Raw genomic sequence first — 41,599 nt, 5'->3', positions numbered from 1 at the left:
AGCCAACATCAGAAAAGATACATTACACAAAATCACCACCTATATTAGCAAAAACCACGCGGTTATAGGGATAGAGGATTTGAATGTATCCGGGATGTTAGCTAATGGTAAATTATCAAAAGCTATTGCCGATATGGGCTTTTATGAATTTAGAAGGCAGTTAGAATATAAAACACAACTGTATGGCAGTAAGTTAGTAATTGTGGACAGATTTTATCCCAGTAGTAAGACTTGCTCAAGTTGTGGAGAGAAGAAAACATCACTCTCATTATCTCAAAGAGTGTTTAAATGTGTTCGCGCAGCGTGGCGTAAGCCATTAGCTGTGGCTTTGAGAGTGACAGAGATTTAAATGCTGCCTTGAACTTAAAACAAGAAGCGGTCAGATTGACCGTGTTAGCCTGTGGACTAGATAGTGCCGACACTTCTAGGGTGAAGCAGGAAGAAAAAGCTGGCTATTGTTAGCATTAGTTAGCTTTTTTGGATCGGATACATTTAACTAACTCAGGACTTACGCAACTGGCAAATTAGTAGGGTGCGTCAGATGTCAAAAATCTGTTTATTGACATGATTCTACAAATAATTAATCAACACAATACTGCTTTTACCTCTGATGATAGAGCCTGAAAGCCTTTCTAGAGAGAGAGCCATCTATGCGATCACAGAGGTTATTCTGAAACAGTTCAGTTTCTAGTAGCAAAAATAACTTACGGCATCTGATAAATAAAAAGGGTTGTTTAAAAACAATCAAAAACATGAATCTTACAAAGATTTAGTTCTTCAATATTCAGATTATAAAGGGAAAGCAACAGATATGATTGATCCAAACAATAGTGAAAGCAAACGTGAATATAGACAGGATAGTTACACAGATAGTAATGGTCAGACTCACACTCAAGTAAGACAAACTACTGAAGAGATTAATAACGGTACATCTACACCTAATCCGTACCACAATGGTTACGTACACGGACGGAGCGCAGAACGCAGCTATCAGCGAGCAAATTTAAGAGACCGTGATAATGATAATGTGGCTCGTGGTTGGATATTCGGCCTTTTGTTTGCATCTCTTGTGAGTTTGATAGGAGGAGCAACTTGGTACTTTAACCAGCGGAATGAAGCAGAAGTTGACAATGTTACCCCAGTATTGGTTCCTGTGCCAAATAAGAGCCGTCCATCGCCCAATTCATCTCCTGCGGCTTCTCCATCACCTCAATCACAAACGACAATAATTGAAAGAACTAGAGATGTGGCTGTACCTGTTCCTGTTCCACAACAGCCGATTACAGAACCATCTCCGCCTTCTCAACCACAAATTAACATTACTGTTCCGTCCCAACAGTCCAGTCCGCAATCTTCTGGTGCAACGCAGACTAGCCCCACTCGGTCACTCAGTACCACAACTCCAACTAATACCAGTCCTGCTCAACCAAACAGAGGTAATACCACCACCACCATTACCAGTCCTGCTCAACCGAATAGAGGTAATACCTCCACGACTAATACCAGTCCTGCTCAACCGAATAGAGGTAATACCTCCACTACCATTACCAGTCCTGCTCAACCGAATAGAGGTAATACCTCCACGACTAATACCAGTCCTGCTCAACCGACAGGGAGTAATAACTCTACTACAAACACTCAACCTCAAAACACTCAACCTCAAGGTTTAGGCCAGAGCAATAGTGGGTCGAATAGTAGTTCTACTGGCTCTAACAATTCTACTAGCACTAATTCCGCTCAGTAGAAACGGATGAGAGGATATCTGAAAACTTTTTCGTGTGGGATACCACACTTCCCCCTGAAAAAGTTCTCCATTTCCTATTTTCCTATCTCATTAGACATCTCCAGAAATTAAATTTGCGTATCCTAGAACCCTTGTAGAGAAGTTCCATGGAACGCCTCTACATTCTTTTCCACCAGATGTCTATTAAGCATCTGCACTATTGAGAACTGGTTGGCGGGTAGGCTCTGAATATATTTTTTAAAAAATCAAAATTCTGCTGGGAAGGGTGGATTAAAACATCTGAAACCTTTCCCAGCATCATATAGCCCGGTTTTATAGCAGGGGCATTATTTTGACGACGATTTTGTAGGAATTCATTGACGGCGTGTAGGCGAGAAATTAATAAGGCAGATTGCCTAGACTTTTAATTTTCTACTCAATTACTACTCATACCAATTCTGTATGAAGATGCACTCAATTAGATAAGAAACGAACCACGAAGACACGAAGGAAGCGAAGAAAGAAATACAATATCAAAAATTCGGCGCAGGCTCATAAAGAAATGGTATCACCAGCACTCGACAACTGCTCAAACCCTACTATGGAGATTACTTCCCAATGTTAGGAGCAAATTTTAAATAAGTTCCACCCAACCCTTCTGCAATACTGCGTGTATTAGCATCCATCATTTTTTGATAGGTTTCTCCATCACTACCTAATTCACCAAGTCCATCAATATAAAGTTGTCTGGAAAAAAGTTTCACATTTGCTTCTTTAGTAATAGGCTCAAGTAACATCAGGTTAATGGTTGTATCGGCGAAAAGTGTTTTTACTTTAGCATCTTGAATATATTGGGCCAAATTTTTCACTCTTGTATCTGTTAAATTATCTTCATCTCTAATATTGGGTAAACTGGCTTTATAGGGAAGCTCATAAGCTGTCACATAATAAATCATTGCCTCATGGGTTGTCAGGAATTTGCGATTTTTATTAGGAATAGTAGCGAGTGTAGACTTAATCCAGCTATGTAGTTCGTTTAATTCTTTGGTTAATTTGCTGGTATTACGGCTATATTCTTTTTGTTTTTTAGGTAATAGTTTACCCAAATTTCTATTAATTACTTCCACAACCTTAATGGTGTTTTTAACATTGTGCCAAATATGTGGTTCAGTGAAAATTCTCCCATTTTTTTGCAATCTTTTTGGTTCTGGTACAGCACTTTGAGCGACTGCTATTTTGGGCGCATTGTTTTGAGTATTTTGAATAACTTTGATTAAACCTGGTTCAAAATTATAACCATGATATAAAATAAGATTAGCTTGTTCTATAGCTTGGATATCTTCTGGTGTTGGTTGATAAATTCCCGGATCTAAACCAGGAGGAATTAGACAGGTAAGATTTATTGTTTCTCCAGCAACTTGTTTAGTTAAATCACATAATACACTCGTAGTCGCTACAACTTGAGGGAGATTTCTGTTAATCCTAGCAGTCCGATTATAGGGAATGTATGTAGTATTTACATCTTGATTCTTACATCCAGAAAATCCCATCACAATCGCCAAAAAAGCAATATTTAATAAATTCTTATATATGATTTTTGCTGCCATAAATAAAATCAAATAACAATCAAAAAAATATATTTTTGTATACAGCAGATTGTAGATCAATGAGGTACAGAATCTCAATTGAAACCTATACACAAAGCCAGTTTTACTCCTGACTCCTGCTGTATTGACATCTACACTAATAAAGGCACAGTAATGCTGTGCCTGAAAATTTTCATACCTTTTAACTTGATTAAAAGCCAGCAGCTGGTAATTTACCTTGCAACTTATGAAAATTAGCTTGGACGCAAGCACTACAACCGCAACCAGTTTGATTAACAATTTGATGGTTTGGTTGCGTTAAAATTGGTGCTGTCAATTCGGGCATTGGTTGTGCAGATGTTGCTACAATCATCTGCGAAGTAGGTGCAGCTTGCCATCTAGTAGATGCGTGCGCTGGACTAGCTACCAGCAGCAAAGATGCTAGAAAGACATGACAAGCAAGGAAAATCAGTTTAGCTATGTTCATAGTTCACCCTTAGAGGCTGCTGCTGATACAGCATAGCCAATTATTCAACATTAGTCATTAGTTTTTGACCAGATCAGGAACTCTCCTTGTTCCCCACCTGCGGCTAAAAATTTACCTTGGTGATGCCAAGCTAGGGTAGAAAAACCCCCACGCACACCTGTGAGAATTTGCGATATTTCATAATCTTGGTTCCACAAACATAACCAACCATCAGCACCAGCAGAAGCGAGAACCAGGCTTGGGGGTGCGTAGGCGATCGCATTAATTATATCCACATGATTGGTTAAAATTCGCGCTTCCCAACCCAAGGATTCATCCTCTGATTTTTCCCAAACTACCACACCTTCGACGCTGGAAGAAGCCAAAAGCGGCGCTCCTGTAGCGGTTGTCACTTGGGACCAAGCTAACTGACGAATTTTCCCCGGAAAGCCACGCATAACCCAAGGATCGGGGTTTCCCCATTCTAAAACGGTGACGCTACGATCCATATTTCCAGAAGCTAAATATTTACCGTCAGGCGACCAAGCCATTGCTACACTAACGGTAGTCGTACCGAGGATATAAGGTTCCTCGTCCCAATCTTGACTATTCCAAATTTTTATTCCCTGATAGCCGCTAATAGCTAAATATTGCCCATCTTTACGCCAATCAATTCCTAAAATTGATGAATTTTCAAAGTTGAGAGTAACAATTATTTCTTCTGTGTCTGCATCCCATACTTGAACGTAACGCCCTAAGCTAAAAGCTAGTTGATTATTTGTATGATTCCAAGCTAATTTATCCACCCAAGCGGGAGCATTTTCTAAAGTTGTGATTAATTCATCTTCTCGCCATATTTTCACTTTTCCATCTTGTCCACCAACGGCTAAATATTGATCATCAGCGGAAAAAGCTACACAGTCAATTGATTTTCCTGTAGCTGTTTGTAAGTTGGTGATTTCGTGATTTTCCCAGATTACAACTTCTCCAGCAGCGGAGGTGGCCGCAAGTTTCCCTCCTGCGGATGACCAAGCTAGAGATGTGACATAATCTGCAAGCTGACCTGAATAGTAAGTTGTGAATTGTTGAGGTTTGTTAGTTGTGAAGTTCATGTTTATAGTGATCCGATTTGATTTATGTCCGCGTAGCGTGGCGTTAGCCATATTTTTCGTAGAGGCAGGGAACAGGGAACAGGGAACAGGGAATAGGTAAGAAGATTTTCCGTGTGTACTGAGTCTTGTTCAATAATCAAATAGGAGTCCTATAGATATTATGTATGGACAATAATATTTTTTTTACTAACCACAGAGACGCAGAGAACACATAGAAAAGAAAATGACGTTGCTGAGTTAAAATATGAATTTCCCATTTTTATTCACCAACGCCTAATTTTGAATTTTATCCCCACTTTCCCATCTCAATTTACGCGATACAAGCCAGAAAATCTTGTTTTAATTTGGCTTCATCTAGATTTCGTCCGATGAATACAAGTTCATTTTTTCGGGTTTCATTGGCTTTCCAAGGTCTATCTGGTCTACCATCAAATATCATGTGTACCCCTTGGAAGACAAAGCGATCATCTTGTCCAGCAATATTTAAAATGCCTTTCATGCGGAAGATGTCTGTGCCTTTGGTGCTGAGTAGTTCTGACATCCAAGCATTTAATTTTTGTCCATCTATTGCGCCTTTTTCCACTAAGGCTACAGAATAGACGCTTTCATCATGTACATGGGCATCTTCACCTAAGAAGTTAGGGTCAATTTCTAAAGCGCGTTCTAAGTCAAATGCCTGTACTCCTAAAAGTGCATCCATTGATAATTCAGAGTTACGGGTGCGGTAAATTTTAGCCATCGCATTCATTGACCGAATCCGTTTTTCTAATTCTTCTAAATTTTCTGGTGTAACTAAATCGGTTTTATTCAACAAAATTACGTCAGCAAATGCAATTTGTTCTTGGGCTTCGTCTGCTTCCCAATGTTGCCAAATATGTTTAGCATCTACAACTGTAACTACTGCATCTAGTGATAGTTGACTTTGCATATCTTCGTCAACAAAGAACGTTTGAATTACAGGTGCAGGGTCTGCTAATCCTGTAGTTTCAATTACTAAATGGTCAAATTTATCCCGGCGTTTCATCAAATTGCCGATGATGCGAATTAAGTCACCACGAACTGTACAACAAATACAGCCGTTGTTCATTTCAAAGATTTCTTCATCTGCATCAATAACTAATTGATTATCAATGCCTACTTCTCCAAATTCATTGACAATTACAGCAACTTTTTTACCGTGTTCGTAGGTGAGGATGTGATTTAAGAGGGTGGTTTTTCCTGCTCCTAAATAGCCGGTTAAAACGGTTACAGGCACAGTCGTGGATGTTTCTGAAGCAATCATAATTTCAAAGCAATTTTGATGATTTGTTGATAATCATTCTCTATCTAACACACCTTGCTTAAAAATGGTAGTATTGCTTCAAAAACAACTGCTGGATATTCCTCATGCAGTCCCAAGGAACCGGGAACTACAATACTGCTAATTCCTGGTAATGCTGCTAAAGCGTCCATTTCTTGGCGTGATTTTGGTGGGCTAGATGCGCCTATAACTGCCATTAGCGGGACGGATAAGGACTGTACTAGGGACAAAAACTCTGTTTGACTATGAATAGTATCAATATTGCCGGTGACAAAGGCCGCAGATGCAAATCTGGCGTTTGGTTGTTGGGTGCTTTGCCATTTTTCGGCGATGAAGTCGGGTGTAAGTTTAGCGGTATCGGTGAAGACGTGGCGGCTATACATCCAACTTAAAAAAGATGGGGCGGTGTTTAGCTTGTATAGTGCTTGACCGAAAATAGGCGATCGCACTATCCCCCTTACCATAGCAGCTATATTGGCATTTGCCCCCATTGTCGGCAGTGGTCCGCGCCAAGTCGGTGCTATTAAAACAATCTGTGAAAAAGCATCTGGCTGTTTAACTGCCAGCTTCAAGACATAACCAGTAGCATGACCAGCCGCAACTACAATAATTGGGGTATTAAACACAGATTCCACAAAATCTGCCAAAAATTGCTGATATATGGCTGGGTTATAATCTAAACTCAATCGTGAACTTTCACCAAAACCCGGCCAGTCTAAGGCGGTAACTTGAAAATGGTCAGCGAGTAATTTGGCAAGTTCCCCCACTTCTCCCCTGGTGGAAACGCTGCTAAAAGCGGGAAGCAATAAAAGCGGTGAACCTTGTCCTATGGTTTCATAAACCACCCGCAAAGGCTGATTTTCCCAGTTCCACAGGAATTCTTTAACTTCACCACCATACGCACCAGCGGGTTTTGTTGATAAATTGGTAGACATCTTGATTAAATGGGTAATTGGTAATTCAATTTTGGATTTTGGATTTTGGATTTTGGATTTTGGATTATTTTTCTCAGCTTCAATCTAAAATCTAAAATTTCCCTCCCCAGTCCCCAGTCCCCAGTCCCTAATTTTCCAATTTACATTCCAAAGCTTTTTTCTGCATGGTTTTGAAGATGTTGTAAAAACCATTAGCGCGGGAAGGTGTCAAGCTGACATTTAAACCTGTGGCTTGAATAAAATCAGGTGTTAATTGTACAATTTCTGTTGGTGCTAGTCCGTTTAATCCTTCTATTAACAATGCTACCAGTCCCTTGGTTAGCTGAGAATCAGAATCTCCCTGAAAAACAACCTTCCCATCATCCAGTGATGCTGTGACATATACCTGAGAAACGCAACCTGGAACTTTATTTTCGGGGATTTTATCAGCTTCGGGAAATTCTGGTAGTTTCTGAGCATACCAAATTAATTGTTCATAGCGCCGCTTTGGTTCAGAAGCACGTTGGAAACGTTGCACAATTTTAGCCAAAGCTGGTGGTAACGAGTCAAGACTTAAGGACATAGTAAATTTAGAAAATAATCAGTCTCATCTTGAGTGTAAATGATTTGCGATGTTTGCGAGCGATCGCCTACGGCAGTGCGCTGCGCGCAATCGCTGGGAATTGGGGATTGGAGATTGGGTAATAAATTCTTACCAATTACCAATTACCCAAATATGAAGTATTTAGACAAAATATTAAATAATACTGCAAAATTGGGATTTTTATTGAATTTTCTTAGTAATTATGAAGATTATTAGTCCATAATTCCAAAATCTGAGGAGAAAATCCAATGTTGACTTCAACCTTACTCGCCGCTGCAACCGCACCCCTAGACTGGAGTCCTAACGTTGGCATCATCATGATTATCGCCAACATCATTGCGATCGCCTTTGGGAAGTTTACCATCAAGTATCCCAGCGCAGAACCAGCCCTACCTTCACCTAAGTTTTTTGGTGGTTTTGGTTTACCTGCTGTACTGGCAACCACCGCCTTTGGTCATATTTTAGGCGCTGGGATTATTTTAGGACTGCATAACCTTGGCAGAATCTAAGCCTTAAACTCACAAACCCTCTGTAATTAACTATCCCGACCTCAGTATCAGAGGACGGGATTCTTTCCAGAACAGGGACTATAGCTGACTAATTTACATTTTTTAATGTAATTGCCTTGACTTTATTGATATAAACTGAGATAATCAAAAAACTGATTAAATTTTTATAGAACCAACTAAAAAGCCTAAAAAGCGGATTCTATAAAGTTCATGGGGTTATAGCTCAGTTGGTAGAGCGCTTGAATGGCATTCAAGAGGTCAGGGGTTCGATTCCCCTTAACTCCATTACAAAATTCCGAATTTCTTCCTTTGCGCCTTGGCTTGAGATTATCAAACAAAGTTTACTTACCTATTAGCATAAATACCTGTTCCCAGTTGGGCTAAAAATGATTGAGTAGAATAAACTCATCTTCTCAGGTTCGGTTTCTTTGACAATGATTTGAGAACTATCTTGATAAATTGATAATCAAGCGAGTTTAAAGAAATTGCTATGAGTAATCTTTCCCATTCTCAGCCAGATTATTTTGCACCAGACGAAAATAATGATCAGCTTTGGCAATATCTACAATCTCTCAACCCAGAAACAGTCACTCAACTCTCTAAACCCAACTCAGCCGAAGTATTTGAACTAATTCAAAAATCTATTGTTGCTATGTTAGGTCATTTGCCTAATGACAGATACAATACTATGATTACCACCAGCCGCGATGAATTAGGAAAGCTATTAGGTTCAGCTATGATTGATGGGTATTTTTTAAGAAATGTAGAACAAAGATTAGAAATGGAAAAGAGTTTCCAAGTAATCGATTTTCAGTAATAATTCAGTAGTAGAGACGTTCCACCGGAACGTCTCTACAGGTTATGCAGTTTTTACTTATTAACAGCCTAAAGATTCACGAGTATCTACACCCGTTTGAGAATTTACACCACTAGCATTAACACAGAGTTTTTTGATTTCTACCCCATCTAAAATGGCATTAGTGAAATCAGCACCAGTGACATCGACATGATCAAAAACTGAACGCAACATCATCGCATCTGTCAATACTGCATCACTCAAATCAGCATTTTTGAACTTTGCTAAATAAGCAATACCTTGACGAAAATCTACACTATGTAAATTTACCCCTTCCAACAAAGTACCATTAAACACAGCACCTCGTAAGTTAGCATTGCTAAAGTTAGTATTTTCTAATTTCAGATTAGTATACTCAGTACCGACTAAATTTTGTCCAGAAAAATCTTGACCTTGTACTTCATCACCAGCAGAACGGGTGATGCTGGAAGAACTTGCTGCTTGTGCTGTTAGGGGAAACACAAACAACACCACGGCTAAAACCAAACTAGCGAGTATTTGCCAATACTTCATAATCTTTGCTTAATAAATCTCAACAATTCCACCATTAACTATTAAACCGCACTAGGGAAGATAGATACCCGACTTCTCCAACAAGTCGGGGATGTGGGTAGTATCTGCTAAATCTGAACTCATCTCGTAGGATAGATAAATGTTGATGTGCGATCGCCTAAAATACCTGTGGCTAATCCAGAAAGTATCACCCAATCTCTAGCGCAAACCCCTTTATATCAAATCGGTGTCGAACTCAAAGCCCGCTTTACTAGCTTTGGTGGTTGGGAAATGCCGGTACAATATAGCGGTATCACCCAAGAACACCAAGCTGTCAGAAATACTGCCGGAATGTTCGATATTTCCCACATGGGTAAATTTACCCTCCAAGGTAAAAACCTGATTTCCCAACTTGAGGCATTAGTCCCCTCAGATTTGAGTCGTCTGCAACCTGGTCAAGCACAATACACAGTATTATTAAATTCCCAAGCTGGAATCATTGACGATATCATTATTTACTACCAAGGTAAAGAAAATACTGATACCCAAAAGGTAGTAATTATCGTTAATGCAGCCACCACTGAGAAAGACAAAACGTGGTTATTGCAGCATCTTGACCCAGATACAGTAGATTTTCAAGACTTGTCAGGAGATAAAATCTTAATTGCCGTTCAGGGTCCAAAAGCTACCAGCCATCTTCAGTCTTTTGTATCAGCAGACCTAACCCCAATCAAAGCCTTTGGGCATTTAGAAACAACCATCTTCGGTAAACCAGCTTTCCTTGCCCGTACAGGCTACACAGGGGAAGATGGCTTTGAAGTCATGGTAGATCCCGAAGTCGGGATAGAATTGTGGCAACGTCTCTATGATGCTGGTGTTATTCCCTGCGGGCTTGGTTGCAGAGATACCCTGCGTCTGGAAGCCGCAATGGCACTTTATAGCCAAGATATCGACGATACCACCACACCCCTAGAAGCGGGTTTAGGGTGGTTGGTACATTTAGATACTAAAGGCGATTTTATCGGGCGGGAAATTTTAGCACAGCAAAAAGCCGATGGAGTGCATCGTAAACTCGTAGGTTTACAAACCCAAGGGCGGAATATTGCCCGTCATGGCTACCCCGTATTATCATCAGGTAATGTTGTGGGAGAAGTAACTAGTGGCACTCTCTCACCTACACTCGGTTATCCCATCGCTTTAGCTTATGTTCCTAGTCACTTAGCAACCGTCAAACAGCAGGTAGAAGTGGAAATTCGCGGCAAGGCTTATCCCGCAGTCGTGGTGAAACGTCCCTTCTATCGCTCAAAAAATCGTGTTACTAACTGACAAGTTTTGATGTTTTTGAGGAATAATGTCTTTTAGGTTACTCTTGTAACACTATTTTTTTAACGTGGAAGAGGAAGTGCTATGTCTTTTGAATATCCCCAGGATTTGCGTTATCTAGATTCTCATGAATATGTACGCCTAGATGGAGAAATCGCTACCATTGGTATTACTGAGTTTGCTGTTGATCAATTAGGTGATATTGTATTCTTGGAACTGCCAGAAATCGGTGATGCTATATCCAAGGGAGATACTTTTGGTAACATTGAATCCGTGAAAGCCGTTGAAGAACTCAATGCACCAGTCAGCGGTACAGTGATAGAACGCAATGAAGCCATGATTGAATCCCCCGAACTCGTGGCAGATGACCCATATCGTGAGGGGTGGTTTATAAAATTGCGTGTTGATGATCTTAGTGAAGTTGAGGATGCCATGACAGCGGATGAGTATCGTGCTTTGGTGGAAGGGGAGTAAGTAATTCAAAACTCACCATATCTGAAATAGACATCTCTAACAAAATGGCAGAGACGTTCCATGGAACGTCTCTACACAGGTTCTAAAAAACGCTTATTTATTTAAATTAGTTTTATATTTTTGAATAATTCTTCCTTATCGAAATCAATTGTATCAGGTTTTGAGGTTGAAGTCAATATCCTCAATTCATAATTTTGGCCAAAATTAATAACAATATTCCCAACTTCTTAGAGAATTTGGGATTTAATATTAGTAGGATGCGTCAGACTGCATAAATCCTGTCAATAAACCGATTTTTAACATCTGACGGACTCTACAACAGATGTTTGATGTGCCACTTGCGTAAGTCCTATAACTATTCCCTATTTCCTATTCCCTAATATATCAAAGTAATCATTACAATATATTAAACCATAGCATCTGGAGAAAAATTTGTGGTAGCTAATCTCCCACGTACTCAGTCGAGCGATAGCGAAGCGATCCGAAGGAATCGTAACATTTTAGCTAAAAGCAGTCAGAAATTAAGCAGCTTTGCCCAAAGACACATTGGACTCAACTCCGATGACATTCAGCAAATGCTGGAAGTATTAGGTTTGACTACTCTTGATGACTTAATTGATAAAACAGTACCCCAAGCAATTCGCTTGAATCAAACTCTACAATTACCAGCAGCACAAAGCGAATATGCAGCACTGGCAAAATTGAAACAAATAGCCGATAAAAATCAAGTTTACCGTTCATACATTGGCATGGGGTATTATGACTGTATCACCCCCACAGTTATTCAACGCAACATCTTAGAAAATCCGGGTTGGTACACAGCTTATACACCTTATCAGCCAGAAATTGCCCAAGGACGTTTGGAAGCCCTCATAAATTTCCAAACCATGATTATAGACTTGACAGGTTTAGAAATTGCTAACGCATCGTTATTAGATGAAGCGACAGCAGCAGCAGAAGCCATGAGTATGAGTTATGGTGTCTGCAAAAATAAATCACATAACTATTTTGTATCTCGTGAATGTCATCCCCAAACCATTGATGTATTGCAAACAAGAGCAAAACCTCTAGGCATAAATATCATTATCGGTGATCATCAAACTTTTGATTTTGCAGAATCCATTTTTGGTGCAATTCTCCAATATCCTGCAACTGATGGCACAGTTTACGACTATCGCAATTTTATAGAACAGTCCCATGCTCAGGGTGCATTGGTGACTGTAGCAGCAGATCCTCTGAGTTTAACATTGCTCACACCCCCCGGTGAATTAGGGGCTGATATTGCAGTAGGCAGCACCCAACGCTTCGGTATTCCCTTGGGCTTTGGGGGACCACACGCTGCTTATTTTGCCACGAAGGAAGAGTATAAACGGCTAGTTCCAGGGCGCATTGTGGGGGTATCAAAAGATGCTAACGGTAAACCTGCATACCGTCTAGCTTTACAAACCCGTGAACAGCACATCCGTAGAGACAAAGCCACCAGTAATATCTGCACGGCGCAGGTTTTATTGGCAGTCATGGCAAGTATGTATGCAGTGTATCATGGACCCGATGGACTGAGAGCTATTGCTGAAAACATCCACCAATTAACCGCAACTCTAGCAGCAGGTTTGGAAAAACTCGGTTACAAAATTAGTTCTAAATATTTCTTTGATACCTTGCGGGTAGAATTAGGAAATACCAAATTAGAAGCAATTCTCGACGCTGCAAATGAGAGAAATATCAATTTGAGAATTTTTGATAATTCCACTGTGGGTATTTCCTTAGATGAAACTACCACAGAAGCAGATTTAATTGACCTTTGGCAAATTTTCGCACTGAAAGATCAATTACCTTTTACTGTGGAAGAATTACCAATTACCAATTCTCAATTATCACGTGAAAGTAAATATCTCACCCACCCAGTTTTTAACCGCTATCATTCAGAAACCGAATTATTGCGTTATTTGCATCAACTAGAAAGCAAGGATTTATCATTAACAACTTCAATGATTCCCTTGGGTTCTTGTACGATGAAGTTAAACGCAACTTCGGAAATGATTCCCGTAACTTGGGCAGAATTTGGTAAAATCCATCCTTTTGCCCCAATTTCCCAAACTAGAGGTTATCAAATTCTGTTCCAACAACTAGAAGCATGGTTATCACAAATTACAGGTTTTGCGGGAATTTCCTTACAACCAAATGCAGGTTCTCAAGGTGAATATGCGGGACTTTTGGTAATTCATGAATATCATCAAAGTCGCGGAGAAGGACATAGAAACGTTTGTTTAATTCCCCAATCTGCACATGGAACAAATCCCGCAAGTGCGGTAATGTGTGGGATGAAAGTTGTGGGAGTGGCTTGTGATGATGATGGTAATATTGATGTTGCTGATTTAAAAGCCAAAGCTGAAAAACATAGTCATGAATTATCAGCTTTAATGGTGACATATCCATCAACTCATGGGGTATTTGAAGAAGCAATTCAAGAAATTTGTGCAGTCATTCATAGTCACGGTGGACAAGTTTACATGGACGGCGCTAATATGAATGCCCAAGTCGGTATTTGTCGTCCTGGTGATATTGGTGCAGATGTCTGTCATTTGAATTTACACAAAACTTTCTGTATTCCTCATGGTGGTGGTGGTCCCGGTATGGGTCCCATTGGTGTTGCTTCCCACCTTGTTCCCTTTTTACCAGGACATTCTGTGGTGAGAATGGGTGGTGATTTGGGTGCGGTTTCTGCTGCACCTTGGGGTAGTGCAAGTATCCTAGTGATTTCTTGGATGTATATTATCATGATGGGTGCAGATGGGTTGACGGAAGCAACCAAAATTGCCATTTTAAATGCTAATTACATCGCTAAGAAATTAGAGTCATATTATCCGGTTTTATATCAGGGAAAAAATGGTTTGGTGGCACATGAATGTATTTTAGATTTGCGAAGTTTGAAGAAATCAGCGCAGATTGAAATTGATGATGTTGCGAAGCGGTTAATGGATTATGGTTTTCATGCACCTACTGTTTCTTGGCCTGTTGCTGGGACAATTATGGTAGAACCAACGGAAAGTGAATCTAAACAGGAATTAGATAGATTTTGTGATGCTTTGATTGCGATTCGTGAGGAAGTTGCGGCAATTGAATCTGGTAAAATGGATATTCACGATAATCTTTTGAAAAATGCCCCTCACACTGCGGAAAGTTTGATTATTGGTGAGTGGAATCATCCCTATTCCCGTGAACAAGCTGCTTATCCTGCACCTTGGAATAAGGAATATAAGTTCTGGCCAAGTGTGGGGAGAATTGATGCTGCTTTTGGGGATAGGAATTTTGTTTGTTCTTGTTTACCTATGGAGGCTTATAGTTAATTAATTGTATGGTGCGTTATTGAAATGTAACGCACCGTTTTGATTGTGGGATAAGGTGCGTTACGCTGAGGCTAACGCACCCTACAACCTTGCAGTTTTAAACGAAAATGATATTACAAGTATTTCTTAATATTTTCTGGAGTATAATTTTTCTGATCGCCTTCTCGATAGATTGATGCAAAATCTAGGAACTCTAAAATAGCTGGTTCTTCCATCCATTTCCTATTATGTATGTCCATAATCCAAGAGCATAAACTAGCATCATCAGTAATTTGATCGAAATCTACATCATAATCCTCTCGTTTATGATGACGCAACACATTCAATTCATGTAAATACTTCCAGTATTCAAGATTGGGTAGAAATTCTTTAATATCATTCTCTATCTTATCATCTAATTCCTTTAATGTGTAAACTTCTATACTGTCTCCTTGTTTACCACTGAGTCTCATAATTTTCTCCTATCTTTTTAAATTCTTTCAGCATTTCAGAACATCTTGTTTTCGTTAATGCTTTTGTGCATCGAGATTTTATAATTCCTTACTACTCCAATGCAGTTTAACACTACATTGGAGAACCAGGTAAATACTATTTCTTACCACCGAAAAGTTTATATATTCCGTATCCAATAGCGCCAGCAGCAACAACAGGAGCAGCAGCAACTATAGCAGTACCAGCGATCGCACCTCCACCAACAACACTACCGATACCTGCAAGGGTACTCATAATTGCAGCACCCGAAGCACCAGCAGCTACAGTTGCAGCACCAGCACCAACTACACCGACAGTAGCACTTATATTTGTAGCGGTTCTTGCAGCGGAACGAGCATCACGTTCTTCTTGAGATAAATCTGCTTGATCTTTAAACAAAGTTTCATTTAGAATTTTCGCACCCGCATAAGCAGGACCAGCAGCCAAAACCGCAGGACCAGCGGCCATACCTCCACCTACTACACCACCAGCAGCAGCTAGACCAGAAGTAATTCCTGCTCCTGAAGTTGCAGCAACAGTTAACCCTGTAGCCGCACTAACAGCAGCACTAGCAGCCATACCAGTTTCAGCAACAGCTTTTACTGTTTTAAAATCTTTAACACCCAAACCCTCTTCTACACCTTTTTCAATAACCTTGTCTACAACTTTATCTGTCACATCTTCCCAACTCATAAACTTATTGCTCCTAATAGAAATCCAATATTATTGATATTAAAACATCATTGTCATTACTTTGTGTATCAGTATCACTACTGATTTAATCTTGCTAGGTTTTAATTATACATGCAAGATTATCCGTATAAAAACGGATGCTGATATTTTAATTGTCAGAATCAGGATGTCCAGGATTTTAGGATTTACAGGATTGTGATTTGTAGGTTGTTGGTGGGATGCTGAAATTGTAATTGTCTGAATCAGGATGTCCAGGATTGTAGGATGTACAGGATTGTTATTGATGAATTGTTTGTAAGTATTGAAAAATGATAATTACAATCACAGCATATTATCTATCATCCAAAAATTGCCATTTTTCCTAAACAATAAAAAAATTACATCCTGTACATCCTCTAATCCTGGTTATCCTGATTCAGACAAATTGTAATTGATGAATTGTCTGTAAATATTGAAAAATGATAAAATACAGTTACAGTAATGGTCAAGAAGTAACAGCAGATAATTTAATAATTTAACAGATAATTTATCTTATCAATCATCCCAAAGTCTGTACTTCTCATAGACAATAAAACAACAACATCCTGTACATCCTTTAATCCTGGAAATCCTGATTCAGACAAAAAATCCTCAAAATCCCCACTGCAAATAAACAACCACATCCTGAAAATCCTTAAATCCTGGAAATCCTGATTCAGACAAAAAAATCCTCAAATCCCCACTTCAAATAAACAACAACATCCTGAAAATCCTCAAATCCTGGACATCCTGATTCAGACAAAAAAATCCTCAAATCCCCACTTCAAATAAACAACAACATCCTGAAAATCCTAAAATCCTGGACATCCTGATTCAGACAAAAAAAATCCTCAAAATCCCCACGTCAAATAAACAACAACATCCTGATTCAGACAAATTAACCCTGATATCTAGGATTAAAAACCTTCTTATATTCCAACTTCAACCCACCAAAATTAATCAATAAACCAACAGGAAAATTATAAGCCACCAAATAATTTTTCGCTTGCGCTAAATGAACATCTTCTAAATTAATTATCGCTTTCAACTCCACCACAATCTGATTTTCAACTATAAAATCTGCCCTTCTTGTTCCTACTTCAATTCCTTCATAATAAATTACTTGTTCTACCTCCCTTCCAAAACCTAAACCTGCTTTTTGCAATTCAATTTCCATACATCTTTGATAAATAACCTCCTGAAAACCATTTCCCAAAGTTCGGTGTATTTTCATTGCACACCCATTAATTATATATGTGATTTCATCTAATTTTTTATTTTGATTGTTGGGTGTGTTCATGGATGTATAGGATTGTTATTTATAGGTTACTGGTGAAGTGTTAAAATTTTTTTGTCTGATAGCGAAGCGTGGCGTAGCCATATCAGGATATCCAGGATTATAGGATTTACAGGATTCTTATTGATCAATTGTCTGTGAAGATTTGAAGACTATAAAATACAGTTACATTCCACCTCTACGAGAAGCTAATTCTTGTTCTATTTCGTCTGCATTTAATAATTGTTTATCAGATGCAACAATTTTAGAGCGAATTTCTCGCAAACGTTCCCCCAAAGGCGGTTTTTTGGCTGTGGTTTTCAAGTGCAGAAAATCTACAAAAATTTAAAACTTCTTCTTGTTTATCCTGCGGTAAGGAACGCCATTTTGTTAATAACTCTTGTTCAGAAATCATTATTCAGACAATAAACATACTTGCGGCTAAGATAATTTTTTTAACAATTCATTTCGCTTATTAATAGCCTCTGCAAAACCAGGTTGAAGCTCAATAGATTTTTGATAACATTTTAGTGCTTCTTGATATTTTTTTAGATTCTCTAGAGCAAAACCTTTGCTATACCAAGGTTCATAGTCGTCAGGTTTAATGGCAATAGCTTTGTCGTAAGATAATATCGCTTCTTTATATTTTTCCAAGGAAAATAAGGCATCACCTCTGTCATTCCAAGCATCGGAGTCTTTCGGGTTAATAGCAATGGCTTTGTCATAGGATAATATCGCTTCTTGGTATTTTTCTAAGCTATATAGTGCATCCCCCCGGTCATTCCATGCTTCTTGATATTCAGGGTTAATAGCAATAGCTTTATCGTAAGATGCGATCGCTTCTTCATATTTTTGTAAATTTTCCAGAGTTATACCCCGACTATACCAACTTTCTTGATATTCAGGGTTAATAGCAATAGCTTTATCGTAAGCTAAAATAGCTTCTTCATATTTTTCTAATATATCTAGTGCAGCACCCCGGTTATACCAAGCTTCGTGATATTCAGGGTTAATAGTAATAGCTTTATCGTAAGCTAAAATAGCTTCTTCGTATTTTTCTAGCCAATATAGTGCATCACCACGGTCGTTCCAAACTTCATGATTTTCTCCCAAATTTTTCAGGTTAAAAATTCTCCTAAACCAAGAATCGTTTTCTTTCTGTGCAATAGCAATAGCTTTATCGTAGGATGCGATCGCTTCTGGATATTTTTCTAAGCTATATAGTGCATCTCCACGATCATCCCAAACGTTGACATCTTCGGGAACAATAGCAATAGCTTTGTCATAAGATGCGATCGCCTCTTCGTATTTTGCTAAAGAATATAAGTTATCTCCACGGCCATTCCAAGCATCAGAGTCTTTCGGGTTAATAGCAATAGCTTGATCGTAAGCTAAAATAGCTGCTTGGTATTTTTCCAAGCTATATAGTGCATCACCCTTGTCATTCCAAGCATCAGAATCTTTCGGGTTAATAGTAATAGCTTGATCGTAGGATGCGATCGCTTCTTCGTATTTTCCTAAAGAATATAAGTTATCTCCACGGCCATTCCAAGCATCGGAATCTTGAGGGTTGATAGCAATAGTTTTATCGTAGTCTAAAATGGCTTCTTCATAATGTTGATAGTAATTTTGAAAGTAAAAATCGTCATTGTTACAACTTGTAATAGATAAGGCAATAAAGCCCAAAGTAGCAACCCTGTACCAAAATTTCATATACTATTTAGTTCGTGTGATAATTAAAACAATTATAATTTACAACAAATGATGTTGTCAAATTTGTCGAAATTCAGGATTCAGAAATCAGAAGATTTTTCGGTAGCTGAAATCCAGATTAGCATAAAAATATTTGATTCAGACAGTTCAGGATTTACAAAATTTTTATATGTGATTGTTTTTTGTAAAAATTGATTAAATAAAACTACAGCTATTCATGTATCAACAGAAAATGATATAATTATCTATACAATGAGGATACATAAATTCACCAGCTACCTTAGAGGATGTATTAAAAGTCATCTTGTGAGTAGCAAAACGTTTTAGATCCCCCTAAATCCTCTTTCAAAAGGGGAGCCAGTGCGTTGGGCGGCTTCGCCGTAGCAACTGGCGTGGACTTTGATGACCGTTCCCCTCCTTAAGGGGGATCTGTGAGTGGCAGATACCACACGAAAAAGTTTATGGCTACGCCACGCAAGCTATCAAACAACCTCTTAGATAAACCCCTGTTATGAACAATATGCAAAATCCAAGTAAATTCTGTTTCAGCACTCTAGCTTTAGGTAAAAATTATCGTGCGCTGGCTTTAGAATTAGCCAAAGATTTAGCACAGTTTGCACCTAATATTCCGTTTGTTATTCTCACAGATAACCCCCAAGATTTTCAAGAAATGTCCAATGTTTTAGCTTTTCCACATCAACAGCAAAGCATTGGCTGTTATCATGACAAACTGTTTGTAATTGAAAAGGGATTATCTCTTTTTAATTCATGTATTTTTATGGATGCAGATATGCGAATATTAGCACCAATAACTGATGCTTTAAATTGGCAACCTGGAATAACTGCTAAAATTGCCTGGCATAACATTGTTAAACACAATAAAAATCCCAGAGAAATCGAGATTTTTCAAAAAGTTGCTCAAAAGTTTAATCTCCAACTGGAAGATATTACTTTTGTCCATGAATGTTTGTTTGTTGTCACACGAGATGAAGGACGGGAGATTGATTTTATTGAAACTTGGAAGCGTATGGCAGCCTATTGTGAATTAAACAAATATTATCGGGGAGAAGGTCATTCCATAGGTTTAGCTGCTGCTAAATCTGGTTTAAAAATTAGAACTGATTCGATGGAATATATTTCTTTTTTTAAGGACAAGTTAGAATGGCAGAAAATTAAAAATGGTGAAACTGATATACAAGAAAAATCAGTTTATATTCAAAGGCAAAAAGAGTTAGAATATCCTCAAATATCTTTATTTGAAAGAGTAATAAAGAAACTCTTCAAAATTATTATGTATTTATATCGATCAATAAAATTAAAAATTTATTCTCTCACAGATATTAGATTTTTTTACGGATAATATTTGCTGATTTCAACTTTCAGGTTTGATGATTTTTATAAATTCTCTAACTCTTCTCTCACAGATAATGGTTGATATCCCAAACCAAAAGCTTTAGAACTATCTAAGGAAACATCTTTTGGCCTTGGCGCTGCCATTTTTACATCTTCCTGAAAACAGGACTTTAATTTATCACTAGGAAGTTGCAAGGCTTCCACTAATATTTCACCAAATTCATAACGGGAAATTCTTTCTTTTCCACCTAAATGAATAATGCAATTCACATTTTCTAAAGCTAATAAAAGTCCTTTTGCGGCTGTGTTTGCACTAACTGGGGTGCGAAATTCATCTATGAACAAACTCAGTTCTTTTCCTGCTTTCAATGTTTGGATAAATTGCTGAATAAAGCTTTTAGCTGTCGGTGTTTCCTTGCCAAACATTAACGGCATTCGACAAATTGCAGCTTGGGGATATACTTTTAATATACTTGTTTCTGCTTTGACTTTTTGCTCACCGTAAATATTCACAGGTGTAACTTTATCTGTTTCTTGATAGGGAGGGTTTAAACCATCAAAAACTAAGTCTGTAGACGTAAAAGCGAAGGGTAAGGAATTATCTGCACAAAGTCCGGCAATGTTACCAGATGCGGTAACATTAATTGGATAAGATTCCTGGGGATGAAGTTGACAATAATTAGGTTGAGATTGGGCAGATGTGTGAATTACTGCATCTGGTTTAATATCATTAAATAAGCCCTTTAATGCCTGAAAGTCTGTCAAATCAACTTTCGAGATTTTTACATCTGGTATTTCTAGAAAATGGGTATGATATGTACTGTAAACTTCCCATTCTTGCTTTGCTATTTGGCAAAGATGCCAACCTAAAAAACCGCTTGCACCTGTGATGAGGAGTTTTTTCATATCTCCTAGATAGAATCAATTAAATTTGTGCTACCCTGATAATACAGGTTTTGCCTATGTAGATGCAAGTAAGGATTCAGGTGGTTGAATAAATAAGGTGGGTAAGATCCCCGACTTCTTATTTGATAATGCCAATAAATTATGACTAATGGACAGAAGTCGGGGATCTAAGTTCTTGTCGGAATACTTAGCAGATGCAATAGATAACACATCCTGTCTATTGTAATAATTTATTAAATTGCGTTGCATCCCTGATTCTATCAAAATCAGTGTCATTTTTAGCTAATGCCTTGTATTTTTCTGGGAGAATTTGGATCGCTTTTTGTAAATTTTCAATTGCTGGTTCTAGATGGTTTTGCAAGGCATAATTACAAGCTTTGTTGTAATATGCTTGATGGGAATTTGGCTCGATGGTAATTGCTTGGTTATAAGATGCCAAAGCTTCTTTGTATTGTCGCAATTTTGTCAGGGCAATTCCTCTGTTTATCCAAGCTTCAGATTTGTCTGCCTCAATAGCGATCGCTTCATCGTAGGATTTTACTGCTTCCTGGTAACGACGTAAAGCTGTTAAAACATTTCCCCGATTATACCAAGCTTCATTTTTATTGGGGCGAATTGCGATCGCTTTATCGTAAGATTCTAAAGCTTCTTCATAACGATGCAAAGCTGATAAAGCATTTCCCCGGTTTACCCATGTTTCTACACTATCTTTTTTGATCGCCACCGCTTGATTATATAAAGCCAAAGCCTCTTTGTAGCGATTGGTATCTAAAAAACTGTTACCTTGATTTAATAGGTTTTCTGCTTTTTGGCTATCTTGTACTTCTGCTATCAGTTGAGCAACATTATTTTCCTGCACAACCTGCTTGGTATATTCTGTTGATGATAATATTCCTAAATCACCACAGCCAACTGTCATAAAACCGATAAATCCACAGGCAATAAAGCATCGCCAAACAACCATGCTGCACCTACACAACTCACAATATGATATTAAAACCTTTGGATTATTTAAAATAGTATCCAACTCAACGAAACTATTATCAATTATCTTTTGTTTTATTGAGGATAAAATGAAGATTTTGATAATTTTTTATTAAATTAAAGAGATTATATCATGTTCAGGTATAATTAAACAATTAATTTACACAAGATGCTTCTACTTCATCTGTAATCCTTGCTGTTACTGCATTTTCAACTTGATGTGAGATTGAAAATAAGCAGAAATTTTTGACTGATCGCAAATACCTAATTTAAAATGCCCAATTGCCAAAAAGTTTGCTGTATATAGTATTAATCTGATTTAGCTTAGGAAGAATTATTACCTATTCCCATTTAAGATTTCCCTGTTTGGGTCTCGGAGGTTATGGGCTTGATCATGGGTGAACATGGTGTGAGAACATATAAAAACTCAACTACAATCAACAAAGTCTCAAAAACATGGAACAACAGCGTAAATCAACGGTTGTAATTACTGGTGCATCCTCTGGTGTTGGTTTGCAAGCCGCAAAAGCTCTAGCCCAAACTGGTCAGTGGCACGTCATCATGGCCTGTCGGAATTTGCCAAAAACCGAGGAAGCAGCCCAAACAGTAGGAATACCAAAAGATAGCTACACTATTATACACATAGATTTAGCTTCTTTGGACAGTGTAAGAAAATTTGTACAGGATTTTAGAGCCACTGGTAGGTCATTAGATGCTTTGGTTTGCAACGCGGCAATTTATATGCCTTTGATCAAAGAACCGTTGTGGAGTCCAGACGGATACGAGTTGAGCGTGGCTACAAACCACCTCGGCCATTTCCTGTTGTGTAACTTGATGTTAGATGACCTCAAAAAATCATCCGCTTCCGAACCCAGACTTGTGATTTTGGGAACAGTCACACACAACCCCAACGAGTTGGGAGGAAAAATTCCCCCCCGTCCAGACTTGGGAGATTTAAAAGGTTTTGAAGCAGGATTCAAAGCACCTTACACAATGATTGATGGTAAGAAATTTGAACCAGTGAAAGCTTATAAAGATAGCAAAGTTTGCAATGTGTTGACCATGCGAGAACTGCATCGACGCTATCATGAGTCAACAGGTATCACCTTCAGTTCTCTCTATCCAGGGTGTGTGGCTACAACCGCCCTATTCCGTGACCATTATCCACTATTCCAGAAAATCTTTCCCATCTTCCAGAAGTACATCACCGGGGGGTTTGTCTCAGAAGAGGAAGCGGGTAAGAGAGTAGCAGAAGTAGTTGCTGATCCAGCATACAATCAATCTGGTATGTATTGGAGTTGGGGAAATAGACAGAAAAAAAATGGTACTTCCTTTGTACAGAAAGTTTCCAACGAAGCCAGTGATGATGCAAAAGCAGAACGTATGTGGGAACTAAGCGCCAAGTTGGTAGGACTAGCTTAAAAAATTCTTGTTTCCTGTTCCATAAAAAATAAATTTACGTAGCAGTAGTCAGGAGTCTAAATTCAGCAGTATTCTGCCATTTACTCCTGACTCTTGATCTAAAATTTAAAATTTAAAATCTAAAAACTATAGCCATGGACAGGGTGGTTAGGACATCAATTGATAATAAAACTCCCACTACAAAAACTCACATCTTGCACCAGGCGACTGGAAGTCACGGCTATACATACAAAACCCACCTGCGTGGGTTTTAAACCCTTGATTTTCCGTGAGTCCGTGCAGACGGACTTAGTTTGTATAGCAGTATCTTTCTAATCACCTGGGCTTGGTGCAAGATGTGAGAAAAGGTTTTACTCCTGACTCCTGACTCCTGACTCCTGACTCCTGCTATAAAATCTAAAATTGTATAAGTATTGAAAAATAACAAGTATGACGATTGAATCTAATTCCTCTCATCCACCAAAACCAGAACTGAAACCAGAACAAGACTTGCAGCCAGATGACTTTGATAATGATGCACGTGAAAATGGACTAACAGCAGAAGGTTTGGCAGCACAACAAGCTTTAGCAGCAATTTCTTCTTTACAATCTCCCCAACATACAAATGCCCTCAAACGATCTACATCTAGCTTTAAAGAACATTCTAGCAATCAGTTGTTAGTAAAGCCTAGAGCCTTAATTTTTACTTTATTAGCGATCGCTCTAACTTTTATTGCTATTTTCATTAATAACTCGTTCCTGGGTATTTTGGGAACTATAGCAACTTTGGTTTTATCCATAGCCATGCTTTTACCTTGGTTGCAAGATGCCATCAAAGAATGGTTTTCTCCCCAAGATAGAACATTATTATTAGCTTTTATGGGGTTAATAGTAGGCATTATTGGCTTATTCAGATTTGCTGGTATAGGTGATAGTCTGCTGCGTTGGGGAAAGAAAATTAACTGGGAAGCTTCGGGAACTTTAGCCGAATGGTTTGGGGCTTTAGGGCAAATTTTTATAGCTGTAATCGCCGTTTATGTGGCTTGGCGACAATATGTGATTTCTAAAGATTTAACAATTCAACAAAACCTGCTCACAGTCCAGCAAAATATTATTACTCAGCAACAAACAATAGATTCTTATTTCCAAGGTGTTTCTGATTTAGTATTAGATGAAGAAGGATTATTAGAAGACTGGCCACAAGAAAGAGCGATCGCCGAAGGACGCACTGCTGCTATTTTTAGTAGTGTCGATGGTAGTGGAAAAGCCAAAATTCTCCGCTTTCTTTCCCGTTCCAAATTACTCACACCATTAAAACGCGATCGCCGCTTAGGTAGAGCCATTCTTGATGGTATTGGTGGTTACGCCGAAGACCGATTAGAAGGCGTGCGCGTCATAGATTTAGGCGTAATGTTAGCAGGTGCAGACCTATCTCAAACTGATTTACGTTGGACTGATTTAAGTGAAGCCAATCTCGTGCGTGCTAATCTCAGCGGCTGTGATTTAGTCAAAGCCAACCTTTCCCGCACCATCTTATATGATGCTAATCTCAGCAATGCCGATTTAAATGCCGTGCGTTTATTTTATGGTTCCTTAGAAAAAGCCTCACCCCGCAGTCGCACCAAAGCACCTGACTATGAAACCGGAGAACACACCGGCGCAGTCGTAGAAAATGCCGATTTCACCAATGTACAAAGAATGTCAGAATCAACCCGTTACTACTGCTGCACTTGGTGTGGGGAAAAAACCAGAGGAACTATTCCTGGTGGTTGTGAAGGTATTCCTAATAAGTTGGGGAGATAAAGTTGGCAAAACAACGCTTTTAACCGTCTCAATTACACTATCAGGACATATTTGGTTTGATGACTCTACAGACGATTGCATATTAAAGACCTGTGTGAAAGTTCATGTTTTTAGTTTGACTCAACAAATTTTAACCCTAAAAGCCCTTGAGAAAGAGTGCTTGTCATCAATTTAGGCGTAATATGGCTTCGCGTCGGTGGACATAGCAACCTATAGTCTAGATACTGCAAGGTATCTAGTTTAAGCATGGCTTGTTGTGGGCAAAGCATTCTCGAAGAGTACCAAAAATATCCGTGTAAGAATTCAGGTAAGGCGATAAGATCCCCGACTTCTTTTATTTATTGTGTCCACAAATTATAAATTGATGTCAGAAGTCGGGGATCTGGGTCTGAACGAATGCTATAGCTGAATACTTACATATCCGTGGCTATCTCCCGGAGAGTATAAACCAATTTTTCCTAATTCCTTGGAACTAATTCTAAAGTTATCAGTCACTAACGTCACTACCATTTCTGGGTAGAAAATAAAACTCTTTTAGCAAAACTTACTGACTTGGTTTTAACTCATCAGTTCCCAGGATAAATTCATGAAAAATTCCAAATTTCTGCAAATATCCGCAGCAACCTTGCTGAGTTTAGGAATCTTGCAAAACGTCTCCCTCGCTCAACCGATTAGACCAACGAATGCCCAATTAAAAATACCCTCATCTGCAAATGTAGAACTATCTCAAATAAAAATTAATCCCCTTTATCTGGAGCGAGAACAAAAAGCCCCTCTCACAATTAAAAATCAACTTGTAGAGCTACGCCGCGATATTCAGGTAAAAAACCTGACTTTTCAGGTAGGTTACACAACCGCCCTAGATTATAAATTGGAGCAACTAGCTGCTACAAAAGCACCTAATGACTTGCCTGCACAAGCTAGTACACAAAATGCACTAGCAGCACAAATTTTAAATATCGATTTAGCAGAACGCGACAAATTTGAAAGACTCAATCCCGGAAAAATTCCTGAAATACAATTAATCAATAGTCGTGGCTGTTTTGCCTCCGCAAAATCCTTTGACTGGCGGAATTTAAATAAAGTTACACCAGTTAGAAATCAAGGTGGTTGCGGCAGTTGCTGGGCATTTGCTACCTTGGGAGCCTATGAAGGTAATAATTTGATTCGCAACAATACCCAAGCTGATGCTTCCGAACAGCACATTATTAACTGGGGTGGTGCAGGTAGTTGCGGTGGTGGTTGGTGGTCAAATGCCTTTAACTTCTTGATTAATAACGGTACTGCAACCGAAAGTACAGTACCTTACACAGCAACTAATAATACTTACAATTCCAGCGCCTCCACTCCTTACCGTTCTATAGCTTGGGGATATGTCAAACCTGACGGCGGTATCCCCACAGTAGAGGCAATGAAACAGGCTATGTGTAAGCATGGACCATTAACAGTGGCTGTACGTGTTACCCCCGCATTTCAGGCTTATACTGGTGGGGTATTTAACGAGCAAGCTAATGGAGCCATCAATCATGGTGTCACCCTCATCGGTTGGGATGATAATAAAAAAGCCTGGTTAATCAAGAATTCTTGGGGTACAGGCTGGGGTGATAATGGCTATATGTGGATTGCCTATAATAGTAACAGCATCGGTTATGGAGCCGCATGGACACAAGCAAGAAGCAACTTTTATAAATTGTCTCCTGACCTGTTGAAGAAACTGAATCTCAATTTAATCAGACCTAACCCAGGAATCATTCCTCAGTAATTTTCCACTCCTCTACCAAAGTAGTAAATTGTAGGTTGGGCAAAGGGCAAAAATTTTCAATATTGCCCAACTTACCTTAATTTTTACCATCCAATAAATTGAAACTATGGCTTCTAAAAAGGAAGTTTTAACCGCATTTTTTCTGATTATTTGTATATTTACAAGTTTGACCATTGCCTTACAAGTTGGTGCTGATACTACTACTCCTATGTCAAATTCTGAAGTAACTGTTAATAACAGCAACAATGACAGTGAGATTATTGTTCAAAAGAATAGTATTCTCATACTCAAGTTGTTAGCCAACCCAGGGACAGGCTACGGTTGGCAGATCATCAAAAATGATCCTGAACAACTCAAACCTTTGGGAGATTCGGTATTAGAACCATTAGAAGAACAAGTACCAGGAGCAAATGAAAATCAAGTTTTTCGATTTTTAGCACAAGGTTCAGGTTCAACTATGTTGGAACTTCACTATTTACGCCCCTGGGAAAAAAATCTTCCGCCTTTAAAAACCTATCGCCTCAAAGTGCAGATTCGTTAGATATAGCATTTCCTAGTCTAATGAAGTACAAAATTATCTGCGTCCATCTGCGTCCATCTGCGTTTAATTATTACTGCTTGTACCTCACTTGAATGGGAATTGCTATATACACCTTGTAAAATGCTACTGCTTAAATATTTCATCAACAGGAATTTTATAACCGTTAGCAAACCTATTTGTCATATTCGCAGCCCCAGTAATAGCCATTAATTCCCCAAACATTTGCTCAGTCATTCCCTTATTACGAGCAGCAGCACTGTGTGAAGCAATGCAATAATCACAGCCATTAGTCACACTAACAGCAATGTAAATTAATTCTCGCGTTAAGGGGTCTATTTCACCAGGACCAGCCATTATTTCCTTGAGATTTTCCCAAGTGCGTCGCAGAGTAGGAGGATGATTTGCTAAAGCTTTCCAAAAATTATTGATATATTCAGTTTGGCGTGTAGCCCGGATATCGTCATATACTGCACGCACTTCTTCGTTCGCGTCTTCGTATTCGATGAGGTTGGTCATAGGATTTTTTGATCAGTTTTGTCAATTGTTTATTTAATATGTAATATCATAAATTAATTCATCCTGAATAGGAAATATTGATCAGGTGTTTTTCTGCAACTGCACCTAAAACCCAGCGCAGCGTTGTAAAAAACGGATGCCAATTACCTGTACCATTACCAAAGTATTCTGCTGCGACTTTCTCTTCTAAATCATTGATATCAATTGTCTCATCATCAAGTTCTTTATTGATTTCATCAATTACCACCAGTCTTTGATCCTTCAATCGTGGAACATTAAGTGCAAGCTTATCAATAGTAAACTGAACATTTTCAATAGGAATACCAGCTTTTAAACAAGCAATTTCATCAGGTCTGATTTCACCATCTTCACTACTGAATTTAAATAATCGTGTTGTTGGTAAATTCAGAGGGTTTAACAATTTACCATCAGGGATGTCACCATCCTTTTTTTTACCACAACATGGTGAATCTTTCAGCAGTTGTAAATTTTCCAACTCATCATTTTTCATTCCACCTGGAGGAAGACAGATACCCAACATATTCTGCCAATCTAAATCATAGTTATTTTCTTTTGTTGATTGGTTACGAGGAATAAAGTGTTCTACAGAACGATTGTTATCATGAAGAGACATTTCACAATAGGCACAAAGTCCTTTTTGATCAGATGCTAAAGTATCACGAATTGCATTCAAACTTTTTCTATTCTTTTTTAAATTACTCCATCGCTTAACCTCTAAAGAAAATCGCGTTTTATATTTTTTTAGTTCCTCTGGTTCTGGGGATTTACGCACATTCTTCACACTGCATTCCTCCGTTCTAATCGACGGATTTGCATATCTGCTCTAGTCATATCTGGATCAAAAGATTCCCAATTTTGTAATTCTTTTTTGAGGCGTTTTGCTTCCTCTAATTCACCATTATCAATTGCTTCAAAAAGCCGTGTAAGTGTCCTTGATTCTTCTGTATCTGGTCTTAACTCACTCAAACCTAAAACATTTCTCACAATATCTGAACTTTTTCTACCCTTAGTAGGTTCAGGACATGGCTTTACTTGATAATCTTCTAATATCCAAACCTGATTTTGCTTCACAGTTGTCACAACTTCAGGACTATGAGTAGTAGCGATAATTTGAGTATTGGGAAATACTTTCTTTAAATCAGGAATAATCTTCTGTTGCCAAGTTGGATGTAAATGCAAATCTAACTCATCAATCATTAAAATTGCTTCTGCTGCTAACGGGTTTTCCATCTCTGGATTTGCTTGAGCTAAACGCCGTGCAAAGTCCATCACTAACGCTAACATATTGCGATAACCTGCACTTAATTGACTTAATAAAAGTTCTCGTTTTTCTCCTGTTTCCATTATCCACTCAACCATCAGTTTTGCAGATGTCGCACCTGAAAAATAAACGCGAGCATTGGGAGCAATAATTGTAGAAATAGCACTTCTTACTTGCTTCAAATCTGGAAGTTCAAAGTTAATATCTCCCCGCTTTTTTCCCTCTCTTAACTCTTGAAAATCGCGCACAAAAAACCAGTTAGCTAAATCTGTGAATTTAGCTGTTGCATCAAAGGCGTTATTCAATGCATCAAATCTGTCGAAGGATTTATTTGAAATATTTTCAAGATCAGCAATATTAATTAAGTGGCGATTGCTCTTATAATAGGCAATGACAGAAAGTTCAGTTTTAGGATTTTTCTTTAGTGTATTACATTTCTTTTCTATTGCGGAATAAAGTCTTTTAAATTCATCTGGTACGAACGTCGGAGATCCAGTTCTTACACGAATCTTTGTATTATCATCTTCAACTGGCGGTTTTTCATAGACAATTTTCCAATCAGGGAACCCGGTAGCCCATACATTTAACTCTGTCTGAGTTTTTTGTTTACTGCCCTCTTGCTTTGCTGGCAAATCTCGTTGTAAAACAGGCGAATCTTCTTGATATCGTTTTTCTACAATTTCTTGAATTTGACACACATAGGGTAACATTGCAGCTGCGATCGCATCCAATAACGCACTCTTACCAGATCCATTATTGCCAACAAAAATATTAATATCTGAATCTAAGTTGACCTCCAAATGCTCAAAGCAACGGAAGTTTTTGATAATAACTTTTTGAATGTGCATTAGTTTATATCACCTACTTAATTTGCTCTAACTAGCCTAGTTTTACTATTTTATAAAAATTTGGTAACTATTTATTGAATTTCTCCCATTAGCGATAATCAAACCTCACGGTGTATATTTTCGATAAGTAAAATAATTACAATTGTGACAGAAAATTTCATAGGCGCACACCACTTCACCTGGGCTAGGATCTTCCAAAGGATGATCAAAACGTGCATATATAACTTCTATTTCTGTACTCTGACATTGCCCACATTCTGTCATTGGCACGCGCAGCATTATAAACTGACGTTCTAGAGGATGCTGTGCGGGTGGAATACCCGTTCCTTCAAAAATGCTAGTGATCGTATTATCAGAATAGGTGAGAAGGCAGGGCTGAGTAAAACGGTGTTGATAATCTAAAGCCGCTTTTGTTGGCTGCTTAGTTATTTTTTCGACATCTGGAAACATCCACTGGTTCATACATCCTCCTGTTTGTGATATTGTCTGGATTTTAACTGAAGATTGCCAATTTTCATGTTTTTAACTCAAACCAGGACATCTGAAAATATGAACAACAAAATTCGCGCTGTTGTAGTTGATCCCAATGTACCAGGACGCTTGGCCTTGGGTGAGGTGAATGCACCCACCCCAGCCGCAAATGAAGCATTAATCAGAGTTGCAGCAATTTCTCTCAATCGTGGAGAACTCAGACGCGCTTCCACTGCTGAGGCTGGTTGGCGGCCTGGTTGGGACTTAGCTGGTACAGTAGAAACTCCCGCCGTAGATGGTTCTGGACCAGCCCAAGGGGTGCGAGTGGTAGGTTTTCTTCCCGGTGGTGCTTGGGGAGAACTGGTATCCGTACCTACAAACGCTCTAGCCGAACTACCACACTTTGTATCTTTTGCTCAAGCTGCCACTCTCCCCGTAGCTGGTTTAACTGCCTATCATGCCCTCAAAAAAGGTGGTTTTCTCTTAAATCGCTCCGTATTAATAACAGGTGCATCCGGTGGTGTTGGTAACTTTGCCATCCAACTAGCGCGGTTAAGTGGAGCGAAGGTAGTAGCACACCTGCGTCAACCTAAATATGAAGCTGTGGTTAAAGCAGCAGGAGCGCATCAGGTCGTTATCGGTGAAGATATTTCACCTGCAAAAGAATATGGACCCTATCATCTCATTGTGGACTCTGTAGGCGGTAATGTTCTGGGAACAGCCTTGGGTTTATTAGGTACTGATGGTAAGGCTGTGGTGTTTGGAACTACCGCAGGACGAGAAGTAACTTTTAACGCAGGTAATCTTTATGCCCTTGGTGGTGCGAGTATATACGGTCTAATTGTATTCCACGAACTCAAACAAGAATCGGCATCCGTGGGACTAAAATGGTTAGTTGAGCTAGTAGAATCTGGCCAATTGCGTCCTCATATTGATATAGAAGCTCCTTGGACAGAAGTTGCTGATGTAGCGCAACAACTGGTTGACAGACGCTTTCCTGGTAAAGCAGTTTTACACCTTTCCAAATGATAAAAATCTTTTAGACAAATGCTGACATGATTAAACTCGACCAGTTTTTAAAGTTGTTAGGTATAGCCTCAACTGGAGGTCAAGCCAAACTGATGATTATTGATGGTAACGTCAAAGTCAATGGTACAGTTGAAACCCGACGGGGACGGAAATTAGTGGAGACTGACACGGTAACAGTCGCTGGTAAAACTGTTGCTGTTGGGGATGTAGTTCAATAGGTCGCACCTGACGGTAAAGTGAGAATTTCTACACCATTTTCCGTCACTGCGATTATATGCTTAAATTGAGTGGAAAGTTTGTTTTGCGATCGCTTGTGGAAACAAAATCTTCTGCACAAATATGGGAAAGTCTGATATTGTCATCTCTTACGTTTATTTGCACAAATAGGGCGGGCAAGATGCCCACACCACAAGAGTTTTAGCTCAAGAGTTTTAGCTATAGTGTCAACCTATGCGGGTAAAGTCAGGATTTCTACACCATCTTCTGTTACAGCAATGGTATGCTCAAACTGGGCGGAAAGTTTGCGATCGCTCGTTACCGCAGTCCAACCATCACTTAACATCTCTACTTCATAAGTTCCTTCATTAATCATCGGCTCAATTGTAAACACCATACCCGGCCTCAACCGCTTGCCCTTACCCCTTGTACCATAGTGGGGAATATCTGGTGCGGTATGGAAAATATTACTAATACCATGTCCCACAAAATCCCGCACCACCGAAAAGCCTTGAGCTTCAGCATACTCTTGAATAGCAGCGCCAATATCGCCAATTTTCGCCCCTGGTTTTACCTCAGCAATACCTAAGCGCAGACATTCTTCTGTCACCTCTACCAACTTTTGGGTTTTCGGTGCAGCACTACCAACAATAAATGTCTTGGATGTATCGCCGTGATAACCATCGACAATCGGTGTCACATCAATATTGATAATGTCACCTTCCTTGAGGATTTGTCTAGGATGGGGAATACCGTGACAAATTACCTCATTCACACTGGTACAAATTGACTTAGGATAACCCTTGTAACCTAAAGGTGCGCTTTTGGCTCCGTGTGCTTTTGTCCATCGTTCTGCTTCATCATTGAGTTGCAGGGTACTCACACCTGGTTTTACCAAAGGTTCTAAATGTTGTAATAACTCGGCTGCTAAACGTCCAGCCCGCCGCATTTTTTCTATTTCTCGCTGGGATAAAATAACTATTGTTTCGGTTTTCATTACGACTCTTTTGTTAAAAATATAGTTATACCTGTTTCTGCTGCTCTACGTGCTGCCTCTGCTACCTTCAAGGTATACAAGCTAGATTCTGCGGTGACATACAAGGGAGCGCCATAAAAAAGATGGTCTAACACCATTTTCGTATCTTTGGCAAATAATCCCCGACGAGTACCGATATCAATCAACTTTGTTTCCTGTGCCTGTACTAAAATTCCTGTGTCACCATCTAGAATTAAACCCCCTTTTTCACCGTTAATTTCAAACTTTCGTTCTGATTGCCACAGAGTTTCTCCTTTACCATAAATCACTTGAGCTAACAAGCCATTGGTAAAGCATAATTGCGCCATACACAGACAGCTTTGATAATAATTTGTCTCTGTTTCCCAATATCGCTGATGACAATTGACAGTGAAGACTTCACCAAACAAATCAGTCAGCCGATGTAAGCGGGATAGCGCACCGACTAAGGGAAAACCGAAACGCTCATGGTGATAAGTCCACTTGCGAGGTGCTGGATGTTCAGGTTTAACGGTACTGTAGCGGACATAAAACAATTCACCCAGTTGGGCTAAGTTTTGTTTTAAAGCTTGATGCCAGCCGCCTAACAGTTCAATATGTTCAACGTGCAGGAGTTTATTTTTGGCTTTGGCTAAGGCGATTAGTTCTTCTGCTTCCTTGACATCCACAGACAGGGGATATTCGACAATTACGTGTTTGTCGTTAGTCAGGGCTGCATGGGTTATTTTACCATGATCCCGATTGATCGTGGAAATGACAAGTAAATCTAAATCTTCCCGTTCTACTAGCTGTTGCCAAGAATTCATCACCTCCGTTTGATATTCTTGAGCAAAAGCTGCGGTCTTTTCGGGAGTATGGCCAGTGATCGCTACTAAATGTGTGCGCGGATCTTGGCGCAAAGCCTCAGCCCGGAGTTTTGCCGCATACCCAGTACCAACTAAACCCACCCGCATGATTGTATTCAAAGGTGGCTCGGAGTTATACATGATTTTCACCAATTCTGCTTGTTGGGTTTTTGGATCTACAAAGCTAATTTTGTAAACAATGAAATCAGCTACAGTGTCATCAATGCCTTGACACTCTCACCGAAGCAGGCTTCGCCTGTAGCGGGAGATTCTTGTTTGTATTCATCCTTTCCACCTGGCGATTTAGGGATGATATGGTCAATTTCCAGTACATCATCATTTTTAAAGAACAGTCCACAGTGGGCGCATTTTCCCTTTTGACGTTTGAGCAGGGTTGAGATTCTGCTAGGCACGGTCACCCATTCTTATACTCCCATAAACCAGGTTGCCGTCGTATGGTGACGACTCTCCTTTGACTTTTACATAGTTGATGATTTTTGTGGAGCTATGTTTTAGTAACCGCATCGGGTTTTTACCCTCTTGCCTGGTTGCGAATACCCAGTTATCACCGCCACCAATAGTTTGCCAATATTTCCGGTTTATCCACTTTTTCCCTTTGTTCCTATGGCGGTGTTTTGCCCATTTCCTACGTTTCTAGTAAATCAGGGCATCCATTTCTGAGAATGCCTGACTACAATGCAACATCTAAAAGATATTACCCACAAAAATGCTTTCGCCATCTATCCGAGGCACGGAATTTATATAAATAAAACTTATCAATAATAAGTAACTAAATTTCATTACTAATCGTGGTCAATTTTCGGTTACAACGGTTAATTTTTCCCGTAGTATCAGAATCGAAGCAAATTTAAATCAGCAGCTAATTCCAGGGGAATAGCCGGAATCTTTGCTGCAAGATAACTTATTTACTGCCGTTGTAACAAGAGAGGAATACTAAATGGCCACTTTCAAAGTCACATTAATCAACAAAGCTGAGAATTTCAACCAAACAATTGATGTTGAGGATGATGTTTATATTCTAGACGCGGCTGAAGAAGCTGGTTTTGATCTGCCTTACTCTTGCCGCGCTGGTGCTTGCTCTACCTGTGCAGGTAAAATAGTTTCTGGTACAGTTGACCAATCTGACCAATCATTCTTAGACGATGATCAAATCGAAGCTGGATATGTGTTGACCTGTGTTGCATACCCAACTTCTGACTGTACAATCGAAACTCACAAAGAAGAAGACCTTTACTAAGAGCTAGATTTTGCCATATTAATAGCTTTCCACCCCTATACCGTACCAACGGTGTAGAGGTGGATTCTCATGATCAATTCTTAGAATTGCTCGTTGTTCTGCACTCAAGCCCTGCCCTACCTGGTTTTAGGGGCAGAGGATGTTGAGAAAGGCTTAATATCGTCACCGAGAATTTTAATTTCTGTGCCTGGATAATAGAACTGAAGAATTTTAGCACTCGACCAACCTAGCTTGGCTAAATTCTGAGCGCCTGTTTGACTTAAACCTACTCCATGTCCTAACCCTCCACCGATAAAGGCGTATCCCCACACATCTGGTTTGCCCTTGTTGAGAGGTTGGAGATAAAACAGTGTACTGCGGGGAGCAGCAAAGGCGCTGCGAACTTCATCTTTATGCAGGGTAAAAACGCCGATATCAGTTTTCACAGCCAGTTCTAAAATTCGTCCGCTTTCGCTGCGCTTGGTTACAGCTATGGCTTTGATGGTTTTAAATTTGGCATAGGGACTCTTTCTAACCTGCAAAAATTTCTGTAAGTCCTTGGTAATATCCTCTAGGCTTGTTTGTTTGTGCCAACGGAATACATCCCATTTACTTTCATTAAATCCTTGTTGCAGGTTAATAAACTGCCGGAAATTATTTTCGTCTGCTAAACTATTCTGTGATAAGTTCCAAGTATTTGTAGCTGCATCTACTACGGGGCGCAGATAAGGACGATCTTCTCCATTCCAAACATCGCTAAAGAAGGCAGTGATGCCACCTGTAGTTGAAGAATACAGGGCATCTACTATCTCGTTATTGTAAGTTAGTACCATGCCTGTTGTAGCGGCGATCGCCTGATCTGTGGTCTGAGCCACTCCATTTAGCCCATCATAAACTTGGCAGTGTGTATCGGCACATAATTGATAGTTATCAATAGCAAATCTACCTATATTGCGGAGGGCATAGGTGCGGGCAATAATAGCCTGGGCTTCCAGGGATGTTGGTGGCGCACTCGTGCCAATTTCATAAGGTACAACACCACGTAAATATGTTTCTAAAGGCACTTTATTTACTAAAGAGTAAGTCCCATAAGCATTGGGCTGTAAGTTCAACGTCCCTGGATAAAGACGCGCATTAGTGCTTTTTTCAGTTTTATTGACGCGAATCAGGTTTTTATTGGTGGTAATTTCTAGATAATTATTGCTGTATCGCTTACCATTAATTTCCCAACTGACTCGCGGCACTTGTTTGAGAATTTGTGTATCTAAATATGGCAGCTTCTGTCCTGATGCTTGTATGCCTTGTAATAACAAGCGTCGTACCAAGGGAGTGCTATAAACTTCTCGTTTAGCCCATACTTGCCAGCGTTCTGGTTGGGCTATTTCCACCTCTATTCCCTGTGAACGCCAGTTTCTGGCGCTATCTTCAGCTGTTTCAAAGGTGCGGAAGTCTCCCAAAACTACTACCTCCTGCACTTTTGCTTGAGGTAAGGTTTCCATGACTGTTTCCAGCTGGACGGGGTTGGCAGTGATGAGGGTTTGCTGCTGATTATCTACTTTCCATTTTAGCTTTAAGCGATCGCCTTTGGTCGGTGTCAGTTGTAACTTGGCTGTAGGTGTGGCTCCAAATCGCTGGACAATGCCAATTTTTAGTTCCACATCTTGGTTATTTTTGACAGGACTTGATGCAGCAGTCAGTCCCAATAAGCAAAAGGTCGTCAGTATTTTGTAGGCAGAACGCCAGAAAAAGATTTTCATGAAAAATCGATTTTGCTCCCACAGTGAGGCTTCGGGGCAGATTTGAACTTGTTTTGTAGCGTTTTTGTTGAGTAGTTTATGCCATCCCATAATATCATCACCTGTTTTATCTCAACTACTTGCAACTAGAAATCATAACGACTATGATTTATTTATAAACCCAAACATCGAGTACATGAGGCAAGCGCAACATTTACGCCTGTGGACAAGAACCCTCCGGGATTGGTGGAAGCAGGAAGCAAACAGCAAAATGCTCTATTGATTTAGATATGAGCGATTTGTATAGGTTTGGCGTTGCACGGAAAGCATAACTAACCAGCAAAATTCCTTATGGTGAAAATTCAAGAAATTCCCTTAAATCAAATTCAACGTCCATTACCGCGTCAGAACGATCCCCAAAAGGTAAAATACTTAATGGAGTCAATTGCCGAAATTGGGCAACAAGAGCCGATAGATGTTCTTGAAGTAGATGGACGGTATTATGGCTTTTCTGGTTGCCATCGTTATGAAGCTTGTCAGCGACTGGGACAAGAAACAATTTTAGCTAAAGTTAGAAAAGCTACTCCCAGTGTGCTGAAGATGCATTTGGCATGAACAAGCGTGACAGGTTCTATCAGCATAGCTTAGGTATAGTGAAAGTAGACAGATTTACGCAAAACATCGCTAAAAGTTCGTGTTTTTCATGTGTATCCCTACGGGACGCTACGCGAACGCTTTAGCAATACGTGGTTGATTTTTACGTGACTTGTGCGTAAGTCTTAATAGAAAAACTAGCATTTTGATTGAGTTATTGGAAGCAAAAAATTATGTTAAGTAAGTGGGCGTTAAAAAATATAATATAAACCTAACCCCCCAGCCCCCTTCCCTACTAGGGAAGGGGGAGTCAAAGCCTCTCCCCTACCAGGGGAGAGGTTTGGAGAGAGGTTTTATATTTAATTGTGCCAAGTTACTTATCTACAGCAAATTTGTTAACTCAAATAATGCAGGTTCATGAAAAAACCGCTTGGATGCTGAGAAGTTTGCTGGAAGAATAGAAATTGAAGAAATGGGGTATAATAGGCAACAACAACCTATGCCCCATGCCTTATGCCTGAGGAAGATTTCACCCCAAAGTTGCGAAATTTAATGCAAAGTGTGGGGATCTCTAGTTTTAAAACTCTGAGTTCCGCTACTGGTGTTTCTGAGTGGCAAATCTTGTGTTTACGACGGGGAAAGCTGGAGCAGATGCGAGTAGAGGTGCTGCTGAAGCTATCAAAAGTCTTACAGATATCTCCATGTGAATTAATAGCAACTTTTTCAACCGGGAGTTCTGATTCCCAAGTTCTGAGTTTTGCAGTCAAAACTGAACACTTAAATACGAATGCAAAATTGTTACAAGAAATTGCTGACTTAAGAAGAGAGTACGAACGAATCATGCTGACGCTGGAACAGCAGCGAGATGTCTTACAGCAAGAGTTTCGGCAGTCAAGTTTGCAAATATTGGAATCTTTATTGTTGTTCTGGCCTACAGTAGCACAGAAAGCCAAGGATAATCCCCATCTGGAGGCAGTAAAAATATTGCCTTTGGTACAAAAGCCGCTTGAAAAATTGTTACAGGCTTGGGGAGTGGAAGCGATCGCGTCTGTGGGAGCAGAAATACCTTATAATCCTGAATACCATGAATTATTGCAGGGAACAGCCCAACTTGGCGAAACAGTCAAAGTATGTTATATTGGATACCGTCAAGCTGATAAGCTCCTTTATCGAGCTAAGGTCAATCGACTTTAAATTAGCGATTCTATTGCTCAATATTAATTCAAGAGGCAGGAGATAGGAGGCAGGAGGCAGGACGAACCCACGTTTTAAAACGTGGGATTGAAGCAAGGACGCTTTGTATCGCACTTCGTGCCGCTTTGCTAACGCGCTATGAGTCTCGATACAATTCCTCTTTTAAACTGGGCTTGAGACCCAGAACTAAAGTTTTAATTCATACTTCTTCCCTCCAGCAAGACAGCCCTCTGCCTCCTGCCTTCTTTGTAACTAATAACATTAACTATAAAAATATGAACTGTTTATTGATTTGTTTGTAATCAATTACTAGCTGAGGTTCACGGTTTATAAGTTCAAATTTGACAATTTTCTATGAATTTATGAGTAGAAAATTCCAGTTATTTATTGGGAAATTTATAATTGAAAAACTATTTGAATGATGAAAAATTTCTGCTTTTCAGATGATGAGAATTTTTAAAATTTCCTATATTGTTATATACTAGCTACAAGAGAACACCATTGATATGAATCAGAGTAACCTAATTATGAGTCAGCAGGTTAAAGTTCTTACACTTAAAGAGAATTTAAACGCTGAAACTTCATCAGAATTTCAGCAAGATATTGCCCAAATCATGGAAAGTGGTGCAAAGATTGTCTTAGTTGATTGTCAAAATATTACGTTTCTAGATAGTTCTGGTTTAGGAACTCTAGTATTAGCTTTCAAAACCCTACGAGATGCTGATATTAAAATGGTTCTTTGTTCAATTAATGAGCAAGTGAGAATGATATTTGAATTGACCAGTATAAATGAAATATTTGAAATATTTCCTAGTCAAGATGATTTCAATCAGGTTTTAATGGCTACAAATTAATCGAACTTAATTTGCAGGATAGATAAATCATCATCAAAGGCTTCTTTGGAGTTTAAATTGATTAAATATTTCAGTATATAATCAAGTTGGTAATCAACTGAATGTTGTAAGCTAACTAGTAACTGAATAAATCCATCCAGACTCCAAAGACTCCCATCTGATTTAGTAATCTCATAAGCGCCATCGCTAAAAATGTAAAGACTACTCAATTCGTCAATCTGACAAGTTTCATCCACATATTTTGCTTCAGGAAACATACCAACTGGCATACCTGGTGTTTTCAGGAGTTTGATTTTCGTGGTGCTGGGAGATTTTCCAGATACTAATATTGCCGGTGGATGTCCAGCACTTGCATATATTAACTGATGATTAATTCTGTTATATACACCATACCAAATAGTAAAATATTTATCATTTTGATAATTGATTTGAAAAGTATCATTTAAAGCTTTTAATACCTGACTAGGTTGATAATAATTAAGTCCTTTGAGCGCACGGGAACGAAGTAGATTGAGTACAGAAACAGAGGGAAGAGTTGCTCTAAGCCCATGTCCAGCAGTATCTAATAGGTAAATTGCCAGATAGTCAGAATCAAGCCAATAATAATCAAAGCAATCACCTCCTAGTTGTCGGGAGGGAAGAAATCTATAATTAATATTTAGTGGTGTAGATATAGGTAAAGGTAAAAGGGATTTTACATATTCTGCTGCTTCTGCTAGTTCTGTCTCTAACAATAGCTTTTGAGTTTGTAAGTCCCTATTTAACTGATGTAGACGTAATCCTGCTCTGACTCTGGCTTGAAGTTCATTTTGCTCGATAGGCTTGGAGATAAAATCATCAGCACCAGCATCTAGTCCTTTAACGCGATCTGCAACTGAATCCAATGATGTTAATAAAATAAAAAATGTGGTAGATAATTGAGGATCTTTCTTGATGCGATCGCAAACTTCTAGACCTGTTAAACCTGGCATAATCCAATCACAGATGATTAAGGCTGGAGGAGAAGCTAGTGCTTGTAAAATTCCTTCCTGTCCGTTACTGGCAGTGATTACTTGATAGCCACGTTTTTCCAACATCCTTTTCAGAAGGATCTGGATTGAATAGTCATCATCAATTACTAGAATTTGAAACATAATTAAGAGCGTATAGAATTAATCTTCTATCCAGAAATAAAAATAAAAAGCCAAAAATACACTGATGAATAAATAGTTAGTAGTATGATTATTTTCCAAACTACTAACTTGATTAAAAGAAAATCATTTTTAACTATCCATCGGTTTACTAATCTTTTGAGGTGAGCAAATCTTATGAAGATGCAAGAGGGTTGAGCCAGAAAAACATAACTTTTTCTAGCTGGTGTAAATCACGATATACTTCTTGCTTAAACCATTGTCCTAAAGCATCAAGAGGAGTAAAGGAAGTTCCTGGTTGCCATTTAATCTCTTGACCTAAAGGTGTGGTGTGATTTCCAGATAAGGTTTGTGCTGTCACCATTTCAGGAAAGCGATTTTGTAAAATTTTTGTTAAAATTGCTGATTGATCAAGATTATCATTGCTAAATTTTATTAATAAATTACGGCGGATGTGATAACGTTCTTGTACTAGCTGGTTAGTTTCCAAAGGTGTAGGAGTAAACTCAATCGCCAAGGTAGAATTTAATTGTTCTACCAGAGGGATGGCATCTTTAGCAGTGTAGTTGTTAAAGGAAATGAGAATATTACCTGCTCGTTCAACTGGAAAAAGGCTACCAATTAATAAATGGAGTTTGCAACCCATACTGTGTCCAAGACCATAGATAGGCAGGTACAGTTTGCGTAATTCACCTGAATAGTGTAAGCGTTCTAGGGTGCGGTCAAAGTTGAGCAGTACAGATTCAGCGATCGCCAGATGATCTAAGGTGTTGACAAAAGGCGTAGCAATAATAACATAGCCTTTAGCTGCCAACTGTTCTAGTAACCAGCGGTAAGTTAGGTGAGGTGCGGTAGCGACAAATGCACCCCCTAAGAAATGGATGATACCGATGGGATGACGCGGAATAATTACCCAGTTGCCTCTGATTTCTTTCCAGTCCATATCAATGTGCGATACCTACGATTAAGCTAGGCTAAGGTTTTTTTCATATTCTTTAATGTTAC

Annotated in this window: 42 protein-coding genes, 1 tRNA gene and 1 pseudogene; 20 read left to right on the top strand and 24 right to left on the bottom strand. The window is 39.1% G+C overall.

What is annotated here, in order from left to right; all coding sequences use genetic code 11:
• Both H6G06_RS18850 and H6G06_RS18845 read left to right on the top strand, forming a co-directional pair.
• Nucleotides 1-349: RNA-guided endonuclease InsQ/TnpB family protein (locus tag H6G06_RS18850; RefSeq protein WP_242039766.1), on the top strand; the 349-nt coding region annotated here is incomplete at its 5' end.
• 462 nt (nt 350-811) lie between these two features.
• Entirely contained in the window at nt 812-1,744 is a 933-nt protein-coding gene (locus H6G06_RS18845) for a hypothetical protein (protein ID WP_190562869.1), read from the top strand.
• A gap of 587 nt (nt 1,745-2,331) precedes the next feature.
• Here the strand turns inward: H6G06_RS18845 and H6G06_RS18840 are convergent.
• The 6 genes from H6G06_RS18840 to H6G06_RS18815 all read right to left on the bottom strand — a co-directional run bounded on the left by H6G06_RS18840 (nt 2,332) and on the right by H6G06_RS18815 (nt 7,684).
• Nucleotides 2,332-3,330 carry a metal ABC transporter solute-binding protein, Zn/Mn family gene (locus tag H6G06_RS18840; protein ID WP_190562867.1) on the bottom strand — a complete coding sequence of 333 codons (999 nt, stop codon included), beginning with the start codon at nt 3,328-3,330 and terminating at the stop codon, nt 2,332-2,334.
• 190 nt (nt 3,331-3,520) lie between these two features.
• Complete coding sequence (locus tag H6G06_RS18835; RefSeq protein ID WP_190562865.1) at nt 3,521-3,796, bottom strand: hypothetical protein; 276 nt, start codon at nt 3,794-3,796, stop codon at nt 3,521-3,523.
• Between the two features lie 50 nt (nt 3,797-3,846).
• On the bottom strand, nt 3,847-4,887 hold the full coding sequence (locus H6G06_RS18830) for a WD40 repeat domain-containing protein (RefSeq protein ID WP_190562885.1): 1,041 nt from the start codon (nt 4,885-4,887) through the stop codon (nt 3,847-3,849).
• Between the two features lie 310 nt (nt 4,888-5,197).
• Nucleotides 5,198-6,169, bottom strand: coding sequence for a CobW family GTP-binding protein (locus tag H6G06_RS18825; RefSeq protein WP_190562863.1), 972 nt, complete (start codon nt 6,167-6,169; stop codon nt 5,198-5,200).
• A 44-nt stretch (nt 6,170-6,213) separates the two neighbouring features.
• Entirely contained in the window at nt 6,214-7,122 is a 909-nt protein-coding gene (locus H6G06_RS18820) for an alpha/beta fold hydrolase (protein WP_190562861.1), read from the bottom strand.
• A gap of 127 nt (nt 7,123-7,249) precedes the next feature.
• The gene (locus tag H6G06_RS18815; protein WP_190562859.1) at nt 7,250-7,684 is read right to left on the bottom strand and encodes a SufE family protein; all 435 of its coding nucleotides are present in this window, start codon (nt 7,682-7,684) and stop codon (nt 7,250-7,252) included.
• A 269-nt stretch (nt 7,685-7,953) separates the two neighbouring features.
• Here H6G06_RS18815 and psaK point away from each other — a divergent pair, with 269 nt between their 5' ends.
• The 3 genes from psaK to H6G06_RS18800 all read left to right on the top strand — a co-directional run bounded on the left by psaK (nt 7,954) and on the right by H6G06_RS18800 (nt 9,031).
• Complete coding sequence (gene psaK, locus H6G06_RS18810) at nt 7,954-8,214, top strand: photosystem I reaction center subunit PsaK (protein WP_190562857.1); 261 nt, start codon at nt 7,954-7,956, stop codon at nt 8,212-8,214.
• Nucleotides 8,215-8,426: 212 nt separating this feature from the next.
• Nucleotides 8,427-8,499: transfer RNA gene (locus H6G06_RS18805), tRNA-Ala, on the top strand.
• Nucleotides 8,500-8,704: 205 nt separating this feature from the next.
• Nucleotides 8,705-9,031, top strand: a complete 327-nt coding sequence (locus H6G06_RS18800; RefSeq protein ID WP_190562855.1) for a DUF760 domain-containing protein — start codon at nt 8,705-8,707, stop codon at nt 9,029-9,031.
• A 60-nt stretch (nt 9,032-9,091) separates the two neighbouring features.
• On the opposite strand, the gene H6G06_RS18795 is transcribed toward H6G06_RS18800, so the two are convergent.
• The gene (locus H6G06_RS18795; protein WP_190562853.1) at nt 9,092-9,583 is read right to left on the bottom strand and encodes a pentapeptide repeat-containing protein; all 492 of its coding nucleotides are present in this window, start codon (nt 9,581-9,583) and stop codon (nt 9,092-9,094) included.
• A gap of 168 nt (nt 9,584-9,751) precedes the next feature.
• Between H6G06_RS18795 and gcvT the strand changes: the two genes are divergently transcribed.
• The 3 genes from gcvT (at nt 9,752) to gcvP (ending at nt 14,706) form a co-directional block, all read left to right on the top strand.
• On the top strand, nt 9,752-10,888 hold the full coding sequence (gene gcvT / locus H6G06_RS18790) for a glycine cleavage system aminomethyltransferase GcvT (RefSeq protein ID WP_190562883.1): 1,137 nt from the start codon (nt 9,752-9,754) through the stop codon (nt 10,886-10,888).
• A gap of 81 nt (nt 10,889-10,969) precedes the next feature.
• Entirely contained in the window at nt 10,970-11,359 is a 390-nt protein-coding gene (gene gcvH, locus H6G06_RS18785; RefSeq protein ID WP_190562851.1) for a glycine cleavage system protein GcvH, read from the top strand.
• 434 nt (nt 11,360-11,793) lie between these two features.
• Nucleotides 11,794-14,706, top strand: coding sequence for an aminomethyl-transferring glycine dehydrogenase (gene gcvP / locus H6G06_RS18780; RefSeq protein ID WP_422387055.1), 2,913 nt, complete (start codon nt 11,794-11,796; stop codon nt 14,704-14,706).
• A gap of 113 nt (nt 14,707-14,819) precedes the next feature.
• Here the strand turns inward: gcvP and H6G06_RS18775 are convergent, their stop codons facing one another.
• The 5 genes from H6G06_RS18775 to H6G06_RS18755 all read right to left on the bottom strand — a co-directional run bounded on the left by H6G06_RS18775 (nt 14,820) and on the right by H6G06_RS18755 (nt 18,877).
• Complete coding sequence (locus tag H6G06_RS18775; RefSeq protein ID WP_190562849.1) at nt 14,820-15,158, bottom strand: hypothetical protein; 339 nt, start codon at nt 15,156-15,158, stop codon at nt 14,820-14,822.
• 136 nt (nt 15,159-15,294) lie between these two features.
• Nucleotides 15,295-15,870: an RNA polymerase subunit sigma-24 gene (locus tag H6G06_RS18770; protein WP_190562848.1), complete on the bottom strand. Its 576-nt coding sequence runs from the start codon at nt 15,868-15,870 to the stop codon at nt 15,295-15,297.
• 916 nt (nt 15,871-16,786) lie between these two features.
• Entirely contained in the window at nt 16,787-17,188 is a 402-nt protein-coding gene (locus tag H6G06_RS18765; protein ID WP_190562847.1) for a GxxExxY protein, read from the bottom strand.
• Nucleotides 17,189-17,350: 162 nt separating this feature from the next.
• Nucleotides 17,351-17,488 (bottom strand): hypothetical protein, encoded by a 138-nt coding sequence (locus H6G06_RS28040; protein ID WP_338422960.1) that lies wholly within the window; start codon nt 17,486-17,488, stop codon nt 17,351-17,353.
• 117 nt (nt 17,489-17,605) lie between these two features.
• On the bottom strand, nt 17,606-18,877 hold the full coding sequence (locus H6G06_RS18755) for a tetratricopeptide repeat protein (protein ID WP_190562846.1): 1,272 nt from the start codon (nt 18,875-18,877) through the stop codon (nt 17,606-17,608).
• Nucleotides 18,878-19,397: 520 nt separating this feature from the next.
• Here H6G06_RS18755 and H6G06_RS18750 point away from each other — a divergent pair.
• Nucleotides 19,398-20,237, top strand: coding sequence for a hypothetical protein (locus H6G06_RS18750; RefSeq protein WP_199306786.1), 840 nt, complete (start codon nt 19,398-19,400; stop codon nt 20,235-20,237).
• A 35-nt stretch (nt 20,238-20,272) separates the two neighbouring features.
• On the opposite strand, the gene H6G06_RS18745 is transcribed toward H6G06_RS18750, so the two are convergent.
• A complete protein-coding gene (locus H6G06_RS18745) occupies nt 20,273-21,136 on the bottom strand; it encodes an SDR family oxidoreductase (RefSeq protein WP_190562844.1) in 864 nt (287 codons plus the stop codon).
• A gap of 217 nt (nt 21,137-21,353) precedes the next feature.
• A complete protein-coding gene (locus H6G06_RS18740) occupies nt 21,354-22,100 on the bottom strand; it encodes a tetratricopeptide repeat protein (RefSeq protein WP_190562842.1) in 747 nt (248 codons plus the stop codon).
• 476 nt (nt 22,101-22,576) lie between these two features.
• On the opposite strand from H6G06_RS18740, the gene H6G06_RS18735 reads away from it, so the two are divergent.
• The 4 genes from H6G06_RS18735 to H6G06_RS18720 all read left to right on the top strand — a co-directional run bounded on the left by H6G06_RS18735 (nt 22,577) and on the right by H6G06_RS18720 (nt 27,627).
• Nucleotides 22,577-23,542 (top strand): protochlorophyllide reductase, encoded by a 966-nt coding sequence (locus H6G06_RS18735; RefSeq protein ID WP_190562841.1) that lies wholly within the window; start codon nt 22,577-22,579, stop codon nt 23,540-23,542.
• Between the two features lie 429 nt (nt 23,543-23,971).
• Entirely contained in the window at nt 23,972-25,324 is a 1,353-nt protein-coding gene (locus tag H6G06_RS18730) for a pentapeptide repeat-containing protein (protein WP_190562839.1), read from the top strand.
• Between the two features lie 586 nt (nt 25,325-25,910).
• Complete coding sequence (locus H6G06_RS18725; protein ID WP_190562837.1) at nt 25,911-27,086, top strand: C1 family peptidase; 1,176 nt, start codon at nt 25,911-25,913, stop codon at nt 27,084-27,086.
• Between the two features lie 106 nt (nt 27,087-27,192).
• Nucleotides 27,193-27,627, top strand: a complete 435-nt coding sequence (locus H6G06_RS18720; protein ID WP_190562835.1) for a protease inhibitor I42 family protein — start codon at nt 27,193-27,195, stop codon at nt 27,625-27,627.
• Nucleotides 27,628-27,750: 123 nt separating this feature from the next.
• Here H6G06_RS18720 and H6G06_RS18715 read toward each other — a convergent pair whose 3' ends face one another.
• The 4 genes from H6G06_RS18715 to H6G06_RS18700 all read right to left on the bottom strand — a co-directional run bounded on the left by H6G06_RS18715 (nt 27,751) and on the right by H6G06_RS18700 (nt 30,735).
• A complete protein-coding gene (locus H6G06_RS18715; RefSeq protein WP_190562833.1) occupies nt 27,751-28,143 on the bottom strand; it encodes a carboxymuconolactone decarboxylase family protein in 393 nt (130 codons plus the stop codon).
• A 58-nt stretch (nt 28,144-28,201) separates the two neighbouring features.
• Complete coding sequence (locus H6G06_RS18710) at nt 28,202-28,945, bottom strand: retron system putative HNH endonuclease (protein WP_190562832.1); 744 nt, start codon at nt 28,943-28,945, stop codon at nt 28,202-28,204.
• Nucleotides 28,942-30,273, bottom strand: a complete 1,332-nt coding sequence (locus H6G06_RS18705) for an AAA family ATPase (RefSeq protein ID WP_190562830.1) — start codon at nt 30,271-30,273, stop codon at nt 28,942-28,944. The genes H6G06_RS18710 and H6G06_RS18705 overlap by 4 nt, the downstream gene beginning before the upstream one ends.
• Nucleotides 30,274-30,378: 105 nt before the next feature.
• Nucleotides 30,379-30,735: a hypothetical protein gene (locus tag H6G06_RS18700; protein ID WP_190562828.1), complete on the bottom strand. Its 357-nt coding sequence runs from the start codon at nt 30,733-30,735 to the stop codon at nt 30,379-30,381.
• A gap of 87 nt (nt 30,736-30,822) precedes the next feature.
• Here H6G06_RS18700 and H6G06_RS18695 point away from each other — a divergent pair, with 87 nt between their 5' ends.
• Both H6G06_RS18695 and H6G06_RS18690 read left to right on the top strand, forming a co-directional pair.
• Nucleotides 30,823-31,773: a zinc-binding dehydrogenase gene (locus H6G06_RS18695; RefSeq protein ID WP_190562826.1), complete on the top strand. Its 951-nt coding sequence runs from the start codon at nt 30,823-30,825 to the stop codon at nt 31,771-31,773.
• Nucleotides 31,774-31,799: 26 nt separating this feature from the next.
• A complete protein-coding gene (locus H6G06_RS18690) occupies nt 31,800-31,991 on the top strand; it encodes an RNA-binding S4 domain-containing protein (protein ID WP_190562824.1) in 192 nt (63 codons plus the stop codon).
• 230 nt (nt 31,992-32,221) lie between these two features.
• On the opposite strand, the gene map is transcribed toward H6G06_RS18690, so the two are convergent.
• The 3 genes from map to H6G06_RS28035 form a co-directional block, all read right to left on the bottom strand.
• Nucleotides 32,222-32,986 (bottom strand): type I methionyl aminopeptidase, encoded by a 765-nt coding sequence (gene map / locus H6G06_RS18685; RefSeq protein ID WP_190562822.1) that lies wholly within the window; start codon nt 32,984-32,986, stop codon nt 32,222-32,224.
• Nucleotides 32,986-33,990: a Gfo/Idh/MocA family protein gene (locus tag H6G06_RS18680; RefSeq protein ID WP_190562820.1), complete on the bottom strand. Its 1,005-nt coding sequence runs from the start codon at nt 33,988-33,990 to the stop codon at nt 32,986-32,988. Before H6G06_RS18680 ends, map begins: the two co-directional genes overlap by 1 nt.
• Nucleotides 33,991-34,058: 68 nt before the next feature.
• On the bottom strand, nt 34,059-34,262 hold the full coding sequence (locus tag H6G06_RS28035) for an HNH endonuclease (protein WP_338422959.1): 204 nt from the start codon (nt 34,260-34,262) through the stop codon (nt 34,059-34,061).
• 545 nt (nt 34,263-34,807) lie between these two features.
• On the opposite strand from H6G06_RS28035, the gene H6G06_RS18670 reads away from it, so the two are divergent.
• Complete coding sequence (locus H6G06_RS18670; protein WP_190562818.1) at nt 34,808-35,107, top strand: ferredoxin; 300 nt, start codon at nt 34,808-34,810, stop codon at nt 35,105-35,107.
• 116 nt (nt 35,108-35,223) lie between these two features.
• Here H6G06_RS18670 and H6G06_RS18665 read toward each other — a convergent pair whose 3' ends face one another.
• Nucleotides 35,224-36,843 (bottom strand): SpoIID/LytB domain-containing protein, encoded by a 1,620-nt coding sequence (locus H6G06_RS18665; RefSeq protein WP_242039765.1) that lies wholly within the window; start codon nt 36,841-36,843, stop codon nt 35,224-35,226.
• A gap of 330 nt (nt 36,844-37,173) precedes the next feature.
• Here H6G06_RS18665 and H6G06_RS18660 point away from each other — a divergent pair, with 330 nt between their 5' ends.
• From H6G06_RS18660 to H6G06_RS18645, 4 genes and pseudogenes are all read left to right on the top strand, one after another.
• Nucleotides 37,174-37,437, top strand: coding sequence for a ParB N-terminal domain-containing protein (locus H6G06_RS18660; protein WP_190562814.1), 264 nt, complete (start codon nt 37,174-37,176; stop codon nt 37,435-37,437).
• A gap of 362 nt (nt 37,438-37,799) precedes the next feature.
• A pseudogene (locus H6G06_RS18655) lies at nt 37,800-37,877 on the top strand (DNA starvation/stationary phase protection protein); the annotation flags it as partial.
• A 52-nt stretch (nt 37,878-37,929) separates the two neighbouring features.
• A complete protein-coding gene (gene grpE / locus H6G06_RS18650) occupies nt 37,930-38,610 on the top strand; it encodes a nucleotide exchange factor GrpE (protein WP_190562812.1) in 681 nt (226 codons plus the stop codon).
• 527 nt (nt 38,611-39,137) lie between these two features.
• Nucleotides 39,138-39,464, top strand: coding sequence for an STAS domain-containing protein (locus H6G06_RS18645; RefSeq protein ID WP_190562810.1), 327 nt, complete (start codon nt 39,138-39,140; stop codon nt 39,462-39,464).
• Here H6G06_RS18645 and H6G06_RS18640 read toward each other — a convergent pair.
• Both H6G06_RS18640 and H6G06_RS18635 read right to left on the bottom strand, forming a co-directional pair.
• Nucleotides 39,461-40,597, bottom strand: coding sequence for a PP2C family protein-serine/threonine phosphatase (locus H6G06_RS18640; RefSeq protein WP_190562808.1), 1,137 nt, complete (start codon nt 40,595-40,597; stop codon nt 39,461-39,463). The genes H6G06_RS18645 and H6G06_RS18640 overlap by 4 nt on opposite strands.
• A 172-nt stretch (nt 40,598-40,769) precedes the next feature.
• The gene (locus H6G06_RS18635) at nt 40,770-41,537 is read right to left on the bottom strand and encodes a DUF1350 family protein (RefSeq protein ID WP_190562806.1); all 768 of its coding nucleotides are present in this window, start codon (nt 41,535-41,537) and stop codon (nt 40,770-40,772) included.
• Nucleotides 41,538-41,599 lie beyond the last annotated feature (62 nt).

This window comes from Anabaena sphaerica FACHB-251 (genome assembly GCF_014696825.1).
GTDB lineage: Bacteria > Cyanobacteriota > Cyanobacteriia > Cyanobacteriales > Nostocaceae > RDYJ01.
The sequence above is the reverse complement of the archived record's forward strand: the minus strand, read 5'-3'. Positions and strand labels throughout refer to the sequence as shown.

Excerpts from the sequence above, each read along its gene's own strand:
- H6G06_RS18845 (WP_190562869.1), top strand. The coding sequence starts at position 812 with ATGATTGATCCAAACAATAGTGAAAGCAAACGTGAATATAGACAGGAT.
- H6G06_RS18840 (WP_190562867.1), bottom strand. The coding sequence starts at position 3,330 with ATGGCAGCAAAAATCATATATAAGAATTTATTAAATATTGCTTTTTTG.
- H6G06_RS18835 (WP_190562865.1), bottom strand. The coding sequence starts at position 3,796 with ATGAACATAGCTAAACTGATTTTCCTTGCTTGTCATGTCTTTCTAGCA.
- H6G06_RS18830 (WP_190562885.1), bottom strand. The coding sequence starts at position 4,887 with ATGAACTTCACAACTAACAAACCTCAACAATTCACAACTTACTATTCA.
- H6G06_RS18825 (WP_190562863.1), bottom strand. The coding sequence starts at position 6,169 with ATGATTGCTTCAGAAACATCCACGACTGTGCCTGTAACCGTTTTAACC.
- H6G06_RS18820 (WP_190562861.1), bottom strand. The coding sequence starts at position 7,122 with ATGTCTACCAATTTATCAACAAAACCCGCTGGTGCGTATGGTGGTGAA.
- H6G06_RS18815 (WP_190562859.1), bottom strand. The coding sequence starts at position 7,684 with ATGTCCTTAAGTCTTGACTCGTTACCACCAGCTTTGGCTAAAATTGTG.
- psaK (WP_190562857.1), top strand. The coding sequence starts at position 7,954 with ATGTTGACTTCAACCTTACTCGCCGCTGCAACCGCACCCCTAGACTGG.
- H6G06_RS18800 (WP_190562855.1), top strand. The coding sequence starts at position 8,705 with ATGAGTAATCTTTCCCATTCTCAGCCAGATTATTTTGCACCAGACGAA.
- H6G06_RS18795 (WP_190562853.1), bottom strand. The coding sequence starts at position 9,583 with ATGAAGTATTGGCAAATACTCGCTAGTTTGGTTTTAGCCGTGGTGTTG.
- gcvH (WP_190562851.1), top strand. The coding sequence starts at position 10,970 with ATGTCTTTTGAATATCCCCAGGATTTGCGTTATCTAGATTCTCATGAA.
- H6G06_RS18775 (WP_190562849.1), bottom strand. The coding sequence starts at position 15,158 with ATGAGACTCAGTGGTAAACAAGGAGACAGTATAGAAGTTTACACATTA.
- H6G06_RS18770 (WP_190562848.1), bottom strand. The coding sequence starts at position 15,870 with ATGAGTTGGGAAGATGTGACAGATAAAGTTGTAGACAAGGTTATTGAA.
- H6G06_RS18765 (WP_190562847.1), bottom strand. The coding sequence starts at position 17,188 with ATGAACACACCCAACAATCAAAATAAAAAATTAGATGAAATCACATAT.
- H6G06_RS18755 (WP_190562846.1), bottom strand. The coding sequence starts at position 18,877 with ATGAAATTTTGGTACAGGGTTGCTACTTTGGGCTTTATTGCCTTATCT.
- H6G06_RS18750 (WP_199306786.1), top strand. The coding sequence starts at position 19,398 with ATGCAAAATCCAAGTAAATTCTGTTTCAGCACTCTAGCTTTAGGTAAA.
- H6G06_RS18745 (WP_190562844.1), bottom strand. The coding sequence starts at position 21,136 with ATGAAAAAACTCCTCATCACAGGTGCAAGCGGTTTTTTAGGTTGGCAT.
- H6G06_RS18740 (WP_190562842.1), bottom strand. The coding sequence starts at position 22,100 with ATGGTTGTTTGGCGATGCTTTATTGCCTGTGGATTTATCGGTTTTATG.
- H6G06_RS18735 (WP_190562841.1), top strand. The coding sequence starts at position 22,577 with ATGGAACAACAGCGTAAATCAACGGTTGTAATTACTGGTGCATCCTCT.
- H6G06_RS18730 (WP_190562839.1), top strand. The coding sequence starts at position 23,972 with ATGACGATTGAATCTAATTCCTCTCATCCACCAAAACCAGAACTGAAA.
- H6G06_RS18725 (WP_190562837.1), top strand. The coding sequence starts at position 25,911 with ATGAAAAATTCCAAATTTCTGCAAATATCCGCAGCAACCTTGCTGAGT.
- H6G06_RS18720 (WP_190562835.1), top strand. The coding sequence starts at position 27,193 with ATGGCTTCTAAAAAGGAAGTTTTAACCGCATTTTTTCTGATTATTTGT.
- H6G06_RS18715 (WP_190562833.1), bottom strand. The coding sequence starts at position 28,143 with ATGACCAACCTCATCGAATACGAAGACGCGAACGAAGAAGTGCGTGCA.
- H6G06_RS18705 (WP_190562830.1), bottom strand. The coding sequence starts at position 30,273 with ATGCACATTCAAAAAGTTATTATCAAAAACTTCCGTTGCTTTGAGCAT.
- H6G06_RS18700 (WP_190562828.1), bottom strand. The coding sequence starts at position 30,735 with ATGAACCAGTGGATGTTTCCAGATGTCGAAAAAATAACTAAGCAGCCA.
- H6G06_RS18695 (WP_190562826.1), top strand. The coding sequence starts at position 30,823 with ATGAACAACAAAATTCGCGCTGTTGTAGTTGATCCCAATGTACCAGGA.
- H6G06_RS18690 (WP_190562824.1), top strand. The coding sequence starts at position 31,800 with ATGATTAAACTCGACCAGTTTTTAAAGTTGTTAGGTATAGCCTCAACT.
- map (WP_190562822.1), bottom strand. The coding sequence starts at position 32,986 with ATGAAAACCGAAACAATAGTTATTTTATCCCAGCGAGAAATAGAAAAA.
- H6G06_RS18680 (WP_190562820.1), bottom strand. The coding sequence starts at position 33,990 with ATGTATAACTCCGAGCCACCTTTGAATACAATCATGCGGGTGGGTTTA.
- H6G06_RS18670 (WP_190562818.1), top strand. The coding sequence starts at position 34,808 with ATGGCCACTTTCAAAGTCACATTAATCAACAAAGCTGAGAATTTCAAC.
- H6G06_RS18665 (WP_242039765.1), bottom strand. The coding sequence starts at position 36,843 with ATGAAAATCTTTTTCTGGCGTTCTGCCTACAAAATACTGACGACCTTT.
- H6G06_RS18660 (WP_190562814.1), top strand. The coding sequence starts at position 37,174 with ATGGTGAAAATTCAAGAAATTCCCTTAAATCAAATTCAACGTCCATTA.
- grpE (WP_190562812.1), top strand. The coding sequence starts at position 37,930 with ATGCCTGAGGAAGATTTCACCCCAAAGTTGCGAAATTTAATGCAAAGT.
- H6G06_RS18645 (WP_190562810.1), top strand. The coding sequence starts at position 39,138 with ATGAGTCAGCAGGTTAAAGTTCTTACACTTAAAGAGAATTTAAACGCT.
- H6G06_RS18640 (WP_190562808.1), bottom strand. The coding sequence starts at position 40,597 with ATGTTTCAAATTCTAGTAATTGATGATGACTATTCAATCCAGATCCTT.
- H6G06_RS18635 (WP_190562806.1), bottom strand. The coding sequence starts at position 41,537 with ATGGACTGGAAAGAAATCAGAGGCAACTGGGTAATTATTCCGCGTCAT.